The sequence below is a fragment of the Kutzneria buriramensis genome, from assembly GCF_003387475.1.
Taxonomy (GTDB): domain Bacteria; phylum Actinomycetota; class Actinomycetes; order Mycobacteriales; family Pseudonocardiaceae; genus Kutzneria; species Kutzneria buriramensis.
This window is the reverse complement of the sequence record NZ_QUNO01000002.1, coordinates 740903-798573: the sequence shown is the minus strand read 5'-3', so window position 1 is coordinate 798573 and position 57671 is coordinate 740903. Positions and strand designations below refer to the sequence as shown.

The window sequence follows — 57671 nt, the reverse complement described above, 5'->3', positions numbered from 1 at the left end:
TGGTCCCGGCCGGGGAAGTCGACCACGTGCCCGCTGTCGTAGCTGTAGTAACCGCTGCACAGGTAGAGAAACGCGCACGTGAACGCCACCGGCTCGCCGTCGTGCACGGCCTCGACGGTCCAGCGGGCGTCCTTTGTGGACCACGAGGCCGTGAGCACCTTGTGCCGGAACCGGATCTGGCGGTCGATGCCGCTCAGGGCGGCGGTTTCGCGCACGTAGTCGAGGATCGACGGGCCGTCGGCGATGGCCTGGGGGCTCGGCCACGGTCGGAAGGGGTAGCCCAGCGTGAACATGTCGGAGTCGGAGCGGACGCCGGGGTAGCGGAACTGGTCCCACGTGCCGCCGATGGCGTCCCGCGCCTCGAGGATGGTGTACGTCCGCCGCGGCGTCCGGGTGCGCAGCCGGTACGCCGCGTTCACCCCGGACAGCCCGGCGCCGACGATCAGCACGTCCACGTGCGTGGCGGTCATCCGACCACGGTAGCGGTTGACATGCGCGACTCCCGGTAAGAATATTGAACCGGTAACAGAACTGAACCGGTTGGAGGGCGCATGCTGTCGAGCGCACGGAAGGTCGCCGCGGTCGCCCGCGAGCTGGCCGACGAGACCGAGCGGGGCCGCCGGCTGGCGCCCGGCCTCGTCGACGAGCTCAAGGCGCACGACCTGCTGCGCATCGGCCTGACCGCCGATCTCGGCGGCGCGGAGCCCACCGCCATGGAGATCCTCGAGGCGGCGGAGACCATCGCCGTCGGCGACGCGTCCGCCGGCTGGTGCGTGTCGATCGCCGCGACCAGCAGCCTGCTCGGCGCGTACCTGCCGGCCAAGGGCGGTCAGGAGGTGTTCGGCGACCCCACCGCGGTGGCCGCCGGTGTGTGGGCGCCGAAGGCGGCCGGCACACCGGTCGACGGGGGCGTGCGGATCAGCGGCCGGTGGTCGTTCTGTAGCGGTGTCCGGCACTCCGAGTGGATCTTTCTCGGCTTCATTCAGGATGGGCAGGTGCGGACGGCGGCGTTCCCCACCGCGGAGCTGGAGATCCTCGACACCTGGAAGACGTCCGGCCTGCGGGGCACCGGCAGCACCGACGTCGTCGCCAAGGACGTGTTCGTGCCGGACTCGCGGCTGTTCTCGGTGCTCGACGGCCCGCCTGAGGGGTCCCGGACCCTCCAGCGGTTCCCGCTGTTCGGGTTCTTCGCGGCGTCGATCGCCGCCGCCGCACTGGGCAACGCACGTGGCGCGATGACCGAGTTCATCGAGCTCGCGTCGGTGCGTAAGCCGTCCGGATCCAGCCGGTCGACCGCCGAGCGGTCGGCCACGCAGGCCGCGTTCGCCGCCGCCGAGGCATCGCTGCGGGCCGCTCGGGGTCTGTACTACCAGGCCATTTCCGACGCCTGGGATGCCGCCGCTGCGGGCTCGGTCTCCGTCGAGCTGCGGACCTCGCTGCGGCTGGCTTGCACGCATGCCGTGCGCACCTCGGCGGAGGTGGTCGACGCCGTGTACGACCTCGGCGGCGGTTCCGCGATCTACGAGTATTCCCCATTGCAGCGCCGTTTCCGGGACGCGCACACCGCCACCGCGCACTTCCAGGTCAACCCGGCGACGTATGAACTCGTCGGCCGTCTGCTGCTCGGCCTGCCGACCGAAACCGGTCAGCTGTGAGCGACATCGGCGTGGTGACGCCGTTCTGGCTGGACCGCCCGGACGTCGAGGCCGTCGGCATCGCCGTCGAGGCCGAGCGCAACGGTTTCGGCACGCTGTGGCTCGGCGAGATGGCGACGTACGACGCCTTTTCCCTTGCCACCGCGGTGGGTCTGCGCACCGAGCGGATCGGGCTGCGCATCGGACCGCTGCCGATCTCCGTGCGTACGCCCGTGTCGGTGGCCCTCGGCGTGTCGTCCGTGACGGACCTTGCCCGGCCGGTCGCCGGCATCGGGCTGGGCGGTTCGAGCCCGGCCATCGTCAGCGGCTGGCATGATCGTTCCTGGCAGCATGCGGCCGGGCGGATGCGGGAGGCCGTCGGCGTGCTGCGGTCCGTTCTGGACGGTGGCCGCTCCGACTTCGCCGGCGAACACGTTCGTAGCAAGGGCTTCCGCCTGCGCCGACCGCTACCCGGCCTGCCGATCACCGTCGCCGCCTTCGGGCCCGCCATGACCCGCGTCGCCGCCGAGGTCGCGGACGAGGTGGTGCTCAACCTCGTGTCACCCGAGCACGTCGCCCAGGTGCGAAAGCTCGTGGACGCCCATGCGGCCGACGCTGGCCGCACGCCGCCCCGTCTCGCCGTGTGGATCCCCGTGGCACTCGATCCCGGGCCCGCGACCCTGCGCCAGCTCGCCGCCCAGACCGCCGTGTACCTCAGCCCGCCGGGCTACGGCGAGATGTTCAGCGCCCTGGGCTACTCTTCGCTCGTGGAACGGGCCCGGTCCGGAGTGTCCAGAAAGGACCTCGCCGCGGACATCCCCGCCTCGCTCATCGGTGCCGTCGGCGCTGTCGGCTCGAAGTCCGACGTGCTGTCCCGGATCGCCGAGTTCCACGCCGCCGGCGCCGACCACGTCGGCATCGTCCCGCCGACGGCCGAGGACCCGTGCGGCGCCCGCCTGCTGACCGAACTGGCGCGCCGATGACCGCTGAGCAGGAGTTCCGGCACCGGTTCACCGCCGAGTCGGTCGGCCGTGCCCTGGAACTCGTCGGCGAGCGGTGGACCCTGCTCATCCTGCGCGAGGCCTTCTTCGGTGTACGGCGGTACGGGCAGCTCGCCCGCAACCTCGGCATCCCGCGGCCGACCCTGTCGACCCGGCTCAAGCGCCTGGTCGAGGCCGGCCTGCTGGAGAAGGTCGCCTACGACGAGGACAAGCACGAGTACCGCCTCACCGACGCAGGCAAGGGCCTGTTCCCGGCCGTCGTCGCCCTCATGAACTGGGGCGACACCTACCTGCCCACCCCCGACGGCCCGCCGATCGTGTTGCGGCACAACGACTGCGGCCGGCACGCCGACCCCTACCTGGCCTGCCGCCACTGCGGCGGCGAGATCACCACCACCGCCGTGACCCCCGAACCCGGCCCCGGCTACACCCCCGGCGAGTCGCGCTCTCAGACACACCGAATGTAGGTTCCAGGCAGATCCCGATGCAGGGAAGGACGCCTTACCCTCGCTGAACGCAGGGAAGGCGTCCTTCCCTGCATCCCATCGCGGGCCGCCCCCCCGGCGAGTCGCGCTCTCCGCCAGACCGAATGTCGGTTTCGGGCACCTCCGTTCTGCCACATGCGCTTCCCACTCGTCACCTCCGCGCAAATGGGAAGCGCATGTGGCGGAAAAGGAGGGATCGGCGGCGTGCTGCGGGGCTCGAACCGGCGTTCGGCCAGTAGGTTGGTGGCCCCCGCCTACCGCCGAAATGAGCCGACCTTGGCACTGAAGTCGTCCGCCTGGGCCCCGCTGGCCGCCCGCACGTTCCGCGCGCTGTGGCTGGCGCAGTTCGCGTCGAACGTGGGGACATGGGTGCAGTCGGTGGGCGCGCAGTGGCTGCTCCTGGACCACGGGCCGACGGTGGTGGCGCTGGTGCAGACGGCGGGGTCGCTGCCGGTGTTCCTGTTCGCGCTGCCGGCGGGCGTGCTGGCCGATCTTGCCGACCGCAAGCGGTTGCTGGTGTGGGCGCAGCTGGGCATGGCGGTGGTGGCGACGCTGCTGGCGGTGGCGACCTTCACGGGAGGCATGACGCCGGGCCTGCTGCTGACGTTGACCTTCCTGCTGGGCTGCGGCACGGCGATGGTGGGCCCGGCCTGGCAGGCGATCCAGCCGGAGTTGGTGCCGAGGGAGCAGCTGAAGCAGGCGTCGGCGCTGGGCGCGGTGAACATGAACATCGCCCGCGCGGTGGGGCCGGCGCTGGGCGGCCTGCTGGTGTCGCTGGCCGGCGTGGGCTGGACGTTCGCGCTGAACGCGGCGTCGTTCGTGGTGATCCTGCTGGCGTTGCAGTTCTGGCGCCGGCCGCCGCAGCCCCGCCCGAACGAGACGGAGCGCGAACACGCGGTCGCGGCGGTGCGGGCGGGGGTCCGGTACTTGCGGAACGCGCCGGGCATCCGGCGGATCCTGTTCCGGTCGATGCTGTTCGTGCCGGCGGCCTCGGCGCTGTGGGCGTTGCTGCCGTCGGTGTCCGCGCAGGTCCTGCACCTGGACTCCAGCGGCTACGGCCTGATGCTGGGCGCCCTGGGCGTCGGCGCGGTCGCGGGCGCGCTGGGTCTGCCGGCGGCGGCCCGCAAGATCAGCGGCACGGCGATGCTGATGGTCTCCGGCGCGGTGTTCGCGGCCGTCACGGCGGTGCTGCCGATCTGCCCGAACGCGCTCGTCGCCGTGCTGCCGCTGGTGCTGGCCGGCGCGGCGTGGATCGGCGTGCTGTCGACATTGAACGCCGCGATGCAGCTGACGCTGGCCGGCTGGGTGCGGGCCCGCGGCCTCGCGTTCTACCTGATCGTGTTCATGGGCGGCCAGGCGTTCGGCGCGGCGATCTGGGGCGTGGTCGCCGGCTACGCGGGCCTGATGATCACGATGTTCGTCGCGGCGGCGCTGCTGCTGCTCGGTGCGGCCACCGGCTGGCTGTGGCCGCTGTACGACGGCGGCAACCTGGACCGGTCGGTGGCCGCGAACTGGGCGGAGCCATCGCTGGTTTTAGAACTCCGGCCGACCGACGGGCCGGTGCTCGTGCTGATCGAGTACCTGGTGGCCGAGGACAACGTCGACGGCTTCACCGAGGCGATGACCGTGGTGGAGCGCTCGCGGCGGCGCACGGGTGCGACCAGCTGGGGCCTGCACCGCGACCTCGCCGACCCGATGCTGTTCATCGAGACGTTCCAGGTGCCGTCCTGGTCCGAGCACCTGGCGCAGCACCACTCCCGCTACACCGGCGCCGACCACGACGTGCTCGAACGGGCCCGTCGTCTCGCCGACGCCGAACCGACCGTGCGACACGCTCTCGCGGCGCCGTCGCCGCCTCACTGAGCCGCCGATGCGTGTCTGGGACGAACTGGCCCGCGGCGAGCGGCACGGCCCGCTGCCGGTCCTGCTGCTGGTGCTGACGGTCGCGACCGGCGTGGTGGACGCGGTGAGCGTGCTCGACCTCTGCCGCGTGTTCGTCGCGAACATGACCGGCAACGTCGTGTTCGTGGGCTTCGCGTTGGCCGGCACGCCGGGCTTCTCCCTGGCGGCGTCGGTGATCGCGTTGCTGGGCTTCCTGCTCGGCTCGTACGCCGGCGGCCACCTGGCGCAGCGGCATTCGCATCGCGGTCACCTGCTCCGCAACGTGGCACTTGTCGAGTTGGGACTGTTGGTCGTGACAATCCTCCTTTCCCTGCTGCCCGATGCGACGGTCGTGGAGGCGGCGCTGCTCGCGGTCGCGATGGGCCTCCAGAACTCGACCGCCCGCCGCCTCGCCGTGCCCGACCTGACCACGACGGTGCTCACCTCGACGCTGTCCGGCTTCGCCGCCGACATCCGCCGTCAAGGCCGGGTCGCGGCGGCGCGCCGCGCGCTGGCGGTGTTCGCGATGTTCCTCGGCGCCCTGGTCGGGGCGCTGCTGGTGCTGCACACGCGTGCCGCATGGGCGCTGACCGCCGCGGCGGTCCTGATCGGACTCGTCGCGGCGGTCAGCGCACTGCGTAGCCGGGGCGAAGCGCCCTGGCACACGGTCACATCGTCGTCTTGATCACGGAGAAGGCCGCGCCGTGCGGGTCGTTGAGCACGGCGAACCGGCCCTGGGGGATGTCGGTCGGCGCGACCGCGACCGAGCCGCCCAGCGCCTCGCACTTGGTGGCGGCCGCGTCGGTGTCCTCGACGGCGAAGTAGATCATCCAGTGCGACGGCAGCTCCGCCGGCCACATGTCGCCCTCCATCGGCATCATGCCGCCGACCGGCGCGCCGCTGTTCATCCACGTCGTGTACGTGGTGTCACCGAACGGGCCGTCCTCGTGGTTCCAGCCGAACACGCCCTCGTAGAACGACTTGGCCCCGGCCGGGTCGCGGGTCATCAGCTCGTTCCAGCACAGCGCGCCGGGCACGTTGAACACCGTCGCGCCGGGCATGGTGCCCGGCTGCCAGACGGAGAAGGCCGCGCCCCCGGCGTCCATGAAGACGCCCATGCGGCCGTTCTCGCCGACATCGCCCGGCGCCATCAGGATCTTGCCGCCGTTGGCCTCGACCTTGGCCGCGACGTCGTCCGCGCTCTCGGTGATGACGTAGGTGTTCCACACGACCGGCTGGTCCTCGCTGAACAGCGGGCCCGCGCCGGCGACCGGCTCGTCGCCGAGGTTGAAGATGGTGTAGCCGCCGAACTCCTCGCCGCCGGTGTGGGCGGTCCAGCCGAACAGTTCGGTGTAGAAGCGTCTCGTCGCGTCCAGATCCGGCGAGCCCAGGTCGATCCAGCCGGGCACTCCCGGCGCCACAGCGCTCATCGTGGTGCTCCTTGCGGTTCGCGGGACGGGGGTCATCCCGACACCTGGGCATCGTCGCAGCCGGGTCTGACATTTCGCCTCCGGCCGACACGGACGGGTGGCCGTAGAGTTGCGCGGTGCAGGTTCCCTCCCCGCTGACCGAGCTGCGCGACGAGCGGCTGCGCGCCCGGGACGTCCGCCTCTACCTCAAGCGGGACGACCTGATCAGCCCCGACATCCCCGGCAACAAGTGGCGCAAGCTGAAGTACAACCTGATCGCCGCCCGCGAGCAGGGGCACCACACGCTGCTCACGTTCGGCGGCGCCTATTCCAACCACATCCGGGCCACGGCCGCGGCGGGCGCCCGCTACGGATTCGACACGATCGGCGTCGTCCGGGGCGAGGAGCACCTGCCGCTCAACGATTCGCTGACGCGGGCCGTCAAGCACGGGATGCGGCTGGCCTACCTGGACCGGACGACCTACCGGCGCAAGACCGAGCCGGACGTGCTGGCGGCGCTCGCCGACGAGTTCGGCGACTTCTACCTGCTGCCCGAGGGCGGCACGAATGCGTTGGCGCTCCAGGGATGTCAGGAGCTGCCGGCCGAGATCGCGCCGGATTTCGACGTGCTGTGCTGCGCCTGCGGCACCGGCGGCACGCTGGCCGGCCTGGCCGCGGGCCTGCGGCCGGGGCAGCGCGCGCTGGGCTTCTCCGCGCTCAAGGGCGGCGAATTCCTGGCCGGCGACGTCCGGCGGCTGCAGATCGACGCGTTCGGCGCGGAGACCGGCAACTGGGCCATCGACGTCGAATCCCATTTCGGCGGTTACGCGAAACGCACCCCCGCGCTGGACGAATTCGTGGCCGATTTCCGGCAACGGCACGACGTGACCCTCGATTGGGTGTACGTGGCGAAGATGCTGCACGGCGTGTTCGACCGGGTCCGGACGGGCGTTTTCCCGGCGGGAACCGCGGTCGTCGCCGTCGTCACCGGCTGAAAACCGGTTGCGGCCGTGGCGAGGCTTGGATCATGACGCTGCCTCCCCTGCATGACGACCTGGTGTTCCACGGGCCGATGTCCTCGTACCGCGCCGACCTGCTGATTCGCTCACTCGGGCCGCTCGACGGCCAGCACGTGGTCGACCTCGGCTGCGGCTGGGCCGAGCTGCTGCTGCGGGCCGTCGCCGCCGGTGCCACCGGGCACGGCGTCGACCTCGACGCGGAGGCCATCGCCCATGGACAGAAGCGGGCCACCGAGCGGGGACTCGCCGATCGGGTGACGCTGGAGGTCGGCGACGCCGGCGCGTGGTCGGGGGAGGCCGACGTGCTGATCGTCAACGGGGCGACGCACGTCTTCGGCGGCGAGCCGACCGACAGCACCGTGAACACCCTGAAGGCCGGCCGGCGGATCCTGCGGCCGGGCGGGCGGCTGCTGCTCGGCGAGGGGTTCTGGGAGCGGGAGCCCACGGCCGAGCAGCTGGCCGTGATGCCGATGACGCGGGAGGAGTACGGGTCGGTCGCCGAGCTCGTCGACCTGGCGATGGAGCACGGTTACCGGCTGCTGTGGCTGTCGCAGGCCAACCAGGACGAGTGGGACGAGTTCGAGTCCGGCCACGCCCTGGCGCGGGAGCGCCGGCTGCTCGAGCGGCCCGACGACGAGGAGGCCCGAGCGGGGGCCGACCGGCAGCGGACGTGGCGGCTCAAGGGCTGGCGGGGCGTGCTGGGCATGGTCTACCTGACGTTGGTCGTGCCCCACTGAGGGGCCTGCTCCAGGAAGAACTCGACCTTGCCGCGCCGGACGCGGCGAAAACCGAGGGCGACCGTCGCGTTCAGGCCGTCGCCGTGATCGGTCCCGAGGTACTCCGCCATGTGGATCTCGGTCATCGACAGCGCGTCGGCCATCGGGTCGGGGTGGTCCAGGAGGTCCTGGCTGTAATCGCGCAGGTATTCCTCGAGCAGGTCCTCGGCGACGGTGAGCACCGGCTCGTAGAGAAAGCCGCCGCCCGAGTTGGAGCTCACGATGAACTGGTCGCTCCGGCGACCCGGCGTGAACACGAGTCCCTCGGACCGCTCCAGGTAGGAGAAGATTTCCCGCCGATAGTCCACCCGTTGAGGGTAGCGAGGCGGGCAAGCGGAATTGAGGTTCCCTCAGGCGGGGCGGCCAGGTTGGCTCGATCTGCCCGAAACCGCAAAGCGGTGTCACGCTCGGCGGGACTCGCGTGGGTGTGCCGGAAACCTACATTCGTTGTGTCTGAGAGCGCGACTCGCGGGGGTTCAGGGGCGGCGGGCTCGGGCGCGGCGTTTGCCTTCGTGCATGGCTTGGACGCGGGCCACGGGGATGGTGTGGCCCTCGGCGACCAGGTCTTCGGGGAGGGGCTGCACGGGCGGCATGGCCGCCGACCAGGGGTCGGACGATCCCAGCAGCGCGGGGGCGGTGCGGATGGTGAAGTCGGCGGGGGCGACGTCGTCCAGGTCGGACCAGGCGACGGGGAAGGAGACGGGGACGCCGGGGCGGAGGCGGGGGCTGTAGACGGCGGCCACGGTCGCGCCGCCGGCACGGGTGGAGTCGAGGAAGACCTTGCCGTGGCGGTCCTCGACGATGAAGGCGGTGGTCGCCAGCTGGGGGTCGAGGCGCTCGGCGCGGGCGGCGACGGCCCGGGTGGCGGCGGCGACGTCCTCGACGGAACCCTCGATCGGCACGAAGATGTGCACGCCCTTGGAGCCACTGGTCTTGACCGCCCCGGAAAGTCCGCAGTCGGACAGCGCCTGGCGGATGAGGTGCGCGGCCCGCACGACGAGCCCGAACGAGTCGCCGGCGGGCGGGTCGAGGTCCAGGACCATGTGCGTGGGATGCGCCCACTGGTCCAGGCGGAACAGCGTGGGGTGGTACTCCACGGCCCGCTGGTTGGCGAACCACAGCAGCGTCCGCCGGTCGTTGCACAGCGCGTAGGAGATCTCGCGCTTGGACGCCTCGGCCCAGATCGGCTGCCGCCGCACCCACTCGGGCGTGTACTTCGGCAGGTTCTTCTGCATGAACGGCGGCTGGTCGCGCAGCGCGCGGATCACCGACAGCGGCCGGTCGGCCAGCGCGGCGATCAACTGCGGATGCACGGCGTCGAGGTAGTCGACCAGGTCGCCCTTGGTCGCCTCGGCCCCCTCGAACAGCTGCTGGTCGAGGTTGGTCAGGTTGACGCCGTCCCGTTCCATGGCACCACCATCCCCGTGAGCGCACGCACAGGCAACCCGGAACCGGTTGTGCGGCCGACGGTCACGGTATTAACCTCCGGCTCATGACGAACGACGTGCGCTTCGGCGGAGCCCCCCGCGGCTCCCGCTCGCCCGCGCGTCGGATCAAGGGGCGCCGGGTGCGCTACCACATCGGCTGCGAGCCCGGGCAGGTCCGCGGGATGCGATGGCACGGCTGACGAATCGTCGGCCCCCATCCGTTCACCCGTAAGGACAAAACCCCATATGTTCTTCCATCCCGCCGTCGGCGACGGGACGGGCGCCTTCGGCCGCTTCGGCGGCCAGTACGTGCCCGAGGCCCTGGTCGCCGCGATCGACGAGCTCGCCGTCGCCTACGACAAGGCCCGTGGCGACGAGGATTTCGCCACGGAGCTCAACACCCTGCTGGCCGACTACGCCGGCCGGCCCACCCCGCTGACCGAGGTGCCGCGCTTCGCGGAGTCGGTCGGCGCGCGGGTCTTCCTCAAGCGGGAGGACCTCAACCACACCGGCTCGCACAAGCTGAACAACGCGCTGGGCCAGGCCTTGCTGGCCAAGCGCATGGGAAAGCCCCGCGTCATCGCGGAGACCGGCGCCGGCCAGCACGGCGTCGCGACGGCGACGGCCTGCGCGCTGCTGGGCATCGACTGCACCGTCTACATGGGAAAGCTCGACACCGAGCGGCAGGCGCTGAACGTGGCGCGGATGCGGATTCTCGGCGCGGAAGTGGTTTCCGTGCCGACCGGATCGGGCACGTTGAAGGACGCCATCAACGAGGCGTTCCGCGACTGGGTGGCCAATGTGGACTCCACCCACTACCTGTTCGGCACGGCCGCCGGCCCGCACCCTTTCCCGACGATCGTCCGTGACCTGCAACGGGTCATCGGCGTGGAGGCGCGGGAGCAGATCCAGCGCCGCACCGGGCAGTTGCCGGACGCCGTGCTGGCCTGCGTCGGCGGCGGCTCCAACGCGATCGGCGCGTTCCACCCGTTCCTGGACGACGACACGCGGCTGATCGGCTGCGAGGCGGCGGGTGACGGCGTCGAGACCGGCCGGCACGCGGCGACGTTCGCCGAGGGCCGGGTGGGTGTCCTGCACGGGTCCCGCTCGTACTTCCTCCAGGACGACGACGGTCAGACCATCGAGACGCACTCCATCTCCGCCGGCCTCGACTACGCCGGCGTCGGGCCGGAGCACTCGTATCTCAAGGACATCGGGCGCGCCGAGTACGTGCCGGTCACCGACGCCGAGGCGATGGACGCGATGCGGCTGCTGGCCCGGACCGAGGGCATCATCCCGGCGATCGAGTCCAGCCATGCGCTGGCCGGCGCGGTCAAGCTGGGGGCCTGCCTGGGCGACGTGGTGCTGATCAACCTGTCCGGCCGCGGCGACAAGGACATGGACACGGCCGCCAAGTACTTCGAGCTGGTGGGGGAGTGAGCCCTATGTCCTCCTTCAGTGGTTTCTCGCGCACCGAGAAGACCCTCGTCGGCTACCTGCCGGCCGGCTTCCCGACGGTCGACGGCGCGGTCCGAACGCTGACGGCGATGGCCGAAAGCGGGTGTGGAGCGCTGGAGATCGGCCTGCCGTACACGGATCCGGTGATGGACGGGCCGGCGATCCAGACCGCCGCGACGAAGGCGCTGGAGAACGGCACCCGCACCGAGGACGTGCTCCGCACGGTCGAACGGGTCGCCGCCGCCACCGGCGTGCCGATCTTCGTGATGACGTACTGGAATCCCATCGAGCAGTACGGGATCGACCGGTTCGCGCAGCGGCTCTCCGACGCCGGCGGGGCGGGCTGCGTGCTGCCGGACCTGCCGGTGCAGCACTCGCTGCCGTGGCGGGAGGTCGCCGACAAGCACGACCTCGCCGGCGTTTTCGTCGCCGCGCCGAGCTCGACGGACAAGCGGGTCGCCGAGATCGCCCGAGCCAGCACGGGATTCGTCTACGCGGCGTCGACCATGGGCGTCACCGGCATGCGGTCCGAGGTGAGCGGCCAGGACCTGGTGGCCAGAATCCGTGCGGCGACGGAACTTCCGGTGTTCGTGGGGCTGGGCGTGTCGAACGGCCGGCAGGCGGCGGAGGTGGCCTCCTTCGCGGACGGCGTGATCGTCGGTTCGGCGATCGTGCGGCGGATGCTCGACGCGCCGGATGTCGACACCGGCATCGCCGAGATCCGCACGCTCTGCGCCGAACTCGCCGACGGGACCCGCCGCCTAGTCGGCAGCCCGTGAGGCGATCAGCAGCAGACACAGCGTCGCCACCGCGGCGACCAGGCCGGCGACCAGCAGCATCGGGTCCAGACTGGACTGCTCGACCTGTGCCATCGCCGGCATCTCCTGCGTTGCCTGGGTGGGTGTCGGCGTAGGCATCGTGGTAGTGGTGAGAGGTGGCGCGCCCGTGGTCGGAGGCACGGCCTGGACGGGCGCGCCGCCGCCGACCGATCGGTGCGTGGCAGTGGTGGTGGGCACGGTCCGCTGCTGCGTTGTCGTCGGGGGCGCGGCCAGCACGGTGATCTGCGCCTTCATGTCGGGATGGATGGAACAGATGTAGGCGTACGTGCCGGCTTGGCCGAACGTGTACGTCCACGACTGTCCGGTGGACAGCGTCGGCGAGTGGAGCGGAACCGGGGCGCTCGTCGTGGTGACGTCGTGCGGCGCTTGATCCTGGTTGGTCCAGGTGACGGTGTCGCCGACGTGCACGGTGATCGCGGCCGGCGCGAACGCGTACTGCGCCATCGTGACGGCCTGCGTCGCGGCGACCGCCGGCGCGGGCGCCAGCACCGCCAGGAAAGGCAGCACCAGCAACGCGGAAAGCAGCCGGCGGGTCATCGGACGAACTCCGAAGCGGCGTCGACACGGATCCGGCGGCGGCCGGCGGCGACCGCCGTGCCGGTGGCGGCGAACACCACGCCGTCGTCGTCGACGTGCACGACGCGACCGGTCAACCGGAGGGTGTGCCGCCGGCCGCGCAGGTCGAGCCAGCCGGTGACGCGCAGTCGACGCCGATCCTCGACGGTGACCGTCGCGGTGATCAGGTCCGTCAGCGTCAGCGTGGTCTCGTCGGCGACGACCAGTTCGCCGCCGGTCGGCCGGATCCGTCGGTGCAGCAAGGGGAACGGCGTGCACTCGAGGGCGCAGCCGGCGAGTCGGTACGAGCCGGGAGGGGGCAGGGGAGTGCGCTCGCCGACCGGCAGCACCGCGGTGTCGGGCATGAGGGTCCTTTCGGTCCGGGGGAAGGGCCGCAGCGGGCCACGCTGACCGCTGCGGACCGCCGATCAGCAGGTCAGCTGGTTGAACACCGGCTCGAGCATGTTCTCCACCAACACGGTGTGCGTCTTGACGTACTGGTCCACGTTCAGCAGGTCGGTGACCTGCTGGCCTAGTGACTCGTCTAGGTGGGCCGCCTTGAGATGGGCCAGCAGCGGCGAGAGCACGTCCTTCACCGACTGGTCGGCGTCACCGTTGAGGACCGGCGTGAGCATGTTCTCGATCAGCACGGTGTGCGTCTTGATGTACTGGTCGAGGTTGAGCGCGTCGGTGACCTGCTGGCCGAGCGACTCCTCCAGGTGTGCCGCCTTGAGGTGGGCGATGAACGGGGCGAGCGCCTCCTTCACCGCGCATCCGCCGCCCGGGTTGGACGTCGGCATGGTCATCGTCGTCGTGGTGGTCGGCGGCGGGGTCGTGGTGGTGGTCGGGGGAGTCGAGCCCTGGACCGTGACGCTCGCCTTCATGTCCGGGTGCACGGCGCAGTAGTACGAGTACGTGCCGGCCTTGGTGAAGGTGTAGCTGAAGGTCTGGCCCTGTTGCAGGGTCGGCGACGCGAACTTCTCCGGCCCGTCGGTGACGGTCACCGTGTGCGGGGCGGTGTCCTCGTTGGTCCACGTCACCGTGTCCCCGATCGACACCGTGAGGCTGGCCGGGCTGAACGCATAGTTCTTGATGTCCACGGCGATCGCCGAGGACTCCGTGGCCGGCGAGTAGTGCGCGACGGCGGCCTTCTGCGCGTCCACCACCGAGGCGGGCAGGGCGGCCGTCTGGGCGACCGGTTCCGGGCTGGCCGTGCGCTGGTCATCCGCGCGCAGTGCGGTCAGCGCGAAGATCGATCCGGCCACGGCGAGCACCGCGAGCGTGGGCAGCAGCAGGCTGCGCCGGCGCGCGGACAGGGGCGGTTGGTCCACTTCGGTTTCCTTTCGGTGGGGACGTCAGCGGCCGGGACTGGCCGTGACGAGAACGCTCGCGGCGAGCAGGACGAACACCACGAGCACGGTCTCCGCGGTCACGGAGTAGACGAACGGCCGGACCGTGCGGGCGTCGCCGCGCAGCACGACGGCGAAGTCCAGCCGCCGCCCGACCCAGCTCTTGCTCGCCTGCGCCGCGGCGAGCACGACCGCGAACACACCGATCTTGACCAGCAGGATGTGGCCGTAGTTGGTGTGCAGCAGGGCGTTCAGCGATCCGAGCGAGTTCCAGGCGAGCACCGCGCCGGCCAGCACCACGGTGCCGACGCTGATCAGCGCCAGTCGCGAGTAGCGCGGTACCACCTGGGCCAGCTCGTCCGGCCGCCGGCGGGGCAGGACGCCGAACAGCAGCACCGCCAGGCCGCCGATCCACAGCGCCATGCCAAGCAGGTGCGCCAGGTCGGCGACCTCCACCAGCGCGGCGCCGGAGTCGGAGGTGTGCCCGGTCAGGCCGACCGCGCGCAGCAGGCCCAGCCCGACGGCGATCGCGCCGATCCGCCACGCCATCGACCGGGCGGCGTTCTCCTTGCGCTGCAACAGGTCCGCGAGCACCACGCCGCCGAGCACCCAGAGCAGCAGGATCACCAGCCAGACCCGGCCGAAGTCGGTGGCCAGCACCTTGGCCACCAGCGGCCAGCCGATCGGGCCGCCGCCGGCCCAGACGCCTTCGAGCACGATGGTGGCCAGCGCGCCGGCCACGCCGAGCAGCCAGCCGGTGACGATCACCCGTCGCGTGGCGCGCACGGCGCTGCCCGTCGGCCACAGCATGGCGACGAAGCCGCTGCCGCCGACGAACAGGGCGATGCCGAGGTAGTCGACGAGCCTGGCGAGCACGTACCAGGACCGTGCCGCGTCGACGTTCACCGCGTGGTGGTGGCGGTCGGCGTGGTGGTGGACGTCGTCGGGCACGAGCCGAGCAGCGAGTCCACCAGCGGCGGCAGGCCGACGCCGGAGACCACGGGGCCGAGCAGGGGAAGGCCCTGTACTCCGGTGGTGACCACGCCGACGACCTGCGGCACCAGCCCGGGCGTGCAGGTCGGCGCGCTGGTGGCGGTCGTGCCGGACGACGTGGTCGTCGGGGCCGCGGACGTGGCCGTCACGGTCGGCAGCGCCGCTGTCGTCGTTGCCGGGTAAGGGATGTCGCCTTGCTGGCCGCCGGTTCCGACGTAGCCGGCGGGCTGGTACCCGCCCTCACCGGGCTGGTCGCCACCGGGCGGGTCAGTGGCGGCGGGTGGTGCGGGCGTCGTGGTCGTCGGCGGCGCCGCGGCGGCGCTCGTGGTGTGGTGAAGGCCGAGCCCGGAGGCGAATCCCAGGAGCACGACCACCGATCCGACCAGGCTGGCCGCCACCACCTGCTCGCGTCGTAAGGAGATTCGTGTCGCCACGTGTCAGCTCCCCGCTGTCGCTGTGAGCCGGCGGACGGAGCGGACTGCTCCGTTCGTCCGTCGCTGTGCGCGTCACAGTGGAGCAGGGCGTGTATGGCGCTCGGTGACCGATCGATCACTGATCAGTAAAGCGGACCTCACCGTCGCGAAGATCGCCCGGTGAGGCTCGCCGGCCCCAGCCGAAGTAGGCGAGCGGCCCGACGAAGTTGACGCCGATCACCAGCGTCCACGCCCACTTCGGGCCGCGCACCCGGGCGGCCGGGCGGATCGCGAGATCCAGCCAGGCGGCCAGGGCCAGCAGGATCTGCACGAAGCCCAGCGCCGCCAGCTGACGCCGGCGGTGCGGGCTCAGGTCGTCCCAGCCCATGTCAGCCGTCCTCCTCCGTGGACGGGTCCCGTCGGCGTGGGGCCCGTCCCGGCGGCTGCCCGCTCGGCCGGACCCGCGGCGCCGGCGGAATCGCCAGCTCCTGCACGGTGTCCAGGCGCACCGTGTGTCCATGGTGGACGATCGTGAGCTCGTCGGGACCATCCACCTCGTACCGTGCGGTGTCCGGGGTGACGATCACGCGCAGCCGGGACTGCCGCTGCCGCACGGTGAACCGCAGCCGTGACAGGCCGGGCGGCAGGCGGGGCGTGAACGTCAGCATGCCGCCGTCCTGGCGCAGCCCGCCGAAGCCGAAGACCAGCGCGATCCACGCGCCGGCCAGCGACGCGATGTGCACGCCGTCGGAGGTGTTGTGCTCCAGGTCGGCGATGTCCATCAGCGCCGCCTCGGCGGTGTAGTCGTGGGCCAGCTGGAGCTGCCCGACCTCGGCCGCCACCACCGCCTGCACGCACGCCGACAGCGACGAGTCCCGCACGGTGATGCGCTCGTAGTAGTCGAAGTCGCGGGCCTTTTGCTCGGCGGTGAACTCCTCCGGGCACTGCATGATCGCCAGCACCAGGTCGGCCTGCTTGACCACCTGCTTGCGGTAGATGTCGAAGTACGGGTGGTGCAGCAGCAGCGGGTACTTCGAGCGGGCGAAGTCCCATTCCTGGTGCCGGGTGAAGCCGTCGGACTGCGGGTGCACGCCGAGCGAATCGTCGTACGGCACCATGACCGCCTTGGCGGCGTCGTGCCAGGCCGCCGCCTCCTCCTCGCCGACGCCCAGCTCGCGGGCCCGGTCCGGGAACCGGTGCACGTAGTCGTACGCGGCGAGCAGGTTCCGCTTGGCCATCAGGTTCGTGTAGACGTTGTTGTCCGCGATGGCGCTGTACTCGTCGGGGCCGGTCACGCCGTCGATGCAGAACCGGCCCTCGCTGTTGTGGTGCCCCAGCGACCGCCACAGCCGTGCGGTCTCCACCAGCAGCTCGATGCCGGCCGTGGCGGCGAAGTCCTCGTCGCCGGTCGCGCTCACGTAGCGGGTGACGGCCGCCGCGACGGCCGCGTTCAGGTGGAAGGCTGCCGTGCCGGCCGGCCAGTAGCCCGAGCACTCCGCGCCGGTGATCGTCCGCCACGGGAACGCCGCGCCCTCGAACCCCAGCTGCTTGGCGCGGTCCTGGGCCAGCGACAGGGTGTCGTGCCGCCACCACAGGGCATGCGCGACCGATTCCGGGTACGTGTAGGTGAGCACCGGCAGCACCAGCATCTCGGTGTCCCAGAACGCGTGCCCGTCGTAGCCGGGGCCGGTCAGGCCCTTCGCGGCGATCGCCCGCCGCTCGCCCCGCGCCCCGGCCTGCAACACGTGGAACAGGGCGAACCGGACCGCCTGCTGGATCTCGGCGTCGCCGTCCACCTCGACGTCGGCGTCCCGCCAGAACGCGTCCAGGAACTCCCGCTGCTCGGCTTGCAGGGCCTCCCAGCCGGTGACCTTGGCCGCGGCCAGCGCCGCCTCGACCTGGTCGCGCAGCGCCGGCACGGACCGGGTGCTCGACCAGCCGTAGGCGACGAACTTGGCGAAGCCGAGCTGCTTGCCGGGAGCCAGCCGGGCGCCGACGGAGAACCTGCCCAGGTCAGGCTCCACCTCGGTCCGGAACGGCAGGTCGTCGTCGCCGAACACGACGTGGTCCATCGCTGCCGCGACACCCAGCCCGCTGTGTTCGATGCGGTGCACCAGAACCGCTTTCGCGTCGCTGGACGCGTGCAGGACCGCATTCATCGGATGCTCGAGCACCGCCGCCGAGCGCGGGTCGTCAGACTGGGTGGGCAGCTCCTCGTTGGCGATCAGCTCCGACTGGATCACCACCCGCACCGGCTGGTCGACGGCCTCCACCTCGTAGCCGATCGCCGCCACGGCCCGCTGCGTGAACGACACCAGGCGGGTGGAGCGGACCTTCACGGCCTTGCCGGCGGGCGAGACCCAGTGGATCTCGCGGACCAGCGTGCCGTTGCGGAAGTCCAGGGTGCGCTCATGGCTGACGGTGGTGCCGTAGCGCAGGTCCAGCGGCTCGTCGTCGACCAGCAGCCGGATCAGCTTGCCGTTGGTGACGTTGATGACCGTCTGGCTGGACTCGGGGTTGCCGTAGCCGCGCTCCGCGTACGGCAGCGGCCGCACCTCGTGCACGCCGTTGAGGTAGCTGCCGGGCAGCGCGTGCGGCTCGCCCTCGTCCAGGTTGCCGCGCCAGCCGATGTGGCCGTTGGACAGCGCGAACAGCGACTCGCTCTGCGCCAGCAGGTCCAGGTTCAGCGTGCACTCGCGCAGCCGCCAGGGCTCGACCAGGAAGTCCGGGTTCGGGATCACAGCAGATCCGCCAGGTCCTTGACGACGATGTCGGCGCCGTGGTCACGCAGCGCGTCCGCCTGGCCGACCCGGTCGACGCCGACCACGAACCCGAAGGCGCCGGCCCGGCCCGCCGCGACGCCGGCCAGCGCGTCCTCGAACACCACCGCCTGCCCCGGCTCCGCGCCGAGTTCCTTGGCGGCGGCGAGGAACGTGTCCGGCGCGGGCTTGCCCTTGAGCCGCCGCACGGCCGACACGATTCCATCCACCTGCGCCTGGAAGTACCCGTCCAGCCCGGCGGCGGTGAGCACCTCGGTGGTGTTGGCGCTGGAGGAGACGACCGCGCGGGGGATGCCGGCCGCGACGGCGGCGTCCAGGTACTGCCGCGAGCCCTCGTACGCCTCCACGCCGTCCTTGCGGATCAGCTCCTGGACCAGGTCGTTCTTGTGGTTGCCGATCCTGCGCACCAGGTCGTCGTCGAACGCGATGCCGCGGGCGGACAGGAAGGAGCGGACGCCGTCCTCACGCGGCTTGCCGTCCACGTACTCGTCGTAGTCCTCGACGGGGTCGAACGGGACATAGGGTTCGCCACGGCCGGCGAGGAACTCGTCGAACGCCTGCTGCCACGCCTTCGCGTGCACCACGGCGGTCTTGGTCAGCACGCCGTCCATGTCGAACAGCAGTGCCCTGGTGGAGTCCGGGACACCGAGCACGGATCACGCTCCCTCAGCTGCGCCTCCGGGTGCGGTGCTTGATCAGCAGGCCGGAGCCGACGGCCGCCATCGCGAAACCCCAGATGGCGAGCGTGCCGCTCGCGCACACGCAGCCCAGCACGAACAGTGCGAGGCCGAGAATACCCGCGGACACCACCAGCCACCTCTTGCGCACGACCCAGTCCACGGACAGCCGGTTGGCCAGCCGGGGATCGTCGTTGCGCAGTCGTCGTTCGATCTCCTCCAGCTGGCGGCGCTCGTTCTGGCTCAACATCGACAGCTCCACTTCACCCGCCGGTCCGGCGCCCGGACCACTGCGTCCTGGGTACCGCGTCCCGGGCTAGGGAAAACGCGAGATTGACGGCCGAAATGCCGGGTATCCGACCGGTGGACGAGAGGAGCCCGAGCGATGACCACCATCGAGAAGTCCGTCGATGTGCGCGTCCCCGTGCGCACCGCGTACAACCAGTGGACCCAGTTCGAGTCCTTCCCGTACTTCATGGAGGGCGTGGACCGGGTCATCCAGCTCGACGACCGCAGGCTGCACTGGGAGACCACCATCGCCGGCGCCCACCGCGAGTTCGACACCGAGATCACCGAGCAGCACCCGGACGAGCGCGTCGCCTGGCACACGGTCGAGGGACCCTCGCACGGCGGCGTGGTCACCTTCCACCGCCTCGACGAGCACTCCACGCGGGTCAGCCTCCAGATGGAGTACGAGCCCGACACGCTGACCGAGAAGGCCGGCGCGGCGCTGGGCATCGTGGGCGGCCGGATCAGCGGCGACCTCCAGCGGTTCAAGCAGTACATCGAGGAGCAGGGGCACGAGACCGGCGCGTGGCGCGGCGAGATCGACGCCCCGCCGCAGACCCCGGTGCCGCACCCGCCGCCGCCCGACCACGATCCCGGCCAGCACGACCCGGCGGTGATGGACGACCAGCCGATCTTCCCCGGCATGCCGGGCCCCGTGAACCCCTGGATCCGGCCGTGACAGTGTCCTTGCCGCGCGTTCCGCGCGGGGGCGAGGCCGCTCGTGACCGGTGCCTCGCCCTTGCTGGATTTCGAACGCCGCATCAGCCCGTTGGTGGGTGCGTCGGGTGGCGGCGATCGAAATCCAGCAACCGTGCGAAGCACCGGCGCGGCCTCGCGGCCCTGCCGGAATCAAAGCGCTAGCCCGCGACGACGATCCTGACGACGGTAGGCCCGCCGGCGGGGCTGGTGACGTCCAGGACACCGTCGAAGACGGCGAGGCGACGGCGTAGACCGGCCAGCCCCCCGGTCCTGGTCGAATCGCCTTCGACGACCCCGCCGCGGCCGTCGTCCGTCACCTCGATGACGATGCCGTCGTGCTGGGCGATGGAGATCCGGACGTGCGTGGCCCGGGCGTGTTTGGCGGCGTTGGTGAGGAGCTCGGCGATCGCGAAGTACAGCGCCGATTCGACCGGCGGTTCCAGGCGCAGCACGAGATCCGCCTCGACGGTGACGTCCAGCGGGCTGTCCAGGGCCAGCGCGCGGACGGCGTCGACCAGGCCGCGTTCGGTCAGCACCGGTGGGGAGATTCCCCTTACCAGGTCACGGAGTTCGGTCAGCGACGCCGCCGCGCCGGCCCGCGCCTCGCGCAGCAGCCGCACGGCCTGGTCCGGGTTGGTCCGCATCAACCTCTCCGCGGTGGCCAGGGACATGCCCAGCGCCACCAACCGCGCCTGGGCGCCGTCGTGCAGGTCCCGCTCGATGCGACGGAGTTCGGCGGCCTGCGCGACGGTCGTGTCGGCACGCTGCGCGGTGAGCTCCTCCACGCGCTCGGTCGCAGGCGGACGCAGGAAACGCGACGCTGGAACGACGATCCGCCAGGCGTAGGGCGAACTGGCGATCGTCACGATCACGCCCGGCACCGGATTGACGAAGACCGCCAACACGATGCCGCCGAACGGAATCGCGGCGACCAGGCCGACCGCTGGTGCGATCGCCACGAACCGCAGGTCGCGCCAGCCGGCCGGGTCGGTGAAACGAGTCCGCCACCAGAGCTCCTGCCGGGCGTCCCGCCTCGTCCTCGAATAGGAGTACCCGTTCCACCAGAAGCCGGTGGACAGCTCCGTCACGGCACCGAGCCGGCGGTAGCCGTCGGGGATCACGGTGCCGGTCCAGCGACCCACCAGGGAGCGGAACATCCGGCACACCGGCCGGGCCAGCAGCACCGTGCCGATGGCGGCCCAGACGAACGGCGCGATCCACGACCACGGGTTGCCGCCCCACCAGATCCACAGCCCCACGGCGGCGGCCCAGACGGCCGGCACCAGCATGCTGACGCCCACCAGCGCGCACGACTGCGCGAACCCCAGACCGGCGGACACCACCCACTTCCTCATGGGAGAACTCTGCATCAGCGGTGCGGCGTTTCGACCGAGGGCCCACCCCGATCGGGTGGCGGCCGCCGTCGCTATGGTCCCCCCTCGTGACGACGAACCACCGCGGCAACGCCTTCGACCTGCTACGCCTGGTGGCGGCGCTGCTGGTGGTGGTCGGCCACAGCTGGGTGATGACCGGCCACGAGGACCCGCTGACGTTCCTGTCCGGCACCAACGCCGGCGACCTCGGCGTGGGTGTGTTCTTCCTGCTCAGCGGCTTCCTGGTGTCCGGCAGCTGGCTGGCCGACCCGTCGCTGAAGCGGTTCGCGGCCCGCCGCGCGCTGCGCATCTACCCCGCGTACGCGCTGGTCGTGGCGGCCCTGGCGCTGGTGCTGGGCCCGCTGGTGACCCGCCTGAGCGTCGGCGCGTACTACGCCAGCGGCGGCACGTGGAAGTTCTTGGCCGGCAACCTGGCGATCATCCCCGTCCAGTTCACCCTCCCCGGGGTGTTCGAGGGCAACCCGTACCCGAACGCGGTCGACGGCTCGCTCTGGACGATCCGCGTCGAGGTGCTGTGCTACGTCGGCGTCGCGGTGCTGGGCCTGGCCGGCCTGCTGCGCCGCCGATGGGCGCTCGCGGCCGTCGCGGCGCTGCTGTACGTGGTGGCGCTGATCGTCGAGGCGACCGGCTATCACGGCGTGCTGCTGCCGGGGGCGCTCGATTACCAGGCGGCGGTGCCGATCGCGTACTTCGGCGTCGGCATGGCGTACCGGGAGTTCGTCGGCGCGAACCCGCCACCCTGGTGGACGCTGGCGCTGGGGGCCGTAGCCTGGGCGGCGCTGTGGTTCACGCCGGCCGCGCCAGTGGGGGCGCTGGTGTTCGTAGCGGCCCTCACATTCACGATCGCCTTCCGCGCCCCGACCGCCCTGCACCACCCGACCGGCGGCTATGACCTGTCGTACGGCACCTACCTGCTGGCGTTCCCCGTCCAGCAGCTGCTGCACGGGCTGCCGTCGGTGATCAACGCGCTGCTCACCGCGGTGATCGTGCTGGCGCTGGCCGCGCTGAGCTGGCGGTTCGTCGAGCAGCCGGCGCTGCGCCACAAGCCGTCCCGACCTAGGCTGGCGACTGCCCAGAGATGATGTCGTCAGCGGTGAGGGCGGCCAGCGCGGCGGCACTGGCGGTGCCGGCCTCGGCGTGGAACACCACCAGCGTCAGCGAGGTGCTGGCGATGGGCAGCTTCTCGCTGTGCAGGTCCAGCCGCCCGGCCACCGGGTGCGCGAAGTGGACCATGTGCCCGGCGCGGGCCTTCACGTCGTGCCGCGCCCACAGCTCGCGGAACCGCTCGCTGCGTTCGGACAGGTGGTCGACCAGTTCCCGCAGGCCCGGGTCGTCCAGCTCCGCCCCGAACGAGGCCCGCAGGACGGCCACGCCGTCGGCGACGGTCTCGTCCCAGTCCAGCCGGAACTCCCGCTCGAACGGGTCCAGGAACACGGTCGTGATCAGGTTGACGCCGACGGCGTAGCACCCGCCCAGCGCCTTGGCGGCGGTGTTCGCGGCGACCACGTTCGTCAGCCGGTCCTGCACGTACGCGGGCGTGCCCGGCCAGCTGTCGATCAGCTGGAGGATGCTGGCCGGCACCTGGTCGGAACGGCGCGGCGACACCGGCCGGGCCAGCTCGTGCAGGTAGGCGGTGGCCTCCGGGTCCAGCCGCAGCACGGTGGCCAGCGCGTCCAGCACCTGGCCGGACGGGTGCTGGTCCCGGCCCTGCTCCAGCCGCATGTAGTAGTCGCTGCTGATGCCGGCCAGCAGGGCCAGCTCCTCCCGGCGCAGCCCCCGCACCCGCCGCCGGCCGCCGCCCGCGGGCAGGCCGACGTCGGCGGGCCGGATCTGCTCGCGCCGGGCCCGCAGGTAGTCGCCGAGGCGGTGTGGCACGTTCCGACTCTACCCAGAGCTGGGAAGTCAGAAGCCGGCCGACCGATACGCCGAGTAGTCGAGCGGCGGTGCGACGTCCACCTGGTCGCACTGCGGGGCGTTGGCCCGGGTCTTGGGCCACTGGGTGAGGTACAGGATCTGCCGGCCGGAGTCCTTGCTGGCCTTGGCGAAGCCGTCCGCGGCGGCCGGGTCGTTGTAGTAGGACTCGCCGATGATGATCGGCTGCGTCCGGTAGCCCTGGCGGCGCAGCTGCTGGTCGTCGCCGACGAACTGGTTGTACTCGTCGCCGTAGACGTGGATGTCGAACGCCGGCGGCGGAGTGTCGCCGTAGACCTTGCCGACGTTGGGGACCTGGCCGGGATCGTTGCTGTTGGCGGAGAATCCCACGCTGTCGGCGGGCCCGTACCTCGCGGTGTAGTCCCGCCACATCTGCTGGTCGTAGCGGACGACCGCGCTCTGCCCGGTGGACGGCGTCAGCTCGTTGCCCAGGTCGATCCGGTACGGCATCCCGGCCGCCTTCACCAGGTCGTGGACCTTCTGCACGAGCTGCCAGTTCTCGTCGTACAGGCTCTGCTGCCAGCCGTCCCAGCCGCCGGGGTTGCTGGGCGACAGCGGGTTCATCGCGACCGTGACCTCGGCGAAGCCGGCCGCCTTCACCGCGGCCAGCAGATCGGAAAGATTCTTCATATCCGGCTGGGACAGCGTGCCGCCGGAGGAGTCCATCACCGCGCCGGACTCGGCGCCGTGGTGGTGGAACACGCCGATGGTGAGCCGGCCCTGGCCGGCGGCGCGCATCTGCCCGAGCTGGTAGCGGATCAGGTCCGGCGCCTTGGCGAAGCCGTTGATGACGTCGTACGGCTCGCGGTAGCAGCCGTTGAGGTAGTAGAAGTCGTAGTTGGAGCCGCCGGCAGCGGCGGCGGCCGGCAGCGGCGGCGTGGGCGCGGGTGGTGGCGGCGGTGACTGATCGGCGCCGGCGCTGCCGGTCGGAACAGTGGCGACCGGGATCGCGGCGGCGGCGAGCAGCAGCACGGACAGGGTCAGGACGCGCCCGGTTCTCATGGCGACCTCCTCCGCGTGGATCACCAGCGTCGCACCACCGTCCGAATTGGACCGGCGGGGAGCGGTCCAATTCACCGTTACGGGTGAGGCGCGGCCAGCACCGCCCAGACCACCTTGCCGCCGCCCCAGGTGGGCGTGAAACCCCAGGTCCGGGCGAGGGCGTCGATCATGAACACGCCCCGGCCGCCGGTCGGCGCGAGGCCGACGCTGCGGTGCTCGGGCGGCGCGGGGTGGTCGTCGCGGACGGCGATCGTGAGCACCCCGCGGCGCAGCTCCAGCCGCACCAGCGCGCGGGACTTCCCGTGCCGCACCGCGTTCTCCACGAGTTCGGAGGCGACGACGCGGGCGTCGTCGGCGAGACCGTCGGCCTGCCAGGCCACGCAGGTGTCGGTGACGAAACGCCGCGCCAGCGCGGCACTTGTGGCATCGGCGGGCAGGTCGATCTCCGCGTGGCGCCGCGGCGGCATGCCGCCGAGGGACCGCAGGGCCTCGGCAACCGAGGGCAGCGTCGGCACCGTGCGGTCCAAAGCGCTGCGGCGCAACAGGTCCCGCATCGGACCCTCGCCCACGGCCAGCACCAGCAGCACCCCCGGCCACTCGGCGGCCCGGCGGGCCAGCGTCTGGAACACACCCAGCGCGACCGGCGCGGCGACGGTGGCGCCGTCCAGCTCGACGATCACCCCGGACGGCTCGTCGGCCAGACACTTCAGCAGCGCGGACCGCAGGTGCGGCACCGAGCGCATCCCGAGCTCACCCGCCAGCCGGACGATCGTGGCCTTCCCGTGCCGCACCACGTCGACCGTGAGTTCTGGGCTCGTCATTTCGGTTTGGGGCTCACCTCCGCGCGGAGACTACCCCGCCGCGCGCGGCCTACACCTGGACACTCCCGGCGTCCCGAAAGGACAGGTTTGCGCCGCTGCCGCAACGGAAAGCCCTCGGTGGTGAGAGTGTCCATGGTCGGCGAGCCCTCGCCGCAGCTCGCCGCGCTGGAGGCGGCGCTGAGCGCGCTGGGACACGAGGTCGCCGTGCACGGTCACGACGGCGTCGACGCCGACCTCGTGGACCGGCTGCGCGACGCCTGGACGACGGAGCCGCCGGAGGTCGTGCACGCTCACTCCTGGCTGTCCGGCATGGCGAGCGTGCTGGCCGTCGGCGCCCGGCCCGTCGCCAAGGTGCTGTCCGTGCCGATGCCCGGCAGCCTGGACGCGGAGGTGCAGCGGCTGGAACGCCTGGTGTGCCGTCGGGTCGACCGCGTGCTGGCCCCCGGCAGCGCGCAGGTACGCCGGATGGCGGCGCTGGGCGTGCCGCGCAGCCAGATCTCGGTGGTGCCGCCGGGGGTGGACGTCGAGCGGTTCACCCCGCACGGTCCGAGCCCGGGCAGGGGGGCCGTGCACCGGCTGCTGGCCGTCGGGGATCTGGTCGTGCACAACCGGTTCGACCTCCCGATCAGCGTGTTGGGCGTGCTCGGCGACACCGAGCTGGTCGTCGCCGGCGGGCCGTTGCGCCGCAACCCGGAGGCCAAGCGCTTGCTGCGGTGCGCCAAGCACTACGGCGTGCAGGACCGGCTCCACCTCCTCGGGCCGGTCGACGACATGCCGGCGCTGTACCGGTCCGCCGACATCGTGGTGTGCCCGCCGGCCCGCAGCGCCTTCGGCACCGTGGCGTTGGAGGCGATGGCCTGCGGCGTGCCGGTGATCGCGTCGGCGGTCGGCGGGCTGGCCGACACCGTGGTCAACGAGGTGACCGGTCTGCTGGTGCCGCCGTTGCGTCCGGCCGATCTGGTGCGTGCGGTTCGCCACACGCTGGCGGATGCCGCGCTGCGCGAGGCGTTCGGCGCGGCGGGGCGGGACCGGGCGTGTGCGCGATTTTCGTGGGAACGGGTAGCCGCGGACACGGCACGGGCCTACGCTCGCGCGGCATACGGCGCCGCCCCCGCCTTGCAACGATCTTGCCGCTGACGCTGACGCTGCGGTACAGCTGTACCGCTCGCGTGGGGAGAGGAGTTCTGGTCGTGACGAAGGCAGTGACGCTGCTCGGGACCGGGCTGATGGGGGTCGGCATGGCCCACAGCCTGATCCGGGCCGGGCTGGATGTGACGGTGTGGAACCGCAGTCCGGAGAAGGCGCGGCCGCTCGCCGCCGATGGCGCGACCGTCGCACCGGACCCGGAGACCGCCGTGGCCGGCGCCGACGTCGTCGTGACCATGCTCTTCGACGCCGCATCGGTGGCCGGCGTGATGACGTCAGCGATCGGCTCGATGAAGCCCGGCGCCGTGTGGGCGCAGTGCGCCACCGTCGGACTCGACGCCGTGCAAGCGCTTTCCGCGCTGGCCGCCGAGCACGACGTGCCGTTCGTGGACGCCCCGGTGCTCGGTACCCGGCAGCCCGCCGAGGAGGGCAAGCTGATCGTCCTCGCCGGCGGCGACCGGTCGCTGGAGCCGGCCGTCGCGCCCGTCTTCGACGCCATCGGACTGCGCACGCTCTGGGTCGGGCCGCACCCCGGCGACGGCCACCGGCTCAAGCTCGCCGCCAACTCCTGGGTGCTGTCGCTGACCGCCGGCACCGCGCAGGCGCTGGCCCTCACCCGCAACCTCGGGCTCGATCCGCAGCTGTTCCTGGACCTCATCGCCGGCGGCGGGCTGGACAACGGCTACGCCCAGGCCAAGGGCCGCGCAATGCTCGCCGGCGAGTTCCCCGCCGCGTTCAGCCTCGACGGCGCCGTCAAGGATGCGGGCTTGATCGCAAACGCGCTGCGCGCCGCCGGCGCGGATGACAGGCTGATGACCGCGCTGCACGAGCAGTACAGCGCCGCCGCGGCCGCCGGGCACGGCGACAGCGACATGTCCGCCGTGTTCATGGCGCACGGCGAGAAGGGGGCACAGTGAACATCGCCGAGCTGCTCACCGACGGCTTCGGTCGGGTGCAGGAGGTCGTGCACGAGGTCGTGGACGGGCTGTCCGCCGACCAGCTGGCCTGGCGGGCCGCCGAGGACGCCAACTCCATCGCGTGGCTCGTCTGGCACCTCACCCGCGTGCAGGACTCGCACATCGCCGAGGTCGCCGACACCGAACAGGCCTGGACCGCCGACGGCTGGGCCGACCGCTTCGCGCTGCCCTTCTCGCCCGACGCCACCGGCTACGGCCAGGACCCCGCCGACGTCGCCGGCGTGGTCGTCGGCTCCGACCTGCTCGCCGGCTACTACGACGCCGTGCACGAGCGCACCGTCGCGTACCTGGCCAAGCTCACCGACCCCGACCTGGACCGCATCGTCGACACCAACTGGACCCCGCACGTCACCCTCGGTGTGCGCCTGGTCAGCGTCCTCGACGACGACATCCAGCACGCCGGCCAGGCCGCCTTCGTGCGGGGCATCCTGCCCGTGTGAACTGCGCTGGTCCGGGGAATTCCCCGGGCATGAGCAGAGCGGAGCAGGAGGCGCGGCGCGCCGAGACGAGCCGGCCGATGCAGGTTCTCGGCCGGCTCGGCATGAGTGGATACGGCGTCGTGCACCTGCTGATCGCCTGGCTGGCCGTGCAGACCGCGTTCGGCGGCGGCGGGGAGGCCGACCAGAAGGGCGCGGTGTCCACGCTCGCGGCCCAGCCGTTCGGGGCGGTGCTGTTATGGATCCTGGCGGTCGCGCTGGTCGGATTCGGGCTGTGGCAGCTGCTGGCGGCGGCGGTCGGCTACCGCTGGATGCAGGACGAGAAGCAGCGGCTACGCCGTCGGCTCGGGGTGGCGGGCCGCGGCGTGGTGGTGCTGGCGATCGCCGCGTACGCGATCAAGCTGACCGTGGGCGGCGGAGGCAGCTCCGGCAACCAGTCCGAGCAGGACGCCACCGCCAAGCTGCTTCAGCTGCCGGCCGGTCAGGCCCTGGTGATCGCGGCGGGGGTGGCGATCTGCGTGGCGGCCGGCGTGCTGGGGTATCGCGGGGTGTCGCGGAAGTTCCTGGAGGACCTGAACGTGGGATTACTCCCGCCTGGTGCACGTAAGGCGGTCCTCGTGTCCGGCATCGTCGGCTACGTGACCAAAGGCGTGGCGTACATGATCATCGGTGTGCTCACGGTGGTCGCGGCCGCCACCGCGGATCCGCACAGGACCGGCGGCCTGGACAAGGCGCTGCACACGGTGGCCGGCCAGCCGTTCGGGCCGGCACTGCTCACGGCGGTCGCGGTCGGCTTCGCTGCGTTCGGCGTGTTCTGCTTCGGCGACGCCCGCTGCCGGCGGATGTGAGTGATCAGGCTTACCCAGAATTAGGCGACATTGTCGTGCTGAGTGAGGATCTCCTCGTCCAGCACGGACACGCAGTCACAGCCGCCGTCGACGGCCGAGCAGTCCACGACCGCCAGGTGCCGCGAGGAGTCGAGGTCCTCGCACATCAGCTCGGTGCACTCGGTGAACTCGGTCGTGTGCACGATCAGCGTGCCGTGGCAGTGGTCCAGACCCCGAGTGCAGTTCACGCACTCCATCGTTGCGCCCTCCGTGCGATTGACTCTCACGGAGTTCCTTGCTACCACCGCGAGGCCGCAGAGTCTCGCACAACCGCCCGGCGTGTCGCGGCAGGGGTGGCTGCCGCTGGGAACGATCTTGGGTGTATTAGGCGCTCTTGGTCGGGCGGCGCTTCGCCGGTGGCTTCTTCTCCGCCGCCTTGGCCGCGGCGGGCTTGCGGGACGACTTGGCCGGGGTCTTCGACCGGCTGGCCGCGTTCACGCTGGCCTGGAGCGCGCTGATCAGGTCCACCACCTCGGCCGTCTGCTCGACGCCCGGCGGCGTGGTGACCTCCTCGCCCTCGATCTTGGCGTCGATCAGGTTCTCCAGCGCCTGCCGGTAGCTGTCCTGGTAGCGGTCCGGCTCGAACACCGGCTCGGCCAGCGAGTCGATCAGCTGGCCCGCCATGGTCAGCTCCTGCTCCCGCACCTGCGGCGCGTCCTGTTGCAGGAACGAGAAGTCCGGCGTGCGGACCTCGTCCGGCCACAGCATCGTCGACATCGTCAGCACGTCGTTGTGCACGCGCAGCACCGCCAGCACCTCGCGCTGGCGCAGCGCCACCTTGGCGATCGCCACGTGCCCCGACTTGTGCAGCGCGTCCCGCAGCAGCACGTACGGCTTGACCGCGGACTTCTGCGGCTCCAGGTAGTAGGCCTTGTCGAAGAAGATCGGGTCGATCGCCGCCAGCGGCACGAACTCCAGCACCTCGATCGTCTTCTGCGTGGGCAGCGGCAGGCTCTGGAGCTCGGCGTCGGTGATCACCACCATCCGGCCGTCCTCGATCTCGTAGCCCTTGGCGATCTCCGCGTAGGGCACCTCGACGTCCTCCACCGAGCAGTACCGCCTGTACTGGATCCGGCCGCCGTCGCTCTCGTGCACCTGGCGCAGCGAGACGCCCTTGTTCTCGGTCGCCGCGTACAGGTTGATCGGGATGGCGACCAGACCGAAGGCCACCGTCCCCTTCCACATCGCCCGCATCAGGCCCACCTCCCGCCGCTGACCAGGGCTGACGTTCCCCCCACCATGGTGAGCGAGATCGGACGGAAGCGCCAGGCGTGAGCGTTTGGCGGGGGTGTGCCCGGGCACCCGATGGCATGGCCATCGCAACGGTGAACCCCGCCACCGGGGAGACGGAACGCACCTTCGAACCGCACACCGACGCCGAGGTCGAGCACCGGATCGCGAACGCCAGTGCGGGCTTCGAGGAGCTGTCCCGGACGACGTTCGCCGACCGCGCCGGCTGGCTCCGGAAGGCCGCGGATCTGCTCGAAGCCGGCGACATAGCCCGGACCATGACGACCGAGATGGGCAAGACGCTCGCCGCGGCGCAGGCGGAGGCGGGGAAGTGCGCGAAGGCGATGCGGTTCTACGCCGAGCACGCTTCGGAGTACCTCGCCGATGTGCCGGCGGATGCCGCGGCGGTGGGAGCGGAGCGGGCGTACGTGCGGTATCAGCCGCTGGGGGTGGTGCTCGCGGTGATGCCCTGGAACTTTCCGCTGTGGCAGGTCGTGCGGTTCGCCGCGCCGGCGCTGATGGCGGGGAACGCGGGCCTGCTCAAGCACGCTTCGAACGTGCCGCAGACGGCGTTGTACCTGGGGGAGTTGTTCCTGCGCGCCGGTTTTCCGTCGGGTGCGTTGCAGACGTTGCTGATCGGGTCGGATCGGGTGGCTGGTGTCGTTCGGGATGACCGGGTGCGGGCGGCGACGCTCACCGGGAGCGAGGCGGCGGGGCGGTCGCTGGCGTCCGTTGCCGGCGAGAGTCTGAAGAAGACGGTGCTGGAGCTGGGGGGATCCGACGCCTTCGTGGTGATGCCCAGCGCCGATGTGGCCCGTGCGGCCGAGGTCGCCGCGGTGGCGCGGTGCCAGAACAACGGGCAGAGCTGCATCGCGGCCAAGCGGTTCATCGTGCATGCCGGGGTGTACGAGGAGTTCGCGGCGGAGTTCGTGAAGGCGATGTCGCAGTTGAGTGTCGGTGATCCGATGCTGGAGTCGACGGATGTCGGGCCGTTGGCGACGGAGCAGGGCCGGGCCGATGTGGTGGAGTTGGTGGGGGACGCGGTTTCCTCCGGCGCCGAGGTGCTTGTGGGCGGGGAGGTTCCGGAGGGGGACGGGTGGTGGTATCCGCCGACGGTGGTCTCGGGTGTTCGCGAGGGCATGCGGATGTATCGCGAGGAGGTGTTCGGGCCGGTCGCCGCTTTGTACAAAGTGGACGGTTACGGGGAGGCGGTGGAGCTGGCCAACGCCACGGCGTTCGGGCTCGGGGCGTGTGCGTGGACGTCCGACGCCGAGGAAGGTGATCGCTTCGCCCGGGACCTTGAGGCGGGTCTGGTGTTCGTGAACGGGATGGTGGCGTCGTACCCGGAGCTGCCGTTCGGTGGCGTGAAGAACTCGGGGTACGGGCGGGAGCTGTCGGACCTGGGGATCAAGGAGTTCTGCAACGCCAAGGCGGTGTGGATGGGGTGAGGTGCCACCGGCCCGCGGCCGGGCCGGTGGCCGGGAGTCACGCGTACACCTGGAACTCCGACACCTGGCCGGCGGGCCAGCCGGTGTTGGCGGTGAACGTCAAGCGCAGGTACCGGCGGCTGCCGGCGGGGACGGGGATGGTGACGGTGTTGCCGGTGTTGGGGTCGAAGGTGTAGCCGGCCGAGCCGACGAGCGGGGTGAAGGTGGTGCCGTCGGTGGAGGCGGAAACGGACAGGGTCTGGGTACGGGCGCCCCACGCGGCCAGCGGAGGCAGGGTGAGCACGAGGCGGCTGGCCGGCGTCGAGGCGCCGAGGTCGACCTGGAGCCACTGGGGGAAGGCGTTGTTGGCGCTTTCCCAGTAGCTGCCGGTGTTGCCGTCGACGGCATTGCCGCAGGCGTAGACCTGGGTGTGGCTGGACTCGGCGGTGGGGCGGTTCAGCGCGAGGTTGCCACCGGAATCGGTCGTGACGGAGGCGGCCGCCGAGGCAGGGGAGGAATTGCCGGCGGCATCCTGGGCGGTGACGGTGAAACTGTACGAGGTCGCGGGGGTCAAACCGGTGGCGGTGAACGAAGTCGTCGCCGACGAACCGACCTGGCCGCCGTTGGCGAAGATGCGGTAGCCGGTGACGCCGACGTTGTCGGTGGCGGCGGTCCAGGACAGGCCGACAGTGGTGGCGGTGTGCGAGGTGACGGTCAGTCCACTGGGGACGGATGGGGCCTGGGTGTCGCCGGAGCCGACGACCGGCGGTGTCGGACGGGTTGCGGTCAAAGGGATCTGGCCCTTGAGCATGCGGCCGCCGTCGGCGGTGAGGCGCAGGTAGTAGTCGGACGAGCAGGGAGTGCCGTCCTCGTCCAGGGCGAGCATGCCGGAATTGGTGGGCAGCATGGACGAGTTCTCGGCAGACTTGGCGATCTGGTTGCCCTCGCCGAACTCGTCGAACATGGAGATGTAGATGCCCTGGGCGCCGACCCGGACCATGTTGTAGAACTGCCGCCACATGAAATCGCCGTGGGCGCGTTGGCGGGCATGGACCTCGCCGGGTAGCACGCACGGCTGGTAGTCGATGCCATGGCTGTTGCAGTCGGCCTGATCGCCGATGTTGATGGTGTTGTAGATGTTGTCGGAGCCGTTGGCGTCGCTGATGGCGCCGACCATCCACGGCGAGATCATGTTGAAGGCATGGTAGGTGTCGAGGAAACCGGTACGGGTGCCGGCGCCGCCGACACGCCACTCGCGAGGCACGCCGCCCATCACGTAACAGCCCTGGCCCTTGAACCAGTTGATCACGTCCAGGCACGTGCCGGCGTCCCACGGGTGATTGCCGTCGCTGAAGCCGAAACCCCAGATGCCGACGACGGGTTTCCCGTTCTGACGGGCATACGCCGACGACGCGGCGTGGCCGGACATCTTGTTCGTCCAGTCGGCCTTGATCTCCGACTGCATGGTCGTCCACCCCGAGACGTCGTACATGATGTAGAACTTCACGCCGTGGCTCTCGGCCGACGACCGCACGCGGGCGGCCACCGCGTCGCGAGTGGCGCCCTCGCCGCCGTTGGGGTTGAACCGTTGCAGGGCGGCGGTGTCGCAGCCGTACTGGCGCATCCACGCGAAATGCGTGTCGACGGTCTGCTGGTCGTACGAGGAGAACAGCGTCGCGGGCTGGCCGTTGCCGAGATTCGCGTACGCCGACTGGTAGCCGCGGGCGTACTCGCGCATGTCGGGCCAGACGTTGATCCAGTTGTTGGTGGGCGTCGGCGGCTGGCCCCAGTCGTTGCTCCAGTGCCACCAGGCGTTGATCGGCGCGCCGTCGCCGACGCAGGCGAACCAGCCCTGATAGCCCACGGTGATCTTGCCGACCACGTCGCCGACCGGGCTGGCGGCCTGCGCCTCGACGGCCGGCAGGGCCAGCCAGGGCAGGGCGGTCGCCGCGGCGGCGGAGCCCAGGAACCTCCTGCGGGAGATTGTCACGGTGTGTTCCTCTCGTCCGTCATTGCACGAGATGGGCAGGGACCTCGACTGTAGGCAGCTCGACATCTGAGAGCAATATCTGCATTGATATTCGCAAACTTGCAATCGAAGTACGCAATTCATCGAACGTCTCGACGGGCGGGAACCGCCGTCGGAACGTCCCTCACCTGCGCATTCAAGGTTTCTGCAAGGCCGGTGGGAGCTCGCCGTGCCAGCCTCCGCCCGGGTTTTTGGGGATTCGAGAGGTTCAGGGGGCTTGGCAGTGATGCGTGAATCCGTCCCGAGACACGGCCTGAGATGGCTGGTGGTGGCCGTGGTGCTCGCCATCGTGGCGACGATGGCGGTGGCGCTGCAAACCGGCGTGCTGTTCCCGCCGGTGGCGTCCGACTTCCATCCGATCGCCGAGACCGCGGACCCGGCGGCCGCGTTCGCCGCGGCGAAGCGGCAGAACCGGCCCGTGGTCGTCACGTCGTTGGGCACGCCGACCCGCAAGGTCTCGGCGCGGCCGGACGGCAGCCTGACGGCGGAGCTGTCCACGGTGCCGATGCAGGTGCAGCGCGGCCAGAGCTGGGTGCCGGTGGACACCGAGCTGGCGCAGAGCGGCAACACGGTGGCGCCGAGGACGGTGTCGACCGACGTCGTGTTCTCCGGGAGCGGGAACACGCCGTTGGTGCGCTTCGGGGCGCCCGGCAAGTCGCTGACGCTCAGCTGGCCGACCCCGCTGCCGAAGCCGACGCTCGACGGGGCCGACGCGACCTACCCGGATGTGCTGCCGGGCGTGGACCTCGTGCTCCAGGCGCAGTCCGACAGCTTCAGCCAGCACCTGATCGTGAAGACGCCGGCGGCGGCCGCGAAGGTGGGGGAGATCCGGCTCGGCCTGACCACCGACGGCCTCACCGTGAAGCCCGGCGACAACGGCGTCGTGCAGGCGCTCGACGCCAAGGGCGAGGTCGTGTTCCAGACGCCGCCGTCGACCATGTGGGACGGCGCGCGGCGGCTCGCGTCGGTGGGGGTGCGGCTGGACAAGGCGTCGCTGACGCTGGTGCCCGACCACTCGATGCTGACGGACCCGCACGCCAGCTACCCCATCGTGATCGACCCCGACTGGCACACCTTCGACCGCAGCGACTGGACCAAGGTGTTCCGGGACTCGCCGGACAGCACCCACTGGTACGGCGGCGGCGACGTCGACACGTGGGCCAAGGTCGGCGACTGCGTCGGCTGGTCCGGCTGCGGCGGGGTGGGCGTGGCCCGCACGTACTGGCAGTTCGACACCAGCTTCCTCAACGGCAAGCGGATCATCAGCACCGAGCTGGACGCGACCATCGTGTACGGCCCGAGCTGCAACACCCGCGACTACGACCTGTACATCGCCGACCGGACCTTCGACGCCGGCACCACCTGGAACAACGCGCCGGGCGGCACCCTCGTCGACACCAGCCCGGGCGACAGCGCCTACACCGGCTGCGGCGGCAACAAGGGCCTGGGCTTCAACGTGGGCCAGTACATCAGCCCCAGCAACTGGTCGGCGTACTACATCCGGGCGCACGACGAGGGCGACAAGTTCGCGTGGCGCAAGCTCGACGCGTCCGCCACGCGGATCATCGTCAACTACAACACCCGGCCGAACCCGCCGGTGGAGATGGCGACCCAGCCGCCGCTGCACATCTGCAAGTGGTGTGGCGGCGAGGCGTACGTGGGCGACGACTCGATCCGGCTCCAGGGCAAGCTGACCGACCCGGACAACGACCAGCTGACCGCCGAGTGGGACGTCTACGGCGGCGCGTCCGAGCACCACGCGGGGCCGACGCTGGCCTCGGGCAGCGTCTTCACCCAGGACGTCGACCTGCGCAACCGCAACGGCCAGAACGTCAGCTGGACGCTGTGGGGCAGCGACGGTCCCGACGGCGGCGACTGGAAGAACGGTCCGGGCCCGTTCATCGTGGACCGGGTCGCCCCCGACCAGCCACCGGTCGTGACGGGCACGCTGTACCAGGCCGACAACCAGTGGCACGGCGGTGTCGGCGTGCCGGGCACGTTCACCTTCGGCGCCAACAAGGTGTCCGATGTGGACCATTACCTGTACGGCTGGAGCGATCCGCCGTCGACCCAGGTGGACGCGGATGCCTTGGGCGGCAACGCGACCGTGAGCATCGCGCCGCCGAAGGACGGGCCGCAGGACCTGTACGTGCAGAGCGTGGACCGGGCCGGCAACCGCAGCCCGTCCACGAAGACGCACATCTACGTCCGTGCCGGCAACGGCCCGCTGGCCCAGTGGTCGTTCGAGGGCAACGCCAACGACACCGCGTACCTGGGCAGCCGCAACGGAACTCTCGCCGGCGGCGCGACCTATGCGCCGGGGGCGGTGGGTTCCGCGCTGACCCTGGACGGTTCGGGCTACATGACCGCCGGGAACACCGTCCGCACCGACGCCAGCTTCAGCGTCTCGGCCTGGGCGAAGATCACCAACCCGGCCGGGGCGCAGGCGATCGTCAGCCAGGACGGGGACAAGTTCGCCGGCTTCGATCTCTGGTACCGGCCGGACAACGGCGGGCACTGGGTGTTCGGCGTCTACAACCCGGTCGGCACGGACATGGCCGTCTCCGCGAACACGGCGCAACTGGGCCAGTGGACGCAGCTGACCGCCGTCTACGACGCCCCGAGCAAGCAGCTCAGGCTGTACGTCAACGGTGTGCTGTCGGCGACCGTGCCGCGCACCCAGGTGGTGCCGTACGTCGCCGGCCCGCTGCGGGTCGGCCGGACGCTGTGGGACTCCGATCCCAACCGCGACTACGTCATCGGCGCGGTCGACGAGGTCAAGGTGTACGACCGGAGCCTGACCGCCAGCGAGATCAGCGCGGCGGTCAGCCGGGACAACGTCCAGGTCGGCTACTGGAAGCTGGACGAGACCAGCGGCAGCACCGCCGCCAACAGCGTGCCGGGCGGCAGCGCGGGCGTGTTGCAGGCCGGCGCGCACTTCATCGCCAAGGGCGCCGTGAACGGCGCGGTGCAGTTGGACAACAACGAGGACTACGTGTCCACCGGCTCGCCGGTGGTGCGCACGGACCAGAGCTACACCGTGTCCGCGTGGGCGAAGCTCGACACCGTCGCCCCCAACACCGCCGTGACCGTGGTGTCCCAGACCGGCGCGGTGAACAGCGCGTTCTTCCTCGACTACCGCAACGATCCCAACGGCGCGAAGTGGGAGTTCTACACCACCTCGGCGGACTCGGTGACCCGGGCCAGCGACTCGATCGTGCAGGGGCCGACCGGCGCGAAGACCGGTGAATGGACCCAGCTGACCGCCGTCTACGACGCGCCGAACAAGCAGATCCGGCTGTACGTCAACGGTGTGCTGGCCGGCACGGCCGCGCAGACCGGCGCGTTCAACGCGACCGGGCCGATGCTGTTCGGGCGGGGCCTGTGGCAGGGCACGATGACCAACAACTGGCACGGCGCGATCGACGACGTGCGGGCCTACAGCCGGGTGCTGTCGGACGAGGAGATCCGCGGCATCGTCAGCCAGGCCAGCGTGACCCAGGGCAACTGGAAGCTGGACGGCAACCTCAAGGACGCCTCGACGAAGGGCGCGGACGGCACGGCCGTCGGCGCGGTCGACTACACCGGCGGCCAGTCGTCGATGCCGGACCCGAACGACCTCGCGGTGCGGCTGGACGGCAAGACCTCGGCAGTCAGCCTGCCGCACGTGGTCGACGTCGACCGCAGCTTCTCGGTGGCGGCGTGGGCCAGGGTGGACAGCGTGTCCAGTCTAGCCACGGTCGTGTCCGAGGACGGCACGCAGGACAGCGCGTTCAAGCTGCGGGCCCGGTCCGACGGCCGCTGGGGCTTCGTGATGTTCGCCCAGGACGCCCCGGACGACGGCACCCAGCGCGACGAGGTCGTCGGTGGGTCCGTCCAGGTCGGGCAGTGGACGCACCTGGTCGCCGTGTACGACTCCAGCGCGCACCAGTCGCAGCTGTACGTCAACGGCGCGCTGGTCGGCTCGGTCGCGCACACCCAGACCTGGAACGCGACCGGCGGCTTGCAGATCGGCCGCGCGAAGTGGGCCGGCGCGCCGGTGGAGTACCTCGCGGGCTCCATCGACGACGTCTCGGTGTACTCGCGGGCGCTGTTCGCCACGGAGATCCAGACCATGGCCGGGCGTGACCTCACGCTCGTGCACAACTACCCGCTGGACGAGTCCAGCGGCCACAACGCCGCCGACGCGGTCGGCGCGCGGGGGGCGACCCTGACCGGCGGTGCGAGCTTCACACCGGGCCGGGTCGGCAACGCCGGCACGTTCGACGGCACCACCGGTTACGCCGCCACCACGGGCGTGGATCTCCGGCTGGACCAGGCGTTCACCGTGTCGGCGTGGGTTCTGTTGCAGAGCAAGGACTGCGACTTGACCAAGGTGTCGGCCTGCAAGGTCGACGCGGTCACCGTGGACGGCGACCACTCCAGCAAGTTCCGGCTGGGGCACGTCATCGACGCCGACAACAACCAGCTCGGCGCGTGGACGTTCGAGATGCCGGAATCCGACGCGGACAACGCCGTCGTGACGAAGGCGGCGGTGTCGACGGAGATGTCCGACCTGAACGCCTGGACGCACCTGGTCGGCGTGTACGACCCGACGACCAAGAAGGTCTGGCTCTACGTCAACGGAACCCGCGTCGGCGACGGCACGCTGAACTCGCCGTGGCAGCCGTCCGGCGGCCTGGTCATCGGTCGCGGCAAGACGAACAGAGACAACGCCGAGTTCTGGCCCGGCAGCGTGGACGACGTCCGGCTCTACACCGGTCAGCTGGACAAGGACAAGGTCAGCGCGCTGTACCACTCGTACCCGGCGATGACTGCCTCGGCGCTGCCCAAGGCCGACGCCGCGCAGTGGACGTACGACGAGAACACCGGCACCACGGCGAAGGACAGCACCGGGCGGGGCATGGACCTCACCCTGACCAACGCGTCGTGGATCGGCGGCCGCAACACCTACGCAGTCGACTTCAACGGCACCACCGCGTACGGGCAGACCGCCGGCCCGGTCGTGGACACCGGCCACAGCTTCTCGCTGGCGACCTGGGTCTACCTGCTCAAGGCCGGCACGGACAACCAGACCGTGCTGGCCCAGGACGGCAACCGGATCAGCCCCTTCTCGCTGGCCTACAACGGGCCCAGCGGCAAGTGGTCGGTGATCATGCCGACCGTCGACCAGGACAACCCGGGCTCGGCGGTGACCATCCTGAACTCCACCGAGCCGGCCAACACCGGCGAGTGGACGCACCTGGCCATGTCCTACGACGCGAACCTGCACCAGGTTCGGTTGTACGTCAACGGATTGCTGTCCGGGGCGCAGGTCGGCGTCACCGTGCTGCCGGCGGGCGGGCCGATGACCGTCGGCCGCGTCAAGTGGAACGGCAACGCCTCGGCGCTGCTGAACGGCGTCGTGGACGACACCCGCGTGTACGCCAAGGCCATCTCCGACGGCGAGGCGCGCAAGATCCACGACGACATCTACGACGCCGACCTGGGCTACTACCGGTTCGACGAGGGCAGCGCCAAGGACTCCACCTGGCGCAAGTACGACGGCACGCTCGCGGGCACGACGAGCTTCGTGGCCGATGCGGGCGTGGGCAAGGCATTGCAGCTGGACGGCAAGACCGGCGTGATGACCACGCCGTCGGGGCTGCCGATGCACGACAGCTTCACCGTGTCGGCGTGGGCGAAGCTGGCCCGCGACGACCAGGACGCCACCATCCTGAGTCAGGACGGCGCCCGCAACAGCGGCTACCACCTCCAGTACCGGGCCGACATCAAGCGCTGGGCCTTCGGTGCGTCCACTTCGGACACCGACGGCGCGCCGCTGGTGTACGCCGCGTCGGCGAACCCGGCCGCGGTCAACCAGTGGACCAGTGTGGCCGGCGTGTACGACTACCCGGCGCGGCAGCTCCGGCTCTACGTCGACGGCCAACTGGCCGGCACCCGTGACAACGTCGTGCTGTGGAAGGCGACCGGCAAACTGGTCGTCGGCCGGGACCTGGCCAACGGACAGCCGGCGGCCTTCTTCCCCGGCGCGGTCGACGAGGTTCGGGTCGGCGAGGGTGTCGTTCCGGACAACACCGTGCAGGACCGTGGAAGTTGGGGCGCGCCGGTCAAGGGTGAGCTCGGCAGCTTCGTCAACGGGGCCGGCGACCACTACACCGGCATGACCGACACCGTCCGGCCCGGCTACCACCTCGAGGCGGCCCTGGGCCTGCCCGCGGCCGCCGGCGACAACACCCGGATGCTGTACGCCTGCACGGACGGCGCGGATTCCTTCACGTCCAAACAGGACGACTGCGAGGGCAAGACGAAGATGGGCCAGGTCGGCCTGGTCTTCACCGCGCAGCCGAACAACATCCCGACCGTGCCGATCTACCGCTGCAACGCCGGGACCGACCACTTCGATTCGCGCGACGCCACCTGCGGCGGCAAGACGGTCGAGTCCACGCTCGGCTACACCGTCGGTTACGCGGAGCTCAACCGCTACGTCGATGCCGGCTACGACCACATCACGACCATCGACGGCGCGCCGCCGGGCTACCGCACGGACGCCTGGCAGGGCTACACGTCGCTGGTCAGCGGTGCTGGTCTGCAGCCGCTCATGCTGTGCCGCAACGGTTCCGACTCCTTCGACTCGAACGACACCGGCTGCGAGGGCAAGACCGTCGTCGCCGCCCAGGGCTACGTGTCGACCCAGGCTCCCGCTGACGCCGCGAGCAGCGTGCCGCTGACCCGGTGCACCGTGCCGCCGGCGGACAGCATGGTGTCGGTCGCGCCCACCTGTGAGGGCGTCGCCGTGGACAAGCCGCTCGGCTACGCCCCGGTCACCGCGCCGACGGGTGGTGTCTTCGAGTCATGACCAGCAAAGAGGCCATCGTGCGCAGAACCAGACGTGCCATCGCCGGCGTGCTGCCCGCGGTGCTCGTGACCACCGCGCTCACCCTGCTCACGCCGACCGCGGCGTGGGCGGGGGAGCCCTCCGTGCCGCTCCAGAACACGCCGTCCACCCCGGTCAGCCAGCAGCAGATGGGCACCCGCCCGGCCGACCAGGCCAGCGGCAGCGAGCTGCACGGCGACCAGCCCGCCAGCACCGACACGAAGGACGGCGGCGGCACCGACAAGGCCACGCCGCTGTCCCCGTCCGCGTCCTGGAACGTCTCGGCGCAGACCGGCGACTTCAGCTGGTCATACCCCCTCCGGGTACCGCCGTCGGCCGGCAAGCTCGACCCCAAGCTGGCCATCAGCTACGCGTCGTCCGGTGTGGACGGTCGGACCAGCGCCACCAACAACCAGGCGTCGTGGATCGGCGACGGTTGGGACCTGTCCGTCGGCTTCATCGAACGCAGCTACATCCCGTGCAGCGACGACAGCACGCCGGTCAAGGTCGGCGACATGTGCTGGCGCAGCGACAACGCCTTCGCCTCCTACGGCGGCGGGGGCGGGCAGCTCATCCGCGACGACAAGACCGGCGTCTGGAAGAACAAGACCGACGACGGGTCGCGCATCGAGCGGCTGACCGGCGCGAACAACGGCGACAACGACGGCGAGTACTGGCGCGTCACCACCGTCGACGGCACGCAGTACCTGTTCGGCGATCGCTCCGACGCGAAGTCGACGTGGACGGTGCCGGTGTACGGCAACGACGCGGGGGAGCCCTGCCACGGCGGCACCTTCGACGCGTCGCAGTGCACCCAGGCGTGGCGGTGGAACCTGGACAAGGTGATCGACCGGCACGGCAACGTGATCGAGTACGACTACGACACCGAGGCCAACTCCTACGGCGCCGACATGAAGGACAGTCCCGTGTCCTACGTGCGGGGTGGCACGCTGAAGGAGGCCCTGTACGGCCTGCGCGACGGCTCCAATCAGCAGGCGACCGACCGCGTGGAGTTCACCACCGCGGATCGGTGCGTGCCCGGCAGCGACTGCACGCCGTCGAAGAAGGACAACTGGCCGGACGTGCCCTGGGACGACAAGTGCGACGGCTCGACGTGCAAGGACCAGAACGGACCGACCTTCTGGTCGACCAAGCGGCTGTCGCAGGTCACCACCCAGGTGCTGACCGGCTCGACCTACGCCGACGTCGAGTCGTGGTCGCTGGACCAGCAGTTCCCGACCAACGGTGACGGTGAGAAGCCCGCCCTGTGGCTGAAGTCCATCACGCACACCGGCAAGGCCGACGGGCAGCCGGCGATCACCATGCCCTCGGTTCGCTTCGAGGGAACCAAGTTCGCCAACCGGGTGGACAAGGTGGACGGTCTCGGCCCGCTGCTGCGCTACCGGGTCACCGCGGTGGTGTCCGAGACCGGCGGTGTCACGACGATCACCTACGCGCAGCCGGACTGCACGGCCGACAACCTGCCGGCCAAGCCCGAGACCAACACCATGCGCTGCTACCCGGCGAAGTGGCAGAAGAAGGACTTCACCCCGCAGACGGACTACTTCAACAAGTACGTCGTGGCGCAGGTGACGCAGTCGGACATGATCGCCGCCAACACCGAGGACGTCACCGCCTACGACTACCTCGACGGCGCGGCGTGGGCGTACGACACCTCCGAGTTCACCAAGGACGCCGACCGGAACTGGAACGAGTTCCGCGGCTTCGGCCGGGTCCGGATCACCAAGGGCAAGGCCGACGATCTCGCCGGGCCGCAGACCATGACCGAGGAGCGGTTCTACCGCGGCATGGACGGCGACAAGCAGCCGTCCGGCACGCGGTCGGTCAGCGTCACCGACTCCGAGGGCGGCGTCCGCAAGGACGACCTCTGGCTGGCCGGCTTCGAGTACGAGTCGCAGGTGCACAACGGCCCCAGCGAGCAGGTCATGTCCAAGTCGATCATGACGCCGTCGGTGCAGGGGCCGACCTCGACCCGCGGCAGCCTCAAGGCGTACATCGTCAAGCCCGGCGTCACGGTCGACTACACGGCGCTGTCCGCGGGCGGCTGGCGTACCACCCGGACCGAGCAGAGCTACGACGATCTGGGTCAGCTGGTCTCGACCAACGACCTCGGCGACGTCTCCACCCCGGCCGACGACAAGTGCGTCCGCACCACCTACGTCCGCAACACCGACAAGTGGCTGATCGCCTTCGCATCCCAGACCGAGACGGTCTCCGTGGCCTGCACGACCACGCCGAAGTACCCGGACAACGCCGTGTCGGGCGCCCGGAGCTCATACGACGGCAAGGCTTTCGGCGTCGCGCCGACCGCCGGCGACGTGACCACCGCCGAGGTGCTCGACAGCTACCCGGCCTCGGGGGCGGTCTACCTCAAGCAGAGCACGGCGGCGTTCGACGCGATGGGCCGCGTCACCAGCAGCGGTGACGCCCTGGGCAACATCACCACGACCGCGTACACACCGGCCAGCGGTGGTCCGCTGACGCAGACCGTCGTCACGAACCCGTTGAACCAGGCCACGACCACCACCATCGACTCGGCCACCGGGCAGACCACCAAGGTGGTCGACGCCAACAACCGCGTCACCGAGACCGCCTACGACGCGCTCGGCAACAGGACGGAGATCTGGCAGCCCAACCGCTCCCGGACGGCCGGGCAGGGCGGCAACGCCAAGTTCTCCTACGCCTACCACAACGACGCTCCGACCGTGGTCACCACGTCCTCGATCGGCCCCAACGGCCAGTACACCACCGTCAAGGACCTCTACGACGGCCTACTTCGGCTGCGGCAGAAGCAGGTCGACGCGGACGGCGGCCGCCTGATCACCGACACCAAGTACGACTCGCAGGGCCGGCAGGCCAAGCTGACGCAGCCGTACTTCACCGCCTCGTCGGTGGACGACCAGCTGTGGATTGCCGCAGACGTGGACGTCCCGCAGCAGACCGTCAGCCAGTACGACGGCGCGGGACGCAAGACCGCGGAGATCGTCAAGGGCGGCGCCGACGAGCTGCGGCGCACCGTCATGGCCTACGACGGCGACCGCACCACCGTCACCCCGCCAGTGGGCGGCACCGCGACGACCACCATCGTCGACGCCCGCAACCACACCGTGGAACTGGACCAGTACCACGGCCGCGTGCCCACCGGCGACTTCGACGCCACCAAGTACACCTACACGCCTGCGGACAAGGTCGCGACGGCGACCGACCCAGCCGGCAACGTCTGGAAGCGCTCGTACGACCTGCGCGGCAACGAGACCACCGACGTCGACCCGGACAAGGGCACGACGACGATCACCTACACCGCGGCGAACCAGCTCCACACCACCACCGACGCCCGCGGCGTCACGCTCACCTACGACTACGACAAGCTCGGCCGCAAGACCGGCGAGAAGGTCGGGGACGCGGTGCAGGCGCAGTGGACGTACGACACAGCGCCGTTCGGCAAGGGACAGCGCGCGTCGAGCACCCGGTTCGTCAACGGCAACGCCTACACGGCGACGGTGCTGGGCTACAACACCCTGTACAAGTCGATCGGTGTGCAGGTCGCCATTCCCTCCTCGGAGGGCGCGTTGTCGGGTACGTACACGTCGACCGCGAAGTACGACGTGGACGGCAGCGTGTCCGGCGCCGGTTTCGCGGCGATCGGGGACCTGCCGGCGGAGTCGCTGACCTTCGGCTACAACGACCTCGCCGAGCTCACCACGGTTTCCGGCGGCTTCGACGGCAACACCGCCGACTACGTCACCGACACCACCTACACCCGCTACGGCGAGGTCGCCCGCACGCAGCTCGGCGACACCGGCAAGCGCGTGTGGATGTCGAACTACTACGACGACCACACCCGTCGCCTCAACCGGTCCATTGTGGACGCCGAAGTGCCGGCGCCCATGCAGGCCGACACCCACTACAGCTACGACCAGTCCGGCAACATCACGTCCATCGCGGACACCCCGCAGGGCAAGCCGGCCGACGTCCAGTGCTTTGCGCTGGACTACCTCCAGCGCGTCAGCGAGGCCTGGACGCCGTCCGGCGACTGCTCCGCGGCGCCCTCGGCCACGGCGCTGTCCGGACCGGCGCCGTACTGGCAGTCGTTCACGTACGACAAGATGGGCAACCGGCTCACCCAGACCGACCACGCCACGGCCGGCGACACCGTGAGCACCGGCACCTTTGCCAGCACCGGGCACAGCCTCTCCGCACTGGCGACCACTGGCCCGGCCGGTGCCACCGCCAGCCAGTACCTGTACGACGCCAGCGGCAATACCATCACGCGGAAGCTGCCCGGCGGCACGCAGCAGCTGACGTGGGACGTCGAGGGGCGGTTGGCCACGGTCGCCCAGGGCAGCGACAAGACCGATTTCCTCTACGACGCCGACGGCACCCGGCTGATCGAGCACGATGCCAACGGCGCCACGCTGTACTTGCAGGGGCAGGAGCTGCATCTGACCAAGTCGTCCGGGAAGCTGGAGGGCACGCGGTACTACCAGCACGGCGACACCACCGTCGCGATGCGGACGGCGGCCGGCGTGACCTGGCTGTCCGGTGACGCCCAGGGCACCGCGATGGTCGCCATCAATGCCGACACGCTGAAGGTGACGCAGCGCCGGCAGCTGCCGTTCGGCGGGGCGCGTGGAGCCGCGGATTTCCCCGGCGACAAGGGTTTCGTCGGCGGCACCATCGACAAGTCGGTCGGGCTGACCCAGCTTGGCGCCCGTGAGTACGACGCCGCCCTGGGCCGGTTCCTGTCCGTCGACCCGCAGCTGGACCTGTCCGACCCGCAGCAGATGGCCGGCTACACCTACAGCGACGACAACCCCGTCACCAAGATGGACCCGACCGGGGAGCTGTGGAGCTGGCTGAAGAAGGCCACGGACTGGGTCGGCGACCGGGTCTCCGACGTCACCCACTGGGCCGGCGACCGGATCTCCGACGGGTGGAAGTGGGTCGACAAGTACAAGTCGCAGATCGGCGCCGTGGTCTCGGCCGTGTCGCTGCTGGTGCCCGGCGTCGGGTGGGTGGCCGCCGCCACCATGGCGATCGGCATCGGCCTGTCCGGCATCGACTTCGTCGAAGCGGCTAAGAAGGGCGACTACCTCACCGCCGGCATCGACGCCCTGTCGATCATCTCTGGACCGATCGCGCTCGGCATGGGCCGCTTCGCGAAGCAGGCCGCGGCGGACTCGAAGGACCTCATCAACAACAAGATGTTCAGGGCCGGACGGACGGTGAGCCAACACGCCTTCGACTGGGAGACCGACGCGCAGGCGGTCAACTACGGCGCCGCCGCCGGCAGCGGGATGGTGGCGGTGATGTACCCGCCGTCCGACGACGATCCGGAGAGCACGGGCGACAGCTGCGGCCGGCCGACGCCGACCACGCAGGGGCCGTACCCGTGCACACAACAGAAGTTGGCCAACCCGCTCGACAACTCGTGGTGCAACAGCGGCACCGGGGTCTGCGCGTGCTGGGCGGCGCCGCCGCGGGCGTCCACACCGGGCGGCGGGCGAGCGGCGCCGAGCTATTCCCGCCCGAGCTACAACCTCGGGCCGCAGCGGCCCGGCCCGAACCGGCAGACGTACAACAGCCCGGAGGCGATCAGGACCGGCATCTACGAGACCAGCGACGGACTCCTGCACAACCGGAACGGCCACGGCCTGGCCTTCTTCTGACCGATGACCTACTGGCCCCGGCTCCCGCCGGGGCCAGTAGCGTCTCCGACGTGATCGAGACCGTCGCGCTGGTGCACGTCCGTGACGAGCGGGTGCTGCTCGTCCGCACCCACGGCCGCAAGGCCTTCTACCTGCCCGGTGGCAAGTACGAGCCGGGGGAGACCGACCTGGCGGCCCTGACGCGGGAGGTGGCGGAGGAGATCGGCTGCGCGCTGCGGCCGGAAACCGTGCGCCCGCACGGCGTGTTCGAGGGCGACGCGCACGACCGGCCGGCCGGCACGCAGGTGCGGATCACCTGCTACACCGGGGAATTCGACGGCGAGCCGGCGGCGAACTCGGAGATCGCCGAGTGCGGGTACCACACGTACGCGCAATACCGCGCGATGGCGGAGACGGCGCCGGTCGTCCACGCCATCGTGGACGACCTGCACCGCCTGGGCCGGATCTAGGCCTGGAGCGCGACGCCGGCCTCGCCGGTGTGCACCTGGAAGGTCAGGGACTCCTGGAAGTACAGCTGGATGCTCTCGGCGTCGTGCGAGAGGTAGCCGATGGACAGGTCCTGCCCGAGGTGCAGTTCGTAGTCGCCGCCGCGGGCGGACAGCAGGAACGCGCCGTCGATCGCCGGCGCCCAGATGATGTCGCCGCCGTGGATCACCCGAGCCAGGTGCTCGCGGATCGGGTAGCCGTGATCGGTGGTCTCCTCGACGGCGGTGTAGGCGTCGGCCGACAGCAGCAGGCTGTACGGGCCGTCGACACCGGCCAGCCGTAGCGCGCTCAGCGCCTGCGCGACGACGTTCGGGTACTCGCGGACGTCCGACGGCAGCGTCAGGGCGTCGTTGGTGGTCGCGGCCCGCACGCCGGCGATGTCGGCGCCGGCCAGGCCGTTGAAGATGGCCCGGTCCTCGACGAAGGCGATCTGCTTGGCCGCGTCCTTCACCGGGTCCCAGTCGGCGTCCTTGGCCCCGCGCTCCACGTCGTCGACCGCCCGCCGGCTGACCGTGAACGGCACCCGGATCTCCACGATCGGCTGCACCTCACGGCGGCGCAGCAGCACGCCCTCGGTGGCCTCGTTCACCTGGACCAGGTGGCCGGTGCCGACCGCCGACAGCGTCTCGCCGGCCGGTCCGACCAGGTCCACCACGCGGCGGCCGGCGACGTGGCGGGTGAACGTGCGGCGCGCCTCCGCCTCGATGTCGGCCCACGCCGCCTCGGAGATCGGCGCGAGTTCCCGATGCAGGTTGTTCACGGTGTTCGACTTCCTCTCGGGCGTTGGCTCCCCTTCAGACTGCCGACGCGCAACGAGAACGTCACCGGTTCGGCGGGCTGCTCGTCCTGGGAAAGCTCGGGTTCGGGCGGTTCCTCCAGGAAATCCGCCGTCGGCACGAAGAACAGCGTGCCGGTGACCGCGGTGGAGAAGTCCAGCACGCGGTCGGTGTTGCCTTCGGGGCGGCCGATGAACATGTTGCGCAGCATCGTCTCGATGACGTCCGGGTGGGCCGCGTAGCCGATGAAGTAGGTGCCGTACTCGGCGCTGCCGACCCGCCCGAACGGCATGTTGTCGCGCAGGATCTGGCGTTCCTCGCCGTTCTCGTCGGTCACCGTGTTCAGCGCCACGTGCGAGTTCGCCGGTTTCACGTCGTCGGCCAGTTCCATGTCGGCGAGCTTGGTCCGGCCGATGACCCGTTCCTGCTCCTCGGTCGACAGCTCGTGCCACGATGTCAGGTCGTGCAGGTACTTCTGCACGATCACGTAGCTGCCGCCGGCGTAGGCGGGGTCCTGGTCGCCGATCGTGACCGCCTCGGCAGCCTCCCGCCCGGTCGGGTTCTCCGTGCCGTCGACGAAGCCGAGCAGGTCCCGGCGGTCGAAGTACTTGAAGCCGTGCACCTCGTCCACGACCGTGATCGCCTCACCCAGCCGGGTGGTGATCCGGTCGGCCAGCTCGAAGCACAGGTCCATCCGCCGGGCGCGGACGTGCAGCAGCAGGTCGCCGGGCGTGGCCGGTGCGGTGTGCCTGCCCTGGAGTTCGACGAACGGATGCAGGCCGGCGGGCCGGGGGAGGCCCGGATAGAGCCGGTCCCAGGCGTCCGAGCCGATGCCCACCACGCAGGTCAGGCCGCCGTCGGGGATGCGGAACCCCACCGACCGGGTCAGCCCGGCCACGTCGCCGAGCACGTCCAGGGTCGCCTGCTCGCCGCCGTCGGCCACCGTCGCCACCAGGAAGATCGCCGCCTCCGTCAACGGCGTCAGCACCGGCTGCGGCTCAACACTCGCCATGCCGGTGATCATAAGCAGCCCTCGCCACCCCGGCGAGTCGCGCTCTCGGGCACACCGAATGTAAGTCTGACGTACATGTCCCGGACTTACATTCGCACTGTCTGAGAGCGCGACTCGCCGGGGTTACAGGTACGTTCGTATATGTCGGTGGGCCCTGGGGCTTTTTCTCGGCAGTGCCTTCGGACGTTCGGCGGCGGGACCGTGCACGGCCCGCCCCGAACCAGGGGGTATGGCATACGCTGGGGAAACGGCGGGTGTGCCCCCCTACGTTCCACAACTACGCGTTTACCCAGTCTGGTTGTCGTATGCGGCGGCCCCCGTAGGTAATTATGGGCATCGACCGGTGGACGGGGGTACCCGAACCTTCTTGCGGGGGGTTCGACCGCTGGAATACATTTCGCCAGCACAAACACTGGGGTGGTCGGACGAACTGGCGGGAATGGTTCCACCGAACTCGGATCCGTCCATGAATTGTCCGAATCCGTGCCGGGCAGCGGCGTCGCTGTAGCCAGTCTCTAACCGTGGAGGCAAGGGTGAACCAGTTAAGCACGCTCGACCGTTTCCAGACCGACCTCGACCGGATCCGCCGCCGGGTCGACCAGCAATTGTCCGCGCTGTTCGAGCGGGCGCTGGTCGACGGGATCGGTCCCAGCATGTTCGGCCTGTCCGAGCTACGCGGCATGGCGCTGGCCGGCGGCAAACGGATACGCCCGGCCTTCGTGCACTGGGCGTTCGTCGCCGGCGGCGGCGACCCCGAGGACAACTGCGCCATCGACGCCGGCTCCGTGCTGGAGATGCTGCACACCTTCGCGCTGGTACACGACGACGTGATGGACGAGTCGGCGACCCGCCGTGGCATGCCGACGCTCCAGGTCACCTTCGCCGAGCGGCACCGCGCGCTGGGCATGCGCGGCTGCCCCAAGCGCTACGGCGAGAACATGGCGATCCTGTTGGGGGACTTCGCCTTCCTGTTGTGCACGGAGCTGGCCACCACGCTGCCCCGGCACGCGCTGCGCACCTTCTACTGGTCGGCCACCCAGCTGATGCACGGCCAGTACCTGGACCTGGAGACCACCGCGTCGGGCGAGTTCAACAGCGAGATCGCCGCCCGCACCGCGCTGCTCAAGACCGGCAGCTACACCGTGGAGGGGCCGCTGCTGATCGGCGCCGCGCTGGCCCCGCGCGGCCCGGAGATCACGCCGTCGCTCCAGGTGTACGGCCGCGCCATCGGCCAGGCCTTCCAGCTCCGCGACGACCTGCTGGACGTGTTCGGCGAGGAGGCCGAGACCGGGAAGCCGGTCGGCGGCGACATCGTGCACCACAAGGCGACCCGGCTGCTGGACATCGTCCGCCACCGCGCCACCGGCCGCGACCGCGAGCTGCTGACCCGGTTGGAGGCCAACGACATCGATCTGGCCACCGTGCGCTCGCTGCTGCTGCGCAGCGGCGCCGTCGACGAGCTGGAGTGCAAGATCGAGGCACTGGTGGCGCAGGCGGTCGGCGCCCTGGACGAGGTGCCGATGGCGGCACACGGCCGAGACTCGCTGGTCGATGCGGCGCACTTCGCCTGCCACCGCAGGTGGTGAGCGGAATCGGTACCGTGACCGGTTCCGGACAATTCGGCCGGGTCGCCTTGTCTGTCGCGTAGCCACGTCGTAAGAACCATTCAGCGAACGTGGTCGCGGCAGGCAAGGGGGCCTCATGCGGGTACTGCGAAGAGCGTTGGCCATCGGCGTCGTGCTCGTCATCGGCACGGCGATCCCCGTCCCCTCGAGCGCCGATCCCGGCGGCTCGAACCCCGCGTGCCCCTGGGTGGGCTCGCACGCACCGGTCGACGTCCGAACGTCGCAGGTGCTCAGGCAGATGACCCTCGACGAGAAGATCACCATGGTGCACGGGGCCGCCGGCTCCGCCTACACGGGCTTCATCCCCGGCGACGCGCGGCTGTGCGTCCCGGCGCTGAAGTTGCAGGACGGACCCGTCGGCGTCCGAATGGCCGACACCACCCAGCTTCCCGCGGCCGCCGACCTCGCGGCGACCTTCGACCCCGCGCTTGCCCGCGGCTACGGCCAGGTCATCGGCGCGGAGGACAAGGCCAAGGGCGTCGACGTCGACCTCGGGCCGACCGTGAACATCGTCCGCGATCCCCGCTGGGGCCGGGCCTTCGAGAGCTACAGCGAGGACCCGTACCTGACCGGGCAGATCGGCGCCGCCGACATCGAGGGCATCCAGTCCCAGGGCGTGATGGCGCAGGTCAAGCACTACGCGGTGTACAACCAGGAGACCAACCGCAACACCGTGTCCGACAACGCGGTCGTCGACGACCGGACCGTGCACGAGATCTACACCGCCGCGTTCGGGGCGATCGTCGACCAGGCGCGGCCGTCGTCGGCGATGTGCTCGTACTCGTCGATCAACGGCGTCTACGCGTGCGAGAACGCGTACCTGAACAACATCCTCAAGAACCAGTTCGGCTTCGACGGCTTCATCACCTCCGACTGGGGCGGCACGCACAGCACCGCCGCCTCCGCCAACGCGGGCATGGACATGGAGATGCCCGACGGCACGTTCTTCGGCGACGCGCTGCGGACGGCCGTGCAGAGCGGAAAGGTGCCGCAGAGCCGGGTCGACGACATGGTCACGCGGATCATGCGCGAGGAGTTCCGGTTCGGGCTGTTCGATCACCCGTCGCCGGACACGCCGACCGCCGTCGCCTCCACGCCCGCGCACGTGAACACCGCGCGCAAGGTCGCCGAGGACGGCGCGGTCCTGCTGAAGAACCAGGACAACGTGCTTCCGCTGGACGCTGACAAGGTGCACTCGATCGCCGTGATCGGCGACGGGGCCGGCAAGGACGCCCTCACCGCCGGCGGCGGCAGCGCGGTCGTCGCCGGCACCGGCACTGTCACGCCGTTCGACGGCATCAAGGCCCGCGCGGGCTCGGCGGATGTCCAGTACGCGCAGGGAAACCTCAGCCCCAACGGCCAGTTGCCGACCATCGACAGCTCGTTCTTCACGCCGCCGTCGGGCACTGGACACGGCCTTCAGGGCGAGTACTTCAACAACAAGACCCTGGACGGAGCGCCGGTGGTCACCCAGACCGACCCGACGGTTTCCTATGACTGGACCGGAAAGTCGCCGGTGCCCGGGCTGTCCACGACGAACTACTCCGTGAAGTGGACGGGCACGCTGCTGCCGCCCGCCACCGGCACGTACACATTCGGCCTGTCCAGCGACGACGGCAGTCGACTTTTCATCAACGGCAAGGAAGTCATCGACAACTGGCGCGACCAGGCCAGTCACACCGAGACCGCCGCGGTCGACCTCACCGCCGGCACGCCCGCGCAGATCGAGGTGGACTACTACCAGTCCGGCGGCGACGCGACCGTCAACCTCGGCTGGGCGCAACCGAATCAGGACCTGCTGGCGCAGGCCGTCGCGCTGGCCGCCAAGTCGGACGTGGCGATCGTGTACGCCAACGACTTCGAGTCCGAGGGCAGCGACCTGGCGAACATCGAGCTGCCCGGAACGCAGAACCAGCTGATCGACGCGGTCGCGGCCGTCAACCCGAACACCGTCGTCGTGCTCAACACCGGCTCCGCGGTCACGATGCCGTGGTTGGACAAGGTGAAGGGCGTGTTCGAGGCGTGGTACCCGGGGCAGGAGGCGGGGAACGCGATCGCCGCCCTACTCTACGGTGAAGCCAACCCGTCCGGCAAGCTGCCGGTCACCTTCCCGACCGGGCTGGACCAGGTGCCGGCCTCGACCGCCGCGCAGTGGCCCGGCGTGAACGCGCAGGTGCAGTACTCCGAGCGGCTGGACGTCGGCTATCGCTGGTACGACGCCAAGAACCTCACGCCGGTCTATCCGTTCGGATACGGCCTGTCCTACACCACCTTCCAGTTCTCGCACCTGCGGGTGGACGGCTCCACGCTGCGGGAGGACGGCAAGATCCGGGTCAGCGCCGACGTCACCAATGCCGGGAGGCGCGCCGGCGCCGAGGTGGCGCAGCTGTACCTGAGCGATCCGGCTGCCACTGGGGAGCCGGCGAACCAGCTCAAGGGCTTCCAGAAGGTGGATCTCGCCCCGCGGCAGACCAAGCGGGTCACCTTCGAGATCTCCGCGCAGGCCGCGTCGTACTGGAATTCAGACGCCCAGGCATGGACTCTGGGCGTCGGCAAGTACACCGTCCACATCGGAGACTCGTCGCGGAACCTGCCGCTGTCCGGCGGTTTCCGGGTCGACCGCACCTCCGGTCCGCGCTTCACCAAGGTCGCCGCCCCGGCGTCGGCCCTCGGCGGAACCACGCTGTCGGTGACGACGACGTTCACCAACGGCGCCACCGAGGACGTTCGGGACGCCGCGTTGTCCTTGACCGTGCCCGCTGGTTGGAAGGCCACCGCCACGTCGCCGTCGCAGTTCCGTACTGTCCATTCCGGACAGTCGGTGTCGACGACGTGGTCGGTGAGTGTCCCGGTTGGTGCCACGCCCGGCTCGGCGTCGCTGAAGGGCGGCACTCGTCACCAGGGTTCGGGTCGTACCTCACCCGGTGACGGCTCGGCCGTTGTGCAGGTGGCGTACCAGAATCTGGCCGCCGCCTACACGGATGTCGGCGTCAGCGACGACGCCGACGCCGCCCTGGGCAACCTGGACGGCTCCGGCTACAGCTATTCGGCGCAGGCGCTTGCCACCGTCGGTGTCACGCCCGGTGCCTCGGTCGGCGGCTTCACCTGGCCGAATGTGCCGGCGGGGCAGGCGAACACCGTCACCACCGCCGGGCAGTTGGTGCAGGTCGGCGGTCCCGGCGGCACGTTGTCCTTCCTCGGCACCGGCACCAACGGCACCCAGTCCGGCACCGTGACCGTCACGTACGCGGATGGCACCACGTCCACCGGGACGATCACCTTGGCGGACTGGTACTCCGACGCCGCGGTGCCGGGGTGCACGCTGGTCGTGACCGCCCCGTACTGGAACCGACCCGCCGGCAGCACCTTGCCGGCGAACCATCCGGTGAGCCTGTACGCCACCTCGGTGCCGCTGACCGCGGGCAAGCAGGTCGCCTCGATCAGCCTGCCCAGCAACGCGCGGCTGCACCTGTTCGCCGCGGCCATCAGTTGATGCGCCCGGACCGCCGGCGGTCCGGCCCGAAAGGTGGCTGAACCCGTCGGCTCGCCGGCGGTCCAGCCACGAAGGAGGCCCGGACCGCTGGCCCGGGCCCCCGAAATGAACAGCCCCCGAATCAATACTAGTCGGAGGGGCTGACACTTCGGTCCGAGCGACAGCGGCCACCCGCCCGCTCAAACCGAATTGTCAGCCCCCTGTGGTTGGATTGATTCGGGGGCTGCTCTGCACGCCGGGGGGAACCGCCGGACCGCTGGCCACCCCCATCGGGTCAGCGGTCCGGCGTGTAGACGCACTGGAAACCGGTCGAAATGGTACTGTCCAACACCGCCGCCACCTCCGGGGCAACCGCGCGGATCACATCAACCGCGCGCTTGATCGCCTTGCGCACCGACGTCCGCGCGCGCTCGGCGGGCCCGGTGAAGCTGCGGCTGCGGCCGCCGAGCCCGGTGGTGGCGTCCAGTTCGGCGGCCAGGGCGTCCAGTTCCCGCCGCAACTCCTCTGCCCGCGCCGGCTCGGCGTCGGGGATCTGTCCGGCGATCTCGTTGGCCCGGGCCAGATACGCCGCCCGGGCGCGATCGTCCAGAATGGACTGGTCGGACGCAGCCTCCGCGCCGCCGTGAGCCAGCTCGACGGCCGGGATCGACACGTCCGGGTGCGCGAGCAGCCGAGCCAGGTGCTGCATGCCGATCAGGTCGTCGACGAGCACCTCCCGGCCGGGAAAGCCGACCAGCCAACGGGTGTCCTGACGCCGCATCGCGACGTGCCGAGACGTCCGACCGGCTGCCCAGGCCGTGGCCCGCTGCCGCATGCCCATCGCGGTCGCCTCGTTCACGGCGCTGTCCAGCAGCTCCTCGGCGGCACGGTGCTCGCCCTGTCGGCGCAGCACCGTGGCCAGATCGGCCTTGCTGCACGCGGTCATGGGCCGGTTGCCCAGCCGCTGGTTCGTCGCCACGGCCCGCCGCAGGTGCCCGACGGCCCGGTCGAGATCGCCGAAGGTCGCGGCGGCGATGCCCAGGGTCCGTTCCGTGGAGCCGAAACAGACCACGCCCAGCGACGGCATCGTCGGCTGCTCGGCGAACGGCAACAGCAGGTCGTACGCCTGCCGCGCCACGTCGGCGTCGCCGAGCGAGGCCGCCGATTCGACGATCGCCAGCATCCCCGACAGCCACGTGCTCGACCGCGGCAGCGCGTCCATCCCGGCCACCGTGAGCCGGGCCAGCGCCGATCGCGCCTGGTCGTGCCGGCCGGCATCGGCGGCGAGATGGGCCACCGTGGCACGGAAGGTGAACTCGGCCTCGATCAACGTCGGCGAGTTGGCCATCTCCACCGCGAGGTCGAGGAGTTCGGCGCCACGCCCCTGCAACCACCGGATGGCCAGCAGATGCGCGCCGTAGTAGGCGATCGCGTCCGCGTCGCCGACCTCGTTGCCCAGGGCCAGGCACCGCCCGGCCTGCTCCTCGGCCTCCTCCAGGCGCCCGGCCCTGATCAGCAGCATCACGTCCAGTGCGGCGACGATGAACCGCACGCTGTGGCAGTCCAGCATGTCGGCCCGGTTGCGCAACTCGGCCAGCGACCGGTCCGCGCGCGGATCCCCGAGGTGGAACAGGTCGACGGTCTGCCAGCACAGCCCTTGCAGGGCAAGGATGTCGATGCCGGCAGCCGCCGCGACCGCCATCAGCTCCTGGGCGATGACCAGCCGTTCCCGCACGTGCTCGGGCGTCAACAAGGCGTGATGGCACAGCGACAACGCCTCCGCCAGCGCGCGATCGTCGTTCAGCAGCCGGATCTCGTCGACGGCCTTGATGACCTCGGCCACCGGACCGCCGCTGTACACGAGCTCGGCCGCCAGCCGCAGCTCGAGCCGGCACCGCAACGTCACCTCCTGCTCCGACAGTCCGGCGAGTGCTTTCCGCTGCACGCCGAGCATGCGGTGCCGTTCCAGCTGATCACGGCGCTCGTTGAGCCAGATGCCGCCCAGTCCCAGCGCCGTCTGTGCGTACAGCACCGGGTCCCGCTCGTCCTGCGCCGCGTCCGCCGCCCGGTCGAACAACACCCTCGCCTCCGCGAGGCGGCCGGACGCCAGCACCGCGTTTGCCCACTCCAGCAACAGTTCCGCCGACGGCTCGCCGAACTCCGCCGCCCGGGCCAGCAGCGATGCCGCCTGCTCGTACGAGAAACGCCGCACCATCGTCGCCGCCGCCGACCGACACACCTCCACCGCCCGCCGGGCATCCGCCGCCGACCGCGGCGCTGCGTTCAGCGCGTGATGTGCCTTGCGGGCACTGTGCTTGACGATGTCCACCGCACGGGCGTGCGCGTCCAGCAACTCTGCCCCGGTGAGCTGCGACAACGCCGCCTGCCGCACGAGGTCGTGGCTGAACTCGAACGAGTCCGTGCCGCCGGTCGTCACCAAGCCGGCCTGTACGGCGCATTCCACGGTGTCGATCACCTGCGCCGGCCGGACGTCCAGCAGCGCCGCGACCTCCGCCGACGACACGGAGTCGCCGAGGATCGCTCCGACGGCCAGCAGCCGCACGGTTTCCCCGGTGAGCTGCGCGAACGACTGCTCGATGGCCTCCCGGAGCCCACCGACGAAGTCGGCCGCGCCGAGCGCGACCAGCCGGCGCAGGAACAGCGGGCTGCCGTCGGTCAGCCGGTGGATGGTGTCCGTCAGCGGGCTGTCGAGCCGCTCGATCCCGTTCGTGACAAGGTAGTCGTGGGTCTCGTCGAAGTCGAAGGGCCGCAGCGCGATCGGCAGCGCCTCGTCGCCGAGGTCGGTGATCGGCAGCCCGGGCCGGTGCGTGACGACCAGGACCAGCGGCAACCGGTGCAGCGCCTTGGCGATGAACCTGGTCAGCAGCAGCGCGCCCGGGTCCGCCGCGTGCAGGTCGTCGATCACCAGCATCGTCGGGGCGTGCTCCAGTGCGTCGGCCAGCCGGTCGCACACCGCCTGGAACCGCGAAAACCTTGCCGGATCAACGTTCTCCGCGTCGGAACTGAGCAGCGCGGCCGTCTCGGGCCCGCACAGCTCGGCCAGCAGCGGCTGCCACGGCCACAACGCCGGCGCGCCGCCGTCCGACCAGCAACGACCCCACAGCACCCGCAGTCCCGCCGCTTTCGCGCGGACCGACGCCTCCTCACACAGCCTCGTCTTGCCCACCCCGGCCGGGCCGCTCACGGCCACCAGACGCCCCCGGTCGGTGTCGCGCCACGCGTACTCCAGACGGCGCAACTCCGCTGTCCTGCCGACGAATCGGTCCACACATACAGATGAGCCGGGCGAACCCGACAAGATACGTGACACGCGATGGCACATGCCGTGTCACGCCATCGGGATATGACAAGAGTTCTGCTGGCCGACAGTCAGCCGGTGTTCGTCGACGGTCTGTGCACCCACATCGCCCACACCCCCGACCTGGAGGTCGTCGCCGTCGCCGGCACCCACGACGAGCTCGTCGACACGGTGCGCACCGCCGGCGCCGAGGTCGTCGTTCTCGGTATCGGCCCGGACCTCGTCGAGCGCGTCGCCGCGTCCGCCGCCGTGCTGGTTGTCAGTGCGTCGCAACACTTCGAGGACATCACCGCCGCGATGTCGGCCGGCGCCGCGGGCTACATCACCAGGCAGTCCGGGCCGGAGGACATTCTCACCGCGATTCGCGTGGTGGCACGGGGCGGGCTCTTCGTCACCGCCGATCTCGCGCCGCTGGTGCGCCGGCAGATCGGCGGTTCGCGGGTCGACTCGTTCTTCCCGCAGTTGACGCGGCGTGAACAGGACGTGCTGGAAATGCTGGTGCGGGACGCCGGCACCAACGCCATCGCTCGGCACCTCGGCATCACCGTCAAGACCGTCCGCAACCACGTGTCGAACATCCTGGTCAAGCTGCCGGCGCGGACCAGAACCGAAGCCGCTTGGCTGGCAAGGGAAAAACTCCGCGTGCGCCTCCCGACGCACGCGGAGCCCGTTACCGGCTGATCAGCGGGTTCAGCTGATGACGATGTGCACCCAGGCGTTGCCGACACCCTTGCACTGGTCGCCGGTGCCGTCGTCGTGCGAGTAGTACCCGTTGTCCGAGTAGCCGTCGTCCTGGTAGCCCAGCACCAGCGAGCCGCCCGAGCCGCCGACCGTGAACGTGCGACCCACCGCCGTCCAGAGCTGCACGTTCCCGGTCGCGCCCGGGATGGTGATCGTGCCGTGGTACAGGCCGTTGTCCGAGGACGGGTTCACGTACCGCTTCCAGGTCAGGCCGTGGCCGCCGGTCTGCACGCAGCCGCCCGCGTCGACCGTCACGTGGTCGCCGGGCAGGAACTGGATCGTCGGGTACGTGGTGTTCGGCGCCGTCACGATCGGCTCGTGCACCCAGCAGTCCAGCGGCAACGTGCGGCCCGTGCACCCGGCGTCCGCCAGCTTCGGCGACACGGCCAGCGCGTGCTGAACCGCCACCTGCCGCGCGTTCTGCGCGGTGTCCGCGGTCGCCGACGGCGCCAGCACCGTCAACGCGGCCACGGCCGCCGCCGCGAGTCCGACGAACGCCCTGGTGAACATCTTGCGGTTGACCATGTTCGATCGCTTTCTTCCGGATCGGATGGTGACCGCTGAACCTTCTGCGCCCGGCGACCCGGGCGTCATGGGCCTGCCGTCCCGGCCGGCCGGGAACTCGCGCGCCCAGGCTGTTCGGGGTAGGGGTCTATGCGCCCAGTTCCGGCGGCAGCTGCCGCTCGTGCAGCAGGGTGAGCCGCGAGA

At 70.6% G+C, this 57671-nt stretch carries 48 protein-coding genes (2 of these 48 running past the window's edge); 23 read left to right on the top strand and 25 right to left on the bottom strand.

Annotated elements, in window-relative coordinates; translation table 11 throughout:
• On the bottom strand, window positions 1–470 hold the 5' end (the start) of the coding sequence (locus BCF44_RS08255; RefSeq protein ID WP_116173514.1) for a flavin-containing monooxygenase. It extends 1027 nt beyond the left edge of the window; the window shows 470 of its 1497 coding nt (coding positions 1–470); its start codon is at window positions 468–470; its stop codon lies off the left edge, out of view.
• Between the two features lie 81 nt (window positions 471–551).
• On the opposite strand from BCF44_RS08255, the gene BCF44_RS08250 reads away from it, so the two are divergent.
• From BCF44_RS08250 to BCF44_RS08230, 5 genes are all read left to right on the top strand, one after another.
• Entirely contained in the window at window positions 552–1655 is a 1104-nt protein-coding gene (locus BCF44_RS08250; RefSeq protein WP_116173513.1) for an acyl-CoA dehydrogenase family protein, read from the top strand.
• Window positions 1652–2617: an LLM class F420-dependent oxidoreductase gene (locus tag BCF44_RS08245; RefSeq protein ID WP_116173512.1), complete on the top strand. Its 966-nt coding sequence runs from the start codon at window positions 1652–1654 to the stop codon at window positions 2615–2617. The genes BCF44_RS08250 and BCF44_RS08245 overlap by 4 nt, the downstream gene beginning before the upstream one ends.
• Window positions 2614–3102 carry a winged helix-turn-helix transcriptional regulator gene (locus BCF44_RS08240; protein WP_116173511.1) on the top strand — a complete coding sequence of 163 codons (489 nt, stop codon included), beginning with the start codon at window positions 2614–2616 and terminating at the stop codon, window positions 3100–3102. The genes BCF44_RS08245 and BCF44_RS08240 overlap by 4 nt, the downstream gene beginning before the upstream one ends.
• Window positions 3103–3396: 294 nt before the next feature.
• Window positions 3397–4983: an MFS transporter gene (locus BCF44_RS08235; RefSeq protein WP_211352930.1), complete on the top strand. Its 1587-nt coding sequence runs from the start codon at window positions 3397–3399 to the stop codon at window positions 4981–4983.
• Between the two features lie 7 nt (window positions 4984–4990).
• On the top strand, window positions 4991–5686 hold the full coding sequence (locus BCF44_RS08230) for a YoaK family protein (RefSeq protein WP_116173509.1): 696 nt from the start codon (window positions 4991–4993) through the stop codon (window positions 5684–5686).
• Here the strand turns inward: BCF44_RS08230 and BCF44_RS08225 are convergent.
• Window positions 5670–6431, bottom strand: coding sequence for a VOC family protein (locus BCF44_RS08225; protein ID WP_116173508.1), 762 nt, complete (start codon window positions 6429–6431; stop codon window positions 5670–5672). The two genes, BCF44_RS08230 and BCF44_RS08225, sit on opposite strands and share 17 nt — an antisense overlap.
• Before the next feature lie 116 nt (window positions 6432–6547).
• Here BCF44_RS08225 and BCF44_RS08220 point away from each other — a divergent pair, with 116 nt between their 5' ends.
• Together BCF44_RS08220 and BCF44_RS08215 are read left to right on the top strand one after the other, a co-directional pair.
• The gene (locus tag BCF44_RS08220; RefSeq protein ID WP_116173507.1) at window positions 6548–7405 is read left to right on the top strand and encodes a 1-aminocyclopropane-1-carboxylate deaminase/D-cysteine desulfhydrase; all 858 of its coding nucleotides are present in this window, start codon (window positions 6548–6550) and stop codon (window positions 7403–7405) included.
• Between the two features lie 32 nt (window positions 7406–7437).
• Window positions 7438–8166, top strand: a complete 729-nt coding sequence (locus tag BCF44_RS08215; protein WP_116173506.1) for an SAM-dependent methyltransferase — start codon at window positions 7438–7440, stop codon at window positions 8164–8166.
• Here the strand turns inward: BCF44_RS08215 and BCF44_RS08210 are convergent.
• Entirely contained in the window at window positions 8139–8513 is a 375-nt protein-coding gene (locus BCF44_RS08210; RefSeq protein ID WP_116173505.1) for a hypothetical protein, read from the bottom strand. The two genes, BCF44_RS08215 and BCF44_RS08210, sit on opposite strands and share 28 nt — an antisense overlap.
• Before the next feature lie 168 nt (window positions 8514–8681).
• A complete protein-coding gene (locus BCF44_RS08205) occupies window positions 8682–9614 on the bottom strand; it encodes a DNA polymerase domain-containing protein (RefSeq protein WP_116173504.1) in 933 nt (310 codons plus the stop codon).
• A gap of 83 nt (window positions 9615–9697) precedes the next feature.
• Between BCF44_RS08205 and trpM the strand changes: the two genes are divergently transcribed.
• Genes trpM through trpA form a run of 3 tightly spaced genes read left to right on the top strand, consistent with a single transcriptional unit; the run spans window position 9698 to window position 11869 of the window.
• Window positions 9698–9832 carry a tryptophan biosynthesis modulator TrpM gene (trpM, locus tag BCF44_RS59125; RefSeq protein WP_256449361.1) on the top strand — a complete coding sequence of 45 codons (135 nt, stop codon included), beginning with the start codon at window positions 9698–9700 and terminating at the stop codon, window positions 9830–9832.
• A 46-nt stretch (window positions 9833–9878) separates the two neighbouring features.
• A complete protein-coding gene (gene trpB / locus BCF44_RS08200) occupies window positions 9879–11072 on the top strand; it encodes a tryptophan synthase subunit beta (protein WP_116173503.1) in 1194 nt (397 codons plus the stop codon).
• Between the two features lie 5 nt (window positions 11073–11077).
• Entirely contained in the window at window positions 11078–11869 is a 792-nt protein-coding gene (trpA, locus tag BCF44_RS08195; RefSeq protein ID WP_116173502.1) for a tryptophan synthase subunit alpha, read from the top strand.
• On the opposite strand, the gene BCF44_RS08190 is transcribed toward trpA, so the two are convergent.
• From BCF44_RS08190 to BCF44_RS08150, 9 genes are all read right to left on the bottom strand, one after another.
• Window positions 11852–12466 carry a cupredoxin domain-containing protein gene (locus tag BCF44_RS08190; RefSeq protein ID WP_116173501.1) on the bottom strand — a complete coding sequence of 205 codons (615 nt, stop codon included), beginning with the start codon at window positions 12464–12466 and terminating at the stop codon, window positions 11852–11854. The two genes, trpA and BCF44_RS08190, sit on opposite strands and share 18 nt — an antisense overlap.
• Window positions 12463–12849: a hypothetical protein gene (locus BCF44_RS08185; protein WP_116173500.1), complete on the bottom strand. Its 387-nt coding sequence runs from the start codon at window positions 12847–12849 to the stop codon at window positions 12463–12465. Before BCF44_RS08185 ends, BCF44_RS08190 begins: the two co-directional genes overlap by 4 nt.
• Window positions 12850–12912: 63 nt before the next feature.
• Window positions 12913–13815: a cupredoxin domain-containing protein gene (locus BCF44_RS08180; protein WP_116173499.1), complete on the bottom strand. Its 903-nt coding sequence runs from the start codon at window positions 13813–13815 to the stop codon at window positions 12913–12915.
• A gap of 24 nt (window positions 13816–13839) precedes the next feature.
• Entirely contained in the window at window positions 13840–14784 is a 945-nt protein-coding gene (locus tag BCF44_RS08175; protein WP_246014884.1) for a copper resistance D family protein, read from the bottom strand.
• Window positions 14736–15260, bottom strand: a complete 525-nt coding sequence (locus tag BCF44_RS08170) for a hypothetical protein (RefSeq protein ID WP_147328434.1) — start codon at window positions 15258–15260, stop codon at window positions 14736–14738. The genes BCF44_RS08175 and BCF44_RS08170 overlap by 49 nt, the downstream gene beginning before the upstream one ends.
• Window positions 15261–15375: 115 nt before the next feature.
• Window positions 15376–15627 (bottom strand): PLDc N-terminal domain-containing protein, encoded by a 252-nt coding sequence (locus BCF44_RS08165; protein ID WP_116173497.1) that lies wholly within the window; start codon window positions 15625–15627, stop codon window positions 15376–15378.
• 1 nt (window position 15628) lies between these two features.
• On the bottom strand, window positions 15629–17980 hold the full coding sequence (locus BCF44_RS08160; protein WP_116173496.1) for a glycoside hydrolase family 65 protein: 2352 nt from the start codon (window positions 17978–17980) through the stop codon (window positions 15629–15631).
• Window positions 17977–18672 (bottom strand): beta-phosphoglucomutase family hydrolase, encoded by a 696-nt coding sequence (locus BCF44_RS08155; RefSeq protein ID WP_116173495.1) that lies wholly within the window; start codon window positions 18670–18672, stop codon window positions 17977–17979. Before BCF44_RS08155 ends, BCF44_RS08160 begins: the two co-directional genes overlap by 4 nt.
• Before the next feature lie 13 nt (window positions 18673–18685).
• On the bottom strand, window positions 18686–18946 hold the full coding sequence (locus BCF44_RS08150) for a DUF3040 domain-containing protein (RefSeq protein WP_147328433.1): 261 nt from the start codon (window positions 18944–18946) through the stop codon (window positions 18686–18688).
• Window positions 18947–19081: 135 nt separating this feature from the next.
• Here BCF44_RS08150 and BCF44_RS08145 point away from each other — a divergent pair, with 135 nt between their 5' ends.
• Window positions 19082–19663 (top strand): SRPBCC family protein, encoded by a 582-nt coding sequence (locus BCF44_RS08145; RefSeq protein WP_116173493.1) that lies wholly within the window; start codon window positions 19082–19084, stop codon window positions 19661–19663.
• Between the two features lie 178 nt (window positions 19664–19841).
• Here the strand turns inward: BCF44_RS08145 and BCF44_RS08140 are convergent, their stop codons facing one another.
• The gene (locus BCF44_RS08140) at window positions 19842–21038 is read right to left on the bottom strand and encodes a sensor histidine kinase (RefSeq protein ID WP_116173492.1); all 1197 of its coding nucleotides are present in this window, start codon (window positions 21036–21038) and stop codon (window positions 19842–19844) included.
• A gap of 86 nt (window positions 21039–21124) precedes the next feature.
• Here BCF44_RS08140 and BCF44_RS08135 point away from each other — a divergent pair, with 86 nt between their 5' ends.
• Window positions 21125–22159 carry an acyltransferase family protein gene (locus BCF44_RS08135; protein ID WP_170217393.1) on the top strand — a complete coding sequence of 345 codons (1035 nt, stop codon included), beginning with the start codon at window positions 21125–21127 and terminating at the stop codon, window positions 22157–22159.
• Here BCF44_RS08135 and BCF44_RS08130 read toward each other — a convergent pair.
• The 3 genes from BCF44_RS08130 to BCF44_RS08120 form a co-directional block, all read right to left on the bottom strand.
• The gene (locus BCF44_RS08130) at window positions 22134–22952 is read right to left on the bottom strand and encodes a helix-turn-helix transcriptional regulator (RefSeq protein WP_116173490.1); all 819 of its coding nucleotides are present in this window, start codon (window positions 22950–22952) and stop codon (window positions 22134–22136) included. The two genes, BCF44_RS08135 and BCF44_RS08130, sit on opposite strands and share 26 nt — an antisense overlap.
• A gap of 27 nt (window positions 22953–22979) precedes the next feature.
• Window positions 22980–24011, bottom strand: coding sequence for a hypothetical protein (locus BCF44_RS08125; RefSeq protein ID WP_147328432.1), 1032 nt, complete (start codon window positions 24009–24011; stop codon window positions 22980–22982).
• 77 nt (window positions 24012–24088) lie between these two features.
• Entirely contained in the window at window positions 24089–24832 is a 744-nt protein-coding gene (locus BCF44_RS08120; protein ID WP_116173488.1) for an ATP-binding protein, read from the bottom strand.
• A 117-nt stretch (window positions 24833–24949) separates the two neighbouring features.
• On the opposite strand from BCF44_RS08120, the gene BCF44_RS08115 reads away from it, so the two are divergent.
• The 4 genes from BCF44_RS08115 to BCF44_RS08100 are packed head-to-tail and all read left to right on the top strand — an operon-like array spanning window position 24950 to window position 28240.
• Entirely contained in the window at window positions 24950–25969 is a 1020-nt protein-coding gene (locus BCF44_RS08115; protein ID WP_147328431.1) for a glycosyltransferase, read from the top strand.
• Window positions 25970–26022: 53 nt separating this feature from the next.
• The gene (locus tag BCF44_RS08110) at window positions 26023–26895 is read left to right on the top strand and encodes an NAD(P)-dependent oxidoreductase (protein ID WP_116173486.1); all 873 of its coding nucleotides are present in this window, start codon (window positions 26023–26025) and stop codon (window positions 26893–26895) included.
• Complete coding sequence (locus BCF44_RS08105) at window positions 26892–27395, top strand: mycothiol transferase (protein ID WP_116173485.1); 504 nt, start codon at window positions 26892–26894, stop codon at window positions 27393–27395. The genes BCF44_RS08110 and BCF44_RS08105 overlap by 4 nt, the downstream gene beginning before the upstream one ends.
• A 29-nt stretch (window positions 27396–27424) precedes the next feature.
• Window positions 27425–28240: a DUF1206 domain-containing protein gene (locus BCF44_RS08100; protein WP_116173484.1), complete on the top strand. Its 816-nt coding sequence runs from the start codon at window positions 27425–27427 to the stop codon at window positions 28238–28240.
• A gap of 20 nt (window positions 28241–28260) precedes the next feature.
• On the opposite strand, the gene BCF44_RS08095 is transcribed toward BCF44_RS08100, so the two are convergent.
• A complete protein-coding gene (locus tag BCF44_RS08095) occupies window positions 28261–28476 on the bottom strand; it encodes a hypothetical protein (RefSeq protein ID WP_116173483.1) in 216 nt (71 codons plus the stop codon).
• Window positions 28477–28603: 127 nt separating this feature from the next.
• Window positions 28604–29473 (bottom strand): non-homologous end joining protein Ku, encoded by an 870-nt coding sequence (ku, locus tag BCF44_RS08090; RefSeq protein ID WP_116173617.1) that lies wholly within the window; start codon window positions 29471–29473, stop codon window positions 28604–28606.
• Between the two features lie 116 nt (window positions 29474–29589).
• Here ku and BCF44_RS08085 point away from each other — a divergent pair, with 116 nt between their 5' ends.
• Complete coding sequence (locus tag BCF44_RS08085; protein ID WP_116173482.1) at window positions 29590–30957, top strand: NADP-dependent succinic semialdehyde dehydrogenase; 1368 nt, start codon at window positions 29590–29592, stop codon at window positions 30955–30957.
• 37 nt (window positions 30958–30994) lie between these two features.
• Here the strand turns inward: BCF44_RS08085 and BCF44_RS08080 are convergent, their stop codons facing one another.
• Entirely contained in the window at window positions 30995–32926 is a 1932-nt protein-coding gene (locus BCF44_RS08080) for a discoidin domain-containing protein (protein ID WP_116173481.1), read from the bottom strand.
• 265 nt (window positions 32927–33191) lie between these two features.
• Here BCF44_RS08080 and BCF44_RS08075 point away from each other — a divergent pair, with 265 nt between their 5' ends.
• From BCF44_RS08075 to BCF44_RS55370, 3 genes are read left to right on the top strand one after another with little or no spacing between them, the layout of a single operon-like run.
• The gene (locus tag BCF44_RS08075; RefSeq protein WP_147328430.1) at window positions 33192–39824 is read left to right on the top strand and encodes a LamG domain-containing protein; all 6633 of its coding nucleotides are present in this window, start codon (window positions 33192–33194) and stop codon (window positions 39822–39824) included.
• A complete protein-coding gene (locus tag BCF44_RS08070; RefSeq protein ID WP_116173479.1) occupies window positions 39821–45532 on the top strand; it encodes an RHS repeat-associated core domain-containing protein in 5712 nt (1903 codons plus the stop codon). The genes BCF44_RS08075 and BCF44_RS08070 overlap by 4 nt, the downstream gene beginning before the upstream one ends.
• A 50-nt stretch (window positions 45533–45582) precedes the next feature.
• Window positions 45583–45981 (top strand): NUDIX hydrolase, encoded by a 399-nt coding sequence (locus tag BCF44_RS55370; protein ID WP_170217392.1) that lies wholly within the window; start codon window positions 45583–45585, stop codon window positions 45979–45981.
• On the opposite strand, the gene BCF44_RS08060 is transcribed toward BCF44_RS55370, so the two are convergent.
• Both BCF44_RS08060 and BCF44_RS08055 read right to left on the bottom strand, forming a co-directional pair.
• Window positions 45978–46778: a family 1 encapsulin nanocompartment shell protein gene (locus BCF44_RS08060; protein WP_116173477.1), complete on the bottom strand. Its 801-nt coding sequence runs from the start codon at window positions 46776–46778 to the stop codon at window positions 45978–45980. The genes BCF44_RS55370 and BCF44_RS08060 overlap by 4 nt on opposite strands.
• Window positions 46775–47806, bottom strand: coding sequence for a Dyp-type peroxidase (locus tag BCF44_RS08055; RefSeq protein ID WP_116173616.1), 1032 nt, complete (start codon window positions 47804–47806; stop codon window positions 46775–46777). The genes BCF44_RS08060 and BCF44_RS08055 overlap by 4 nt, the downstream gene beginning before the upstream one ends.
• Window positions 47807–48339: 533 nt before the next feature.
• Between BCF44_RS08055 and BCF44_RS08050 the strand changes: the two genes are divergently transcribed.
• Window positions 48340–49392, top strand: a complete 1053-nt coding sequence (locus BCF44_RS08050; RefSeq protein WP_116173476.1) for a polyprenyl synthetase family protein — start codon at window positions 48340–48342, stop codon at window positions 49390–49392.
• A 115-nt stretch (window positions 49393–49507) separates the two neighbouring features.
• Entirely contained in the window at window positions 49508–52924 is a 3417-nt protein-coding gene (locus BCF44_RS08045; RefSeq protein ID WP_116173475.1) for a glycoside hydrolase family 3 C-terminal domain-containing protein, read from the top strand.
• 274 nt (window positions 52925–53198) lie between these two features.
• Here BCF44_RS08045 and BCF44_RS08040 read toward each other — a convergent pair whose 3' ends face one another.
• The gene (locus BCF44_RS08040) at window positions 53199–56192 is read right to left on the bottom strand and encodes an ATP-binding protein (RefSeq protein WP_170217391.1); all 2994 of its coding nucleotides are present in this window, start codon (window positions 56190–56192) and stop codon (window positions 53199–53201) included.
• 75 nt (window positions 56193–56267) lie between these two features.
• Here BCF44_RS08040 and BCF44_RS57445 point away from each other — a divergent pair, with 75 nt between their 5' ends.
• Entirely contained in the window at window positions 56268–56903 is a 636-nt protein-coding gene (locus BCF44_RS57445; protein ID WP_246014883.1) for a LuxR C-terminal-related transcriptional regulator, read from the top strand.
• A gap of 9 nt (window positions 56904–56912) precedes the next feature.
• Here the strand turns inward: BCF44_RS57445 and BCF44_RS08030 are convergent, their stop codons facing one another.
• Window positions 56913–57488, bottom strand: a complete 576-nt coding sequence (locus BCF44_RS08030; protein WP_116173472.1) for a hypothetical protein — start codon at window positions 57486–57488, stop codon at window positions 56913–56915.
• A 127-nt stretch (window positions 57489–57615) separates the two neighbouring features.
• Window positions 57616–57671, bottom strand: the 3' portion of a protein-coding gene (locus BCF44_RS08025; RefSeq protein ID WP_116173471.1) for a HelD family protein. Its footprint extends 1924 nt past the window's final position; only the last 56 of its 1980 coding nucleotides appear in the window; its start codon lies beyond the right edge, outside the window; its stop codon occupies window positions 57616–57618.

Excerpts from the sequence above, each read along its gene's own strand:
- BCF44_RS08150 (WP_147328433.1), bottom strand. The coding sequence starts at position 18,946 with ATGTTGAGCCAGAACGAGCGCCGCCAGCTGGAGGAGATCGAACGACGA.
- BCF44_RS08075 (WP_147328430.1), top strand. The coding sequence starts at position 33,192 with ATGCGTGAATCCGTCCCGAGACACGGCCTGAGATGGCTGGTGGTGGCC.
- BCF44_RS08100 (WP_116173484.1), top strand. The coding sequence starts at position 27,425 with ATGAGCAGAGCGGAGCAGGAGGCGCGGCGCGCCGAGACGAGCCGGCCG.
- trpB (WP_116173503.1), top strand. The coding sequence starts at position 9,879 with ATGTTCTTCCATCCCGCCGTCGGCGACGGGACGGGCGCCTTCGGCCGC.
- BCF44_RS08030 (WP_116173472.1), bottom strand. The coding sequence starts at position 57,488 with ATGGTCAACCGCAAGATGTTCACCAGGGCGTTCGTCGGACTCGCGGCG.
- BCF44_RS08120 (WP_116173488.1), bottom strand. The coding sequence starts at position 24,832 with ATGACGAGCCCAGAACTCACGGTCGACGTGGTGCGGCACGGGAAGGCC.
- trpM (WP_256449361.1), top strand. The coding sequence starts at position 9,698 with ATGACGAACGACGTGCGCTTCGGCGGAGCCCCCCGCGGCTCCCGCTCG.
- ku (WP_116173617.1), bottom strand. The coding sequence starts at position 29,473 with ATGCGGGCGATGTGGAAGGGGACGGTGGCCTTCGGTCTGGTCGCCATC.
- BCF44_RS08185 (WP_116173500.1), bottom strand. The coding sequence starts at position 12,849 with ATGCCCGACACCGCGGTGCTGCCGGTCGGCGAGCGCACTCCCCTGCCC.
- trpA (WP_116173502.1), top strand. The coding sequence starts at position 11,078 with ATGTCCTCCTTCAGTGGTTTCTCGCGCACCGAGAAGACCCTCGTCGGC.
- BCF44_RS08190 (WP_116173501.1), bottom strand. The coding sequence starts at position 12,466 with ATGACCCGCCGGCTGCTTTCCGCGTTGCTGGTGCTGCCTTTCCTGGCG.
- BCF44_RS08045 (WP_116173475.1), top strand. The coding sequence starts at position 49,508 with ATGCGGGTACTGCGAAGAGCGTTGGCCATCGGCGTCGTGCTCGTCATC.
- BCF44_RS08145 (WP_116173493.1), top strand. The coding sequence starts at position 19,082 with ATGACCACCATCGAGAAGTCCGTCGATGTGCGCGTCCCCGTGCGCACC.
- BCF44_RS08250 (WP_116173513.1), top strand. The coding sequence starts at position 552 with ATGCTGTCGAGCGCACGGAAGGTCGCCGCGGTCGCCCGCGAGCTGGCC.
- BCF44_RS08095 (WP_116173483.1), bottom strand. The coding sequence starts at position 28,476 with ATGGAGTGCGTGAACTGCACTCGGGGTCTGGACCACTGCCACGGCACG.
- BCF44_RS08205 (WP_116173504.1), bottom strand. The coding sequence starts at position 9,614 with ATGGAACGGGACGGCGTCAACCTGACCAACCTCGACCAGCAGCTGTTC.
- BCF44_RS08230 (WP_116173509.1), top strand. The coding sequence starts at position 4,991 with ATGCGTGTCTGGGACGAACTGGCCCGCGGCGAGCGGCACGGCCCGCTG.
- BCF44_RS08215 (WP_116173506.1), top strand. The coding sequence starts at position 7,438 with ATGACGCTGCCTCCCCTGCATGACGACCTGGTGTTCCACGGGCCGATG.
- BCF44_RS08125 (WP_147328432.1), bottom strand. The coding sequence starts at position 24,011 with ATGAGAACCGGGCGCGTCCTGACCCTGTCCGTGCTGCTGCTCGCCGCC.
- BCF44_RS08085 (WP_116173482.1), top strand. The coding sequence starts at position 29,590 with ATGGCCATCGCAACGGTGAACCCCGCCACCGGGGAGACGGAACGCACC.
- BCF44_RS08140 (WP_116173492.1), bottom strand. The coding sequence starts at position 21,038 with ATGAGGAAGTGGGTGGTGTCCGCCGGTCTGGGGTTCGCGCAGTCGTGC.
- BCF44_RS08240 (WP_116173511.1), top strand. The coding sequence starts at position 2,614 with ATGACCGCTGAGCAGGAGTTCCGGCACCGGTTCACCGCCGAGTCGGTC.
- BCF44_RS08225 (WP_116173508.1), bottom strand. The coding sequence starts at position 6,431 with ATGAGCGCTGTGGCGCCGGGAGTGCCCGGCTGGATCGACCTGGGCTCG.
- BCF44_RS08165 (WP_116173497.1), bottom strand. The coding sequence starts at position 15,627 with ATGGGCTGGGACGACCTGAGCCCGCACCGCCGGCGTCAGCTGGCGGCG.
- BCF44_RS08055 (WP_116173616.1), bottom strand. The coding sequence starts at position 47,806 with ATGGCGAGTGTTGAGCCGCAGCCGGTGCTGACGCCGTTGACGGAGGCG.
- BCF44_RS08070 (WP_116173479.1), top strand. The coding sequence starts at position 39,821 with ATGACCAGCAAAGAGGCCATCGTGCGCAGAACCAGACGTGCCATCGCC.
- BCF44_RS57445 (WP_246014883.1), top strand. The coding sequence starts at position 56,268 with ATGACAAGAGTTCTGCTGGCCGACAGTCAGCCGGTGTTCGTCGACGGT.